This window comes from Candidatus Saccharimonas sp. (assembly GCA_015256915.3).
GTDB lineage: Bacteria > Patescibacteriota > Saccharimonadia > Saccharimonadales > Saccharimonadaceae > Nanogingivalis.
In genome coordinates, this window is the sequence record CP076101.2 from 576,715 (window position 1) to 634,385 (window position 57,671).

The 57,671-nt window shown below is 33.5% G+C and carries 55 protein-coding genes, 1 tRNA gene and 1 pseudogene (2 of these 57 only partly in view); 10 read left to right on the forward strand and 47 right to left on the reverse strand.

Annotation, left to right across the window (positions count from 1 at the left end; all coding sequences use genetic code 11):
• The 15 genes from HXL38_002945 to HXL38_003015 form a co-directional block, all read right to left on the reverse strand.
• Positions 1 to 809, reverse strand: partial view of a fructose-bisphosphate aldolase class I gene (locus tag HXL38_002945; GenBank protein QWB90910.1) — the 5' end (the start) only. 1,090 nt of this gene lie to the left of the window's left edge; 809 of the gene's 1,899 nt are visible here — the first part of the coding sequence; its start codon is at positions 807 to 809; its stop codon lies off the left edge, out of view.
• Positions 810 to 875: 66 nt separating this feature from the next.
• Positions 876 to 2,201, reverse strand: coding sequence for an FAD-dependent oxidoreductase (locus tag HXL38_002950; GenBank protein QWB90911.1), 1,326 nt, complete (start codon positions 2,199 to 2,201; stop codon positions 876 to 878).
• Positions 2,202 to 2,334: 133 nt separating this feature from the next.
• The gene (locus HXL38_002955) at positions 2,335 to 3,933 is read right to left on the reverse strand and encodes a histidine phosphatase family protein (GenBank protein ID QWB90912.1); all 1,599 of its coding nucleotides are present in this window, start codon (positions 3,931 to 3,933) and stop codon (positions 2,335 to 2,337) included.
• Positions 3,934 to 4,105: 172 nt separating this feature from the next.
• Positions 4,106 to 4,180, reverse strand: a tRNA-Asn gene (locus HXL38_002960).
• Positions 4,181 to 4,283: 103 nt separating this feature from the next.
• On the reverse strand, positions 4,284 to 5,588 hold the full coding sequence (locus HXL38_002965; GenBank protein ID QWB90913.1) for an ABC transporter permease: 1,305 nt from the start codon (positions 5,586 to 5,588) through the stop codon (positions 4,284 to 4,286).
• Positions 5,581 to 6,267, reverse strand: coding sequence for an ABC transporter ATP-binding protein (locus HXL38_002970; GenBank protein QWB90914.1), 687 nt, complete (start codon positions 6,265 to 6,267; stop codon positions 5,581 to 5,583). Before HXL38_002970 ends, HXL38_002965 begins: the two co-directional genes overlap by 8 nt.
• Positions 6,268 to 6,280: 13 nt before the next feature.
• Entirely contained in the window at positions 6,281 to 7,861 is a 1,581-nt protein-coding gene (locus HXL38_002975; protein ID QWB90915.1) for a PspC domain-containing protein, read from the reverse strand.
• An 8-nt stretch (positions 7,862 to 7,869) separates the two neighbouring features.
• Complete coding sequence (locus tag HXL38_002980) at positions 7,870 to 8,211, reverse strand: PadR family transcriptional regulator (GenBank protein QWB90916.1); 342 nt, start codon at positions 8,209 to 8,211, stop codon at positions 7,870 to 7,872.
• 92 nt (positions 8,212 to 8,303) lie between these two features.
• A complete protein-coding gene (gene galE, locus HXL38_002985) occupies positions 8,304 to 9,317 on the reverse strand; it encodes a UDP-glucose 4-epimerase GalE (protein ID QWB90917.1) in 1,014 nt (337 codons plus the stop codon).
• A gap of 76 nt (positions 9,318 to 9,393) precedes the next feature.
• Positions 9,394 to 12,204 (reverse strand): excinuclease ABC subunit UvrA, encoded by a 2,811-nt coding sequence (uvrA, locus tag HXL38_002990; protein QWB90918.1) that lies wholly within the window; start codon positions 12,202 to 12,204, stop codon positions 9,394 to 9,396.
• A gap of 25 nt (positions 12,205 to 12,229) precedes the next feature.
• Positions 12,230 to 12,889 (reverse strand): tRNA (guanosine(46)-N7)-methyltransferase TrmB, encoded by a 660-nt coding sequence (gene trmB / locus HXL38_002995; GenBank protein ID QWB90919.1) that lies wholly within the window; start codon positions 12,887 to 12,889, stop codon positions 12,230 to 12,232.
• 9 nt (positions 12,890 to 12,898) lie between these two features.
• Positions 12,899 to 13,312: a hypothetical protein gene (locus tag HXL38_003000; GenBank protein ID QWB90920.1), complete on the reverse strand. Its 414-nt coding sequence runs from the start codon at positions 13,310 to 13,312 to the stop codon at positions 12,899 to 12,901.
• A complete protein-coding gene (locus HXL38_003005; protein QWB90921.1) occupies positions 13,305 to 13,880 on the reverse strand; it encodes a hypothetical protein in 576 nt (191 codons plus the stop codon). The genes HXL38_003000 and HXL38_003005 overlap by 8 nt, the downstream gene beginning before the upstream one ends.
• A complete protein-coding gene (aspS, locus tag HXL38_003010) occupies positions 13,870 to 15,636 on the reverse strand; it encodes an aspartate--tRNA ligase (GenBank protein ID QWB90922.1) in 1,767 nt (588 codons plus the stop codon). The genes HXL38_003005 and aspS overlap by 11 nt, the downstream gene beginning before the upstream one ends.
• Positions 15,637 to 15,684: 48 nt before the next feature.
• Positions 15,685 to 16,584, reverse strand: a complete 900-nt coding sequence (locus tag HXL38_003015; protein QWB90923.1) for a CBS domain-containing protein — start codon at positions 16,582 to 16,584, stop codon at positions 15,685 to 15,687.
• Between the two features lie 82 nt (positions 16,585 to 16,666).
• On the opposite strand from HXL38_003015, the gene HXL38_003020 reads away from it, so the two are divergent.
• Positions 16,667 to 17,398: a DsbA family protein gene (locus HXL38_003020; protein QWB90924.1), complete on the forward strand. Its 732-nt coding sequence runs from the start codon at positions 16,667 to 16,669 to the stop codon at positions 17,396 to 17,398.
• A 364-nt stretch (positions 17,399 to 17,762) separates the two neighbouring features.
• Here the strand turns inward: HXL38_003020 and HXL38_003025 are convergent, their stop codons facing one another.
• The 5 genes from HXL38_003025 to arcA are packed head-to-tail and all read right to left on the reverse strand — an operon-like array spanning position 17,763 to position 22,718.
• A complete protein-coding gene (locus HXL38_003025) occupies positions 17,763 to 18,350 on the reverse strand; it encodes a TylF/MycF family methyltransferase (GenBank protein QWB90925.1) in 588 nt (195 codons plus the stop codon).
• 12 nt (positions 18,351 to 18,362) lie between these two features.
• Positions 18,363 to 18,791 (reverse strand): hypothetical protein, encoded by a 429-nt coding sequence (locus HXL38_003030; GenBank protein QWB90926.1) that lies wholly within the window; start codon positions 18,789 to 18,791, stop codon positions 18,363 to 18,365.
• Position 18,792: 1 nt separating this feature from the next.
• Positions 18,793 to 20,454 (reverse strand): YfcC family protein, encoded by a 1,662-nt coding sequence (locus HXL38_003035; protein ID QWB90927.2) that lies wholly within the window; start codon positions 20,452 to 20,454, stop codon positions 18,793 to 18,795.
• Between the two features lie 21 nt (positions 20,455 to 20,475).
• On the reverse strand, positions 20,476 to 21,465 hold the full coding sequence (argF, locus tag HXL38_003040) for an ornithine carbamoyltransferase (GenBank protein ID QWB90928.1): 990 nt from the start codon (positions 21,463 to 21,465) through the stop codon (positions 20,476 to 20,478).
• A gap of 2 nt (positions 21,466 to 21,467) precedes the next feature.
• A complete protein-coding gene (gene arcA / locus HXL38_003045; GenBank protein ID QWB90929.1) occupies positions 21,468 to 22,718 on the reverse strand; it encodes an arginine deiminase in 1,251 nt (416 codons plus the stop codon).
• Positions 22,719 to 22,869: 151 nt separating this feature from the next.
• Here arcA and HXL38_003050 point away from each other — a divergent pair, with 151 nt between their 5' ends.
• Complete coding sequence (locus HXL38_003050; protein ID QWB90930.2) at positions 22,870 to 23,178, forward strand: hypothetical protein; 309 nt, start codon at positions 22,870 to 22,872, stop codon at positions 23,176 to 23,178.
• Positions 23,179 to 23,199: 21 nt separating this feature from the next.
• On the opposite strand, the gene HXL38_003055 is transcribed toward HXL38_003050, so the two are convergent.
• From HXL38_003055 to HXL38_003085, 7 genes are read right to left on the reverse strand one after another with little or no spacing between them, the layout of a single operon-like run.
• Positions 23,200 to 24,141 (reverse strand): mechanosensitive ion channel family protein, encoded by a 942-nt coding sequence (locus HXL38_003055; protein QWB90931.1) that lies wholly within the window; start codon positions 24,139 to 24,141, stop codon positions 23,200 to 23,202.
• Between the two features lie 44 nt (positions 24,142 to 24,185).
• Positions 24,186 to 24,536 (reverse strand): hypothetical protein, encoded by a 351-nt coding sequence (locus HXL38_003060; protein QWB90932.1) that lies wholly within the window; start codon positions 24,534 to 24,536, stop codon positions 24,186 to 24,188.
• Positions 24,526 to 26,217 carry an LCP family protein gene (locus HXL38_003065; GenBank protein ID QWB90933.1) on the reverse strand — a complete coding sequence of 564 codons (1,692 nt, stop codon included), beginning with the start codon at positions 26,215 to 26,217 and terminating at the stop codon, positions 24,526 to 24,528. The genes HXL38_003060 and HXL38_003065 overlap by 11 nt, the downstream gene beginning before the upstream one ends.
• Positions 26,150 to 27,616, reverse strand: coding sequence for an O-antigen ligase family protein (locus tag HXL38_003070; protein QWB90934.1), 1,467 nt, complete (start codon positions 27,614 to 27,616; stop codon positions 26,150 to 26,152). Before HXL38_003070 ends, HXL38_003065 begins: the two co-directional genes overlap by 68 nt.
• Positions 27,603 to 28,742, reverse strand: a complete 1,140-nt coding sequence (locus HXL38_003075) for a glycosyltransferase (GenBank protein QWB90935.1) — start codon at positions 28,740 to 28,742, stop codon at positions 27,603 to 27,605. The genes HXL38_003070 and HXL38_003075 overlap by 14 nt, the downstream gene beginning before the upstream one ends.
• Complete coding sequence (locus HXL38_003080) at positions 28,742 to 30,169, reverse strand: sugar transferase (GenBank protein ID QWB90936.2); 1,428 nt, start codon at positions 30,167 to 30,169, stop codon at positions 28,742 to 28,744. Before HXL38_003080 ends, HXL38_003075 begins: the two co-directional genes overlap by 1 nt.
• Positions 30,147 to 31,688, reverse strand: coding sequence for a hypothetical protein (locus tag HXL38_003085; protein QWB90937.1), 1,542 nt, complete (start codon positions 31,686 to 31,688; stop codon positions 30,147 to 30,149). The genes HXL38_003080 and HXL38_003085 overlap by 23 nt, the downstream gene beginning before the upstream one ends.
• Before the next feature lie 66 nt (positions 31,689 to 31,754).
• Here HXL38_003085 and HXL38_003090 point away from each other — a divergent pair, with 66 nt between their 5' ends.
• Together HXL38_003090 and HXL38_003095 are read left to right on the forward strand one after the other, a co-directional pair.
• Entirely contained in the window at positions 31,755 to 33,896 is a 2,142-nt protein-coding gene (locus tag HXL38_003090) for a glycosyltransferase (GenBank protein QWB90938.1), read from the forward strand.
• Positions 33,897 to 33,904: 8 nt separating this feature from the next.
• Positions 33,905 to 35,020 carry a glycosyltransferase gene (locus HXL38_003095; protein ID QWB90939.1) on the forward strand — a complete coding sequence of 372 codons (1,116 nt, stop codon included), beginning with the start codon at positions 33,905 to 33,907 and terminating at the stop codon, positions 35,018 to 35,020.
• A 73-nt stretch (positions 35,021 to 35,093) separates the two neighbouring features.
• On the opposite strand, the gene HXL38_003100 is transcribed toward HXL38_003095, so the two are convergent.
• From HXL38_003100 to HXL38_003115, 4 genes are all read right to left on the reverse strand, one after another.
• The gene (locus HXL38_003100) at positions 35,094 to 36,257 is read right to left on the reverse strand and encodes an ABC transporter ATP-binding protein (protein ID QWB90940.1); all 1,164 of its coding nucleotides are present in this window, start codon (positions 36,255 to 36,257) and stop codon (positions 35,094 to 35,096) included.
• On the reverse strand, positions 36,257 to 37,081 hold the full coding sequence (locus HXL38_003105; GenBank protein ID QWB90941.1) for an ABC transporter permease: 825 nt from the start codon (positions 37,079 to 37,081) through the stop codon (positions 36,257 to 36,259). The genes HXL38_003100 and HXL38_003105 overlap by 1 nt, the downstream gene beginning before the upstream one ends.
• 124 nt (positions 37,082 to 37,205) lie before the next feature.
• Positions 37,206 to 38,933 carry a hypothetical protein gene (locus HXL38_003110; GenBank protein QWB90942.1) on the reverse strand — a complete coding sequence of 576 codons (1,728 nt, stop codon included), beginning with the start codon at positions 38,931 to 38,933 and terminating at the stop codon, positions 37,206 to 37,208.
• Positions 38,905 to 39,507, reverse strand: a complete 603-nt coding sequence (locus HXL38_003115; protein QWB90943.1) for a hypothetical protein — start codon at positions 39,505 to 39,507, stop codon at positions 38,905 to 38,907. The genes HXL38_003110 and HXL38_003115 overlap by 29 nt, the downstream gene beginning before the upstream one ends.
• A gap of 94 nt (positions 39,508 to 39,601) precedes the next feature.
• Here HXL38_003115 and HXL38_003120 point away from each other — a divergent pair, with 94 nt between their 5' ends.
• Both HXL38_003120 and HXL38_003125 read left to right on the forward strand, forming a co-directional pair.
• Positions 39,602 to 40,567: a glycosyltransferase family 2 protein gene (locus HXL38_003120; GenBank protein QWB90944.1), complete on the forward strand. Its 966-nt coding sequence runs from the start codon at positions 39,602 to 39,604 to the stop codon at positions 40,565 to 40,567.
• The gene (locus tag HXL38_003125; protein ID QWB90945.1) at positions 40,536 to 40,967 is read left to right on the forward strand and encodes a GtrA family protein; all 432 of its coding nucleotides are present in this window, start codon (positions 40,536 to 40,538) and stop codon (positions 40,965 to 40,967) included. The genes HXL38_003120 and HXL38_003125 overlap by 32 nt, the downstream gene beginning before the upstream one ends.
• 85 nt (positions 40,968 to 41,052) lie before the next feature.
• Here HXL38_003125 and HXL38_003130 read toward each other — a convergent pair whose 3' ends face one another.
• The 9 genes and pseudogenes from HXL38_003130 to tilS all read right to left on the reverse strand — a co-directional run bounded on the left by HXL38_003130 (position 41,053) and on the right by tilS (position 50,032).
• On the reverse strand, positions 41,053 to 41,508 hold the full coding sequence (locus HXL38_003130; protein ID QWB90946.1) for a single-stranded DNA-binding protein: 456 nt from the start codon (positions 41,506 to 41,508) through the stop codon (positions 41,053 to 41,055).
• 1 nt (position 41,509) lies between these two features.
• On the reverse strand, positions 41,510 to 42,472 hold the full coding sequence (locus tag HXL38_003135) for a YidC/Oxa1 family membrane protein insertase (GenBank protein ID QWB90947.1): 963 nt from the start codon (positions 42,470 to 42,472) through the stop codon (positions 41,510 to 41,512).
• Between the two features lie 23 nt (positions 42,473 to 42,495).
• Entirely contained in the window at positions 42,496 to 42,849 is a 354-nt protein-coding gene (gene rnpA, locus HXL38_003140; GenBank protein ID QWB90948.1) for a ribonuclease P protein component, read from the reverse strand.
• A 78-nt stretch (positions 42,850 to 42,927) separates the two neighbouring features.
• Positions 42,928 to 43,143, reverse strand: coding sequence for a DUF4352 domain-containing protein (locus tag HXL38_003145; protein ID QWB90949.1), 216 nt, complete (start codon positions 43,141 to 43,143; stop codon positions 42,928 to 42,930).
• Complete coding sequence (locus HXL38_003150) at positions 43,133 to 43,552, reverse strand: DUF4352 domain-containing protein (GenBank protein QWB90950.1); 420 nt, start codon at positions 43,550 to 43,552, stop codon at positions 43,133 to 43,135. Before HXL38_003150 ends, HXL38_003145 begins: the two co-directional genes overlap by 11 nt.
• Before the next feature lie 106 nt (positions 43,553 to 43,658).
• A pseudogene (gene lepA, locus HXL38_003155) lies at positions 43,659 to 45,436 on the reverse strand (translation elongation factor 4).
• 41 nt (positions 45,437 to 45,477) lie between these two features.
• Positions 45,478 to 47,109: a murein biosynthesis integral membrane protein MurJ gene (gene murJ, locus HXL38_003160; GenBank protein QWB90951.1), complete on the reverse strand. Its 1,632-nt coding sequence runs from the start codon at positions 47,107 to 47,109 to the stop codon at positions 45,478 to 45,480.
• Between the two features lie 2 nt (positions 47,110 to 47,111).
• Positions 47,112 to 48,968 carry an ATP-dependent zinc metalloprotease FtsH gene (ftsH, locus tag HXL38_003165; protein ID QWB90952.1) on the reverse strand — a complete coding sequence of 619 codons (1,857 nt, stop codon included), beginning with the start codon at positions 48,966 to 48,968 and terminating at the stop codon, positions 47,112 to 47,114.
• Positions 48,969 to 49,138: 170 nt separating this feature from the next.
• Complete coding sequence (gene tilS / locus HXL38_003170) at positions 49,139 to 50,032, reverse strand: tRNA lysidine(34) synthetase TilS (protein QWB90953.1); 894 nt, start codon at positions 50,030 to 50,032, stop codon at positions 49,139 to 49,141.
• A gap of 56 nt (positions 50,033 to 50,088) precedes the next feature.
• Here tilS and tadA point away from each other — a divergent pair, with 56 nt between their 5' ends.
• Together tadA and HXL38_003180 are read left to right on the forward strand one after the other, a co-directional pair.
• Positions 50,089 to 51,363, forward strand: a complete 1,275-nt coding sequence (tadA, locus tag HXL38_003175) for a Flp pilus assembly complex ATPase component TadA (GenBank protein QWB90954.1) — start codon at positions 50,089 to 50,091, stop codon at positions 51,361 to 51,363.
• A gap of 30 nt (positions 51,364 to 51,393) precedes the next feature.
• On the forward strand, positions 51,394 to 51,951 hold the full coding sequence (locus HXL38_003180) for a hypothetical protein (protein ID QWB90955.1): 558 nt from the start codon (positions 51,394 to 51,396) through the stop codon (positions 51,949 to 51,951).
• Between the two features lie 2 nt (positions 51,952 to 51,953).
• Here the strand turns inward: HXL38_003180 and HXL38_003185 are convergent, their stop codons facing one another.
• The 3 genes from HXL38_003185 to HXL38_003195 form a co-directional block, all read right to left on the reverse strand.
• Positions 51,954 to 52,703 (reverse strand): recombination regulator RecX, encoded by a 750-nt coding sequence (locus HXL38_003185; protein QWB90956.2) that lies wholly within the window; start codon positions 52,701 to 52,703, stop codon positions 51,954 to 51,956.
• Positions 52,704 to 52,732: 29 nt separating this feature from the next.
• Positions 52,733 to 53,794 carry a recombinase RecA gene (gene recA / locus HXL38_003190; GenBank protein QWB90957.2) on the reverse strand — a complete coding sequence of 354 codons (1,062 nt, stop codon included), beginning with the start codon at positions 53,792 to 53,794 and terminating at the stop codon, positions 52,733 to 52,735.
• 106 nt (positions 53,795 to 53,900) lie between these two features.
• Complete coding sequence (locus HXL38_003195) at positions 53,901 to 54,077, reverse strand: hypothetical protein (GenBank protein QWB90958.1); 177 nt, start codon at positions 54,075 to 54,077, stop codon at positions 53,901 to 53,903.
• Between the two features lie 126 nt (positions 54,078 to 54,203).
• On the opposite strand from HXL38_003195, the gene HXL38_003200 reads away from it, so the two are divergent.
• Positions 54,204 to 54,593: a type II secretion system GspH family protein gene (locus tag HXL38_003200; GenBank protein QWB90959.1), complete on the forward strand. Its 390-nt coding sequence runs from the start codon at positions 54,204 to 54,206 to the stop codon at positions 54,591 to 54,593.
• Positions 54,594 to 54,636: 43 nt separating this feature from the next.
• Here HXL38_003200 and HXL38_003205 read toward each other — a convergent pair whose 3' ends face one another.
• Both HXL38_003205 and ruvB read right to left on the reverse strand, forming a co-directional pair.
• Positions 54,637 to 55,386 carry a PH domain-containing protein gene (locus tag HXL38_003205; GenBank protein ID QWB90960.1) on the reverse strand — a complete coding sequence of 250 codons (750 nt, stop codon included), beginning with the start codon at positions 55,384 to 55,386 and terminating at the stop codon, positions 54,637 to 54,639.
• The gene (gene ruvB / locus HXL38_003210) at positions 55,379 to 56,392 is read right to left on the reverse strand and encodes a Holliday junction branch migration DNA helicase RuvB (GenBank protein QWB90961.1); all 1,014 of its coding nucleotides are present in this window, start codon (positions 56,390 to 56,392) and stop codon (positions 55,379 to 55,381) included. The genes HXL38_003205 and ruvB overlap by 8 nt, the downstream gene beginning before the upstream one ends.
• A gap of 104 nt (positions 56,393 to 56,496) precedes the next feature.
• On the opposite strand from ruvB, the gene HXL38_003215 reads away from it, so the two are divergent.
• Positions 56,497 to 56,937, forward strand: coding sequence for a hypothetical protein (locus HXL38_003215; GenBank protein QWB90962.1), 441 nt, complete (start codon positions 56,497 to 56,499; stop codon positions 56,935 to 56,937).
• Between the two features lie 47 nt (positions 56,938 to 56,984).
• On the opposite strand, the gene ruvA is transcribed toward HXL38_003215, so the two are convergent.
• Together ruvA and ruvC are read right to left on the reverse strand one after the other, a co-directional pair.
• Positions 56,985 to 57,560 (reverse strand): Holliday junction branch migration protein RuvA, encoded by a 576-nt coding sequence (gene ruvA / locus HXL38_003220; GenBank protein QWB90963.1) that lies wholly within the window; start codon positions 57,558 to 57,560, stop codon positions 56,985 to 56,987.
• A gap of 30 nt (positions 57,561 to 57,590) precedes the next feature.
• Positions 57,591 to 57,671, reverse strand: partial view of a crossover junction endodeoxyribonuclease RuvC gene (ruvC, locus tag HXL38_003225; protein QWB90964.1) — the end only. It continues 405 nt past the right edge of the window; the window shows 81 of its 486 coding nt (coding positions 406–486); its start codon lies beyond the right edge, outside the window; it ends in the stop codon at positions 57,591 to 57,593.

Here is a 57,671-nt window from a genome sequence, read left to right on the forward strand (position 1 = left end):
TCAGATTTATTAGCAATCGTAACTGAAACCTGCAAATTTTCTTCTAATTTTGAAGGATTCGAAAAATTTTCAGCAACGAAAGCTGCCTGAAAAATATTATTCTGGTAAAACGAATTTAATTCAAAATTAGTTTCAATACTGGCAATTTTTTCTTTATTTCCAGCAACTATTTTCGAGCCATCAAAAATAACAACGCCTCGCACGCCAGTTCTAATTAGTGAATCTATCGCATTTTCATAACTTGAATAATCAATTAGATCGCTTAAATTTTGTTTTCGAAAATCTACAAAAACTAAATTCGCTCGAACGAAAAACTCATGCGCAAGCTCAGGACCCAAATCGGCGACATTAAAAACAAGCTCAATATTTGGATTCTCGCGCAAATATTTTTTAAAATCTGTCAGATAATTTTGCGAAAAATTAGCATCCGCAATATAAATTAAATCTGGTGGAAAAGCTGGCGAAACCCATTTTGTGCTACGAGGGTTACTGGTTAAAATAAAACTCTTGCCTTTATACGAAACTATAAATCGATCAATCAGATTGCTGTTAATTTCATCATATTCGAAATGAGAAGTACCGTTTGGATTCGCACTTGAAAAAGCCTTAAAATGCGCTGCTGTAAAGATTTTTTCACTCAAAATTGTTCCACCATAAACACCAGCTTGTTTTTGATAATTTAAAGTTGAATCATCAAAAGTTAGATCATAATGAAAATCATTGAGCTCATCTTTATAAATTTTTTGATTTTGAATGTCTAAAAAGTTATCTTTTGTCGCATTTCCAATCGATAAAATCGTCGGTTTCATTTCCCACCTTTAAAAATTATTATGCTTTTGCTTAAATTATATCAAATTTTCGAAAATAAAGCAAACTTAAAGATTAAACAAATCATTTAGACTTTCAGCCACGGTTGGGTGGGTAAAAATCTGGTCTCGCAGAACAGTATAATCAAGTCCAGTGTCAATCGCCGTTTTTATAATATTTATAACTTCCGGCGAATTATAACAAAACAGAGCTGCGCCTAAAATTTTATTAGTTTTCGAATCTACAATCGCTCGCAAAAGACCAGTTGTTTTAAATTCAAGCTGGAGTTTTGGCACTGCTGCTGCCGGAATTTCCTTTATCTTAATCTTGAAACCTTCCTCCAAAGCTTGTTTTTCAGTTAATCCAACTTTCGAAAATGGAACCTGCAAAAAAATCGAATTTGGCAAATTAACACGATTTTTTAGAGAATATTTTCCGTCACCATAAAACTGTGAGCGCAAAATTCGAAAATCATCTAAAGAAGTATAAGTAAATTGCTCTTTTCCTCTCACATCACCAACCGCCCAAACTTTTGAATTTGAAGTTTGAAGATTTTCGTTAGTCCAAATTCCACCATTTTCAAGTGTTTTAATACCTGCTCGTTCAAGATTTAATTTTGCAGTTACTGGTTTTCGCCCGGTTGAAATTAACACTTTATTAAAAGCTGATTTCTTACCATTATTTTGGACTAAAATTCCATTTTCAACATTTTCGAAAGCCTCAATATTTGCATTAAACTCAAAATTAACACCTTGCGAAACTAAAAAGTCAAAAATTGCTTTTTGCATCGAATCATCTTCATTAGCTAAAATCTTATCGCCTCGCTCAAAAATTGTTACTTTCGTTCCCAACTTCGCAAAAGTTGAAGCGAACTCTAGACCAATAAATCCACCACCAATAATTGCTAGGCCGTCAATTGCCTCCTGATTATCAAGAAGCTCTGTACTAGTTAAAATTTTTGAGTCCTTTAAACCTTCTTCAATTCCTGAAATTTTAGGAATAGAACTTTCTGCACCAGTATTAATAATAATCTTATCAGCCGAAAGCTCAAGTTTTTCATCATTCGATTCAACTAAAATTGTGTTTTCATCTAAAAATGAACCAAAGCCGTCAAAAACTGTAATCGACTCGTTATCTGCAAGCATATTATAATTTTTTGAATTTAGCCTCTGCACAACATCAAATTTTTGCGAAATTGCTTCTTCGAAAGTTAAATTTTCACTCGCCGCAACCGCTAGAACTTTGGTTGGAATACAAGCAATATTAATACAGGTTCCGCCATACATTTTCGGCGACTTTTCAATTAATGCAACTTTTTCACCTTTATTAGCAGCCAGAACTGCCAAAGTTTTTCCAGCTTTTCCAAATCCAATTATAATTTTATCAAATTTCATTTTTACCTCTTTTCTATTTTAATTTTAACACATTTTACTTAGAAAAGTCTTAAAATTGTAAGAAAAAGAAAAACCCCCGAGACTTCGGGAGATTTTCTTGGCTCCCCTTGATAGAAATATTACTAACCAGCAACTACTCGGGCGCTATATCGGACAGTCGAAAATCTTCAATTTTAATAGATGAATCTGTTGAAAACATAGATAAATTAGAGTCATCTTCATAAGCAGATAGGTATTTTTCATATTCTTTAGAGTCTTGCCAATGCACCCCACTTTTTGCCATGTTTTTATACAATGATAATGAATTCGGTAAGAATTTATAATGAAATATTACCGATGATATATTTACAAAATTTAACTCTTTCGGAAATACATAATGATCATTCACGATTAATTCATTTCCAGTGTAATATAGTAGCGGAACCTTTTGTAGACTAGACCTTAAACCAAAAATTCTTCCTCTAGGGCCACCATAAATTCTTAACCCGTAAAAAGGGTTGATTTCAGTTTTATAAGTGTTCGAATCTACAAATTTCATATCATTTATATTCTTATTTTTAAAAATAGGTTTTTTAGAATATACGTCTACCATAATAGCTTTAACAGATTTACGGCCATCCTTACTTATGGAGTCAATGTATTCTTTTATCTTTTCATCAACATGGAATAATTCATCAGAATCAACATTCAAATACCATCTGTTAATTCCATAAATATCTAAAATCTGCTGTCTCCAGCTACAAGCCCTAAAACAATTATAGGGAGCTTCAACATTGTATAAATCCAGTTTAATATCTTTAATATTTTTCGTAATTTCACTTATCTTTTTTATTGAATCATCATCAGAATTATTATTTACCAATACGAAATTCTTAACACCCAATTCGACATAACGTCTTATCCATTTCTCAAAAAATTCTGAAAAATTATTAAATACACAAACTAAAATAATCTCTTTTTTACTTTTATCAATAGGTTTTAAGGCATTTTCAACCTTACTGAGTTTATCATTCAACCCTAAAATTAAATACTTTAGTGTTTCATTATTAAATTCTATATTGTTATAGTCTTTAGCGATATTTACATATTTATGTCTGGTTTCACTATTCTTAATTTTGTCTGTTTCTCTAAGCCTTTTGCTAACTTCAAAATTCGATATATCACTCAATAGATTCTTGTGTTTTTCTAAAAATTGAAAATCAACATCTTTAAAAACTTCGAATTTACCTTTTTTCGCGTGAGAAGATTTTAACCCTAAAATCCGCTTCATAAAGGATATAATCGTTCCATGAGAAACTATTAATACAGTGTTGTTTTTGAAATTATTCTTTTGAACATCAGTTAAAAAATCGCATAATCTGCTTTCAATACTATATTTACTGTCACCATATTGGCCAAATCTAATAAAAAAATCTCCAGCGACTTGCTTTTCCCTAACCTCATCTAGCTCCGCAGAGTTTTCTTTTCCATTAAATTTACCCCAATTTATCTCTCTAATACGGTCATCTATTTCAACATTAAGGTTTCGATTATCTGCAACTTCTTTCGCTGTTTGTAGAGTTCTAATTAACGGTGAGGCGTATATTTTATCTATTCTAGGTAGTAATTTTACTGATTCGATAACTTGCTTTCTACCATTTTCAGTCAATATTGAACATTGTATTTCTTGGCTTGATAAAATTTCACGCGTATTATCTAAAGCTTCACCATGCCTCATAAATATTAAGTTCATAATATATCCTATCTAGCTCTTCTATTTTTATCAGACTAGTCATATTTTTTCTATTATGATATATCAATTGGAAATTTTTTGCAATATAGAATTAAATAAAAAATAAAAAAGGCTCTATTTTAATCTGTTAGAACCTTTTCTCACATTATCAAATTGTCATAAAACTCAAATTTGGCTCCGGCAGCTGGGCTCGAACCAGCGACCTATTGGTTAACAGCCAACCGCTCTACCACTGAGCTATGCCGGAATAATAATCTTATTATACACGAGTTTTTTAATAATTTCAAGACTTTTTTCTATTTTTTCAGAAAAATCGGCCCACTTTGTTAGTGAGCCGATTTTTATTATCTCTATTCAGTTCGAAGAGCCTCAATTGGGTTCATCTTTGCTGCTTTTCGCGCTGGCAAGAATCCAGAGATCACCGAAAGTAACATCAAACCAACCACCAATAAAATCCAAGCGAATAAATCTGGTTGAAGTAAATTCGTATCCACGCCAGAAGTTTTTTGTAGTTTTAAAACACTACTGATTACAGGGTTTAAGAAAGTAATTCCATACGCTACAACAATTCCAATAATTCCACCAAATAAACCAATCAGCGCCGCTTCGTATCTAAAAAGTTTCGAAACATCACTCTTTCGCATTCCGAGCGATTTCATCAAACCAATTTGTGAAGTTCGCTCTAAAACTGAAATATATTGCGTATTAATAATTCCAAAAGCTGAAGCAAGAAGCGTTAAAAATCCAAATCCAGCAAGACCCGCCGCCATAACATTAATTGCTGCTTGAACCGTTGCTTTATCATCTGCAAAAGTGGAAACTTGGTAAAATTCACCACCGTTTAATGCTGTAATTTCCTTTTTAATTTCATCAACTTTTCGTATGCCGTCGGTTGTTACGCTCGCACTATAAAACCGCATTTCACCAGAATTTTGCTTTTTCGCAATTTCCAAACCATCACTATTATTCATCCAGAAATTTCCTTGATAGTTAAAGTTAGTATCCGTTTTTCCGGCATCAACTGCTTGAATTTCAAAAGTCTTTTCGAAAGTTTTACCTTCCGCATCTTTCATTTCGAAAACTACTTTTTTGCCCACGATATCAGCAGAAATTTTACCTCCAAAAGGTTCAACATAAGCTTTTGGTGCGATAACTTTTCCATTATCAATTTGATTATTTTTGCTGAGCTTTCCGGCTGAAAGACCCATCTCTTGTTCGTCATTTTTTGTCGCAACGCTTCCATCATATTTTACTCCATTTTCAACACGAATAGTATCAATATTTATAGGAACTTTTGGTGAAACGTTTCGAACGCCTTTAATTTTTGTGATTTTTTGTAAATCTTCATTTTTTATTGAATGCTTTTCCATATCAGCTTCAGCCAAATTTTTTCGTGAATCTTCAAGTGTAGTTTCAACCTTATTTGGTGCATAAGGGTCTTTTTTATTCTTGATTAATCGCGAGATAGTTAAAGCATTTTGATCGCCTAACTTGTTAGCTAGACTTTCAACATAAGCATTGCCGCCCTTTCCGGCTGCAATTGCGAGTGCAACAGTTGTCGCGCCAACCGCAATCGCCAAACTCGTCAAAATTGTTCGCCCTTTTGCTAAACGAATATTTTTTCCAGCTCGCTTAATAATATCAACTCTACGCATTTTTAACTCCTTCAATATGCTCTATTTCGCCATCTTTTATCCGAATCCGAATATCACACTTTTCTGCCAATTCTTCATCGTGAGTAATAATAAATAGCGTTGCACCAGACTTTTTATTATATTCAAAAAGTAATTTTTCAATTTTTTCACTAGTTGCGGAATCCAAATTTCCCGTTGGCTCATCCGCAAAAATTATTTCTGGCGAGTTTACAATTGCTCGCGCAATTGCAAGGCGCTGTTTTTGCCCACCCGAAAGGTCACGAGCTGGTGTTTTAATTTTATCTTTCAAGCCAACCGCTTTTAGGGCGTCTTCTACAATTTCTTTCCTTCGAAAAATTGGCTCTTCAGCAATTTCAAGCGGTAAACTCACATTTTCGAAACAAGTTTCATTTCCCTGCACAAAAAAGCTTTGAAAAATAAATCCCATTTTTTTCGAACGAAATTTATCAATCTTCTTTTGATTCATTGATAAAATATTTACTCCATCCATTAAAACTTCACCTTTTTCTGGAGCATCTAGGCCACTCATTGCATGAATCAGTGTTGATTTTCCACTTCCCGATTTCCCAATAATCGCCACGCTTGAACCATTTTCAATCTTGAAACTTACATCTTTTAACGCCTGAAAACGATTCTTCTTTTTGCCATAAATTTTTGAAATATTTCGAACTTCAATCATATTCCTCCTTTAATTAAAATTCATCTCTATCTAAATTTTCAAGATAAAAACATTGGCCTTTAGTATTCTCGTTAAAATCATAGTTATTCACTTTTACATTTTTTGCGCGAGCTTTCAAACGAGTGACTTTTGGACTATTAAAACTACAATTTTTAGTTTTAACATTTGCATTTTCAACATTATTTAGTTCAACACTTCCACTATTTGAATTTAATGTTAAGTTCAAAACATCAATATGTTTTCCTGAAAACACGCCATATTCACCTTTCGAAATCTCTAAATTTGTAATTTTGGCTGAATTTTCAAAATAAACTGAACCGCCATTCATTTTTACTTTCATATTCTCAGTATCTTTCGCAAAATAATTTACATTCGAATTTGAAGTTACATCAATTTCATTTAGTTCTGGGCCATAAATATGAATTTCCTCATAGCCTAATCCGCCAAAATATAGATTTTGTGGAACATTATTTAAGCTCAATTTTAAAGTTTCTCCTTCAAAATCAACTTTTAAATTGTGTTTTCGAAAATTCATATGCGTAAATTCAATTTTTCGCTCATCTGAAATATGATAGAACACAGAAACTGAAGAATCAACTTTTAGTTTTTTAACACTTTTCATTTTTTCAGAATTAAATTTAATTTGCTCAGAAACTAAACTTTTCGAAATTTTTTCATTAGCCTTATCACGTAAAATTGAGGTAAAAGAAATCGATCCCAAAATTCCACCTAAAGCAACTACCACCGAAACAATAATTGCTATAATATCAATTTTCGAAGCCTTCAATTTAAACAGCATTTTTGCAATAAAAGCCGTAAAAATCAAATACGAAATTCCCATTATATTTGCTGAAATTATTATACCAGTTGCAGCACTCTTTGCGTTGGCAAAATTAGCCATTTCGCCAATTTGCATTAATGCCCAGTTTCCAAAAAACATCGCTAGGATTCCACCAAGAAAAGCAAAAACTGTAAAAATTCCAAAAATTATCCCAAAAATTCGAGCAATTTTCATATTTCGAGCTGCATTTTTCTCGAAATTATATTCTTCGTTAACTTCTCGAATTGCACTTGCTGTAATAACTTCACCGCGAAGTCGTAAAATATCATTAGCATTTTTTGCCGCTGGAATGATAAGAATTGATAGAATATAAATTGGAACAATTGCGCCAAAACTTACAAAAAACATAACCGCTAAAGCTAACCTAACCCAAACCATATCAATTCTCAAATATTGTGCTAATCCTGCTGCCACACCTGAAATCATTCCGTTTTGTTCGTCTCGAAATAGCTTTTTTGAAATTTTCGGAATGCGAATTTCTTCATTTTCACCATCAAAATTCAAATCTTGAAATACTTCTGGTGAGCCAATTTGAGCCTCAATTTTCGAAATTTCTTTTTCAGTGATTACTCCGCCTTCTTTTATACCAAGTTCTGCTAGAATTTCAGTAATTCGAATTTCAACATCCTCAAAAATATCTTCATCGCCAGAGTATATTTTTAAATCTTTTAGATATTTCTCAAGCCTCTTTTTGGCATAAATTTCAATTTCGTAAGGAATTTTCGCCAAATGAATTCTTGTAATTTCTTTCATATTTCTCCTTAAAGTTTGCTGATTGTTTTATTTAATTTGCTGATTTCTTCGCTAACCTTTTCACAAACACTAGCGCCAAATTCAGTTATTGAATAATATTTTCTAGGTGGACCTTGCTCACTTTCTTGCCATTCATGGCTTAATAATCCATCTTTTTGCAGTCTTGATAGTAACGGATAAATTGTTCCTTCGACCACAACCATTTTAGCTTCACGCAATTCTTTAATGATATCGCTGGTGTAAACTGGCTTTTTTGCACAAACTTTTAGCACGCAAAACGCCATAAAACCTTTTCGCATCTGGGTTGAAATTTGTGAAGCATATTTTTCAATACTTTCTTGTTCCTTCATACTTCTATGTTATACAAGGTAGTTTAAAAAGTCAAGTACTTTTTTTCAAAAAATAAAAAAGTCTGTTCGAAAACAAACTTTTTTTAAGATTCTTACACTAGCCCATTCGGATTTTTACTTTGCCAATTCCACGAATCTCGACACATCTCCTCAAGTGTTTTTTCAGTTTTCCAGCCAAGTTCTTTTTCAGCCTTAGTAACATCGGCATAACAAAATGCAATATCACCTGCACGGCGCGAGGTAATTTCGAAAGAAATCTTTTTGCCGGAGGCTTTTTCGAAAGCACGAACTAGTTCCAAAACACTCACTCCCGAGCCTGAACCGAGATTATAAATTTTAACGCCACCATTCTTGCGGTTACTTTCTAATGCTTTTAAATGACCCTTAGCTAAATCTACAACATGAATATAGTCACGCACTCCTGTGCCATCAGGAGTTTCGTAATCATCGCCAAAAATTGAAAGTTTTTCTCGTTTTCCAATGGCAACTTGAGAAATATACGGCATCAAATTGTTTGGAATTCCTTGTGGATCTTCACCAATTAAACCGCTTTCATGCGCACCAATTGGGTTGAAATATCGCAAAATTGTAATCGACCAGTGCGTATCAGCCTTTGCTAAATCTTTCAAAATATGCTCAATCACAACTTTAGTATACCCATAAGGATTTGTTGCTGTTTCACAAGGCATTTCTTCTCGATAAGGAACTGGATTTTTGTCGCCATAAACTGTTGCGCTTGAAGAAAAAACAATATCATAAACGTTAAACTCTCGCATAATTTCCAAAAGAGAAATTGTTCCTTGAATATTGTTTTTATAGTATTCAAGTGGCTTCTCAACACTTTCGCCAACTGCTTTTAAGCCTGCAAAATGTATCACTTGCTCAATATTATTTTCTTGAAAAATTTTTCGAAGCCCATCTTTATTTAAAATATCAACTTCATAAAATTTAAAATCCTTACCCGAAATTTCACGAATTCTCTCTAAAGCCTTAGGTTTTGAATTCAGAAAATTATCAATAATTATAATTTCTTCATTATTTTCAAGAAGTTCAATTGAAGTGTGAGCACCAATAAATCCTGCACCGCCAGTTACTAAAATCGCCATTTTTTCCTTTCATGATATAAAATTAAGCACTTTATAGCATTATTATACTATTTTTCAAAAGACATGGCATTTTATCCTAAAGAATATTTTTAAGATATTTTCCCGTCCAGCTCTTTTCGACTTTCGAAACCCGTTCTGGAGTTCCAGTCGCCACAACAGTTCCACCACCCGCTCCACCTTCTGGGCCCATGTCAATTAGCCAGTCAGCACTTTTAACAATATCTAAATTATGTTCAATTATTACCATTGAATTTCCAGCATCAACCAAACGGTTCAAAATTGAAAGCAATCTTTTTACATCTGCATTATGTAAACCAGTTGTAGGCTCGTCCAGAATATACATTGTTTTACCAGTTGAAGCCCGAGCGAGCTCAGTAGCAAGTTTAATTCGTTGAGCCTCACCGCCCGAGAATGTTGTTGCAGGCTGCCCGAGTTTAATATAGCCTAAGCCAACTTCTTGAATAGTTTTTAATTTTCGATGGATCGCAGGAATATTTTCAAAAAATTCCGTTGCTTCATCAATTGTCATTTCTAAAACATCCGAGATTGTTTTACCTTTGTAAAGTATCTCCAAGGCTTCACGATTATATCGCTTGCCATGACAGACATCACACTCCACATAAACATCTGGCAAAAAATGCATTTCAATTTTAATTACACCGTCACCTTGACAGTTTTCACAGCGCCCACCTTTAACATTAAAGCTAAATCGACCAGATTTATAGCCACGGATATTCGCTTCTGGCGTGCCAGCAAAAAGCTCACGAATCTGCGTAAAGACACCAGTATAAGTTGCGGGATTTGAACGTGGCGTACGGCCAATCGCACTTTGATCAATCACAATTGCTTTATCTAGTTTTTCCAAACCTAAAATTTCATCATGCGCACCAGGAACTTCTTGCGCACGATGCTTCCGCGCCAACAATTCTTTACTTAAAATTTCGTTGACTAAGGTTGATTTTCCGCTTCCTGAAACACCAGAAACTACCGTCATTACGCCTAATGGAATTTCAACATCGATATTTTTCAAATTATTTTCTCGTGCATTTTTAATCACCAATTTTTCATTTTTCTGAATTTTTCGGCGCTTTTTTGGTGTTTGGATTTTATCTTTTCCGCTTAAAAATTGCCCTGTTAAAGATTTAGGATTTTTCGAAACTTCATCAGGTGTACCAGAAGCCACAATCATTCCGCCATTCACACCAGCACCAGGACCAACATCAACAAGCCAATCCGCCGCTCGAATTGTGTCTTCATCATGTTCCACTACTAAAACAGTGTTATTTAGATCACGAAGGTTTTTTAGCGTCGCAATTAATTTATCATTATCTCGCTGGTGAAGACCAATTGAAGGCTCATCTAAAACGTAAAGCACACCTTGAAGCCCAGAACCAATCTGTGTAGCCAAACGAATCCGCTGAGCCTCACCACCACTCAAAGTATTAGCCGCACGCGAAAGCTCCAAATAATTCAAACCAACATTATTCATAAAGCCCAATCTCGAAGAAATTTCTTTTAGGATTTGAGTTGAAATAAACTTTTGCTGCTCGTTTAGTTCTAAATTTTTGAAAAGTTCAACAGCTTCATCAATTGCAAGATCACAAATTTCTACAATATTTAGACCAGCAACCGTAACCGCAAGAACAACTGGTTTCAAGCGCTTTCCACCACAAGTTTGACATTTTCGAACACGCATAAATCGCTCAATATCTTTACGCTGAAATTCACTACCCGTATCGCGATGACGGCGCTCAAGATTTGGAATTACGCCTTCAAAATTCATGTTATAAACACGGCCATTCATTTCAATTGGATATTTTTCATCTGTTCTTGTGCCGTATAGAATAATTTCGATAGCTTCTTTCGAAAGCTTTTTAGTTGGGACTTTTGTTGAAAATCCATGACGTTTTGCAATCTCCTCAAGCAATTTAATTCTATAGCCCTTCTCCATCACACGATTATAAGGTCGAATCGCACCCTCAGAAATTGTCAAATTTGGTGAAAGTACTAATTCTGGGTCAATCTCCATTCGTGTTCCAAGGCCTGAACAAGTTTCGCAAGCTCCTTGTGGCGCATTAAAAGAGAACAAACGTGGTTCAAGCTCAGGAATATGCTCATCTGGGTGAAGTTCACAAGCATAACGTTGCGAAAAAATCTTCACCTCGCCAGTTTCATCATTTAAAATCTCTAAAATTCCGCTAGTCATTTCAAGCGCCTGCTCAACACTTTGCGCTAAACGTGTTCGCATTTCTTTCGAAAGAACCAAACGATCAACTACAATTTCAATATTATGCTTAATATTTTTTTCAAGTTCAGGGAACTCATCTAAAGCATAAATCACTCCATCAACCCGCGCACGAGCAAAACCTTTTTTCGCAAACTCTTCAGGGATATGCGCAAATTCACCTTTTTTAGCTTTTGCAATCGGTGCAAGCAATATCAACCGTGAACCTTCTTTAAGATTCATAATACTATCAACAATACTTTGGGGAGTACGCCGAACTACATCTCGGCCACAAATTGGACAATGTGGTGTACCGATTCGCGCAAAAAGAAGACGCAAATAATCATAGATTTCAGTTACGGTTGCTACGGTTGAGCGTGGATTGCGACTAGTAGATTTTTGATCAATTGAAATTGCCGGGCTGAGCCCTGTAATTTGATCTACATCTGGCTTATCCATTGTACCTAAAAATTGTCGCGCATAAGAATTAAGACTCTCCATATAGCGGCGCTGGCCTTCCGCATAAATTGTATCAAACGCCAAGCTAGACTTTCCACTACCAGAAAGCCCTGTTATAACCACTAATTTATCACGCGGAATTTTTAAATCTACATTTTTCAAATTATGTTCACGCGCACCTTTAATTTCTAAAAAATCAGCCATTTCACCTCTTTCGAAATTTATTTATTCATATATTTTTCGGCGGTATAGCCTTTACGAAGTTAATTTTTAGCCCTTCTGCCGTAAAACGTTTCTCATAAGTTGTCATCACTTTGTAATTTTCGTTCAAATTACTTTCATGTAAATCAAAACTAAGCCGTTCAATTTTCCAACCTTCTGATACAAGCTGCTCCAAGCTCCATTCGAAAAGATCCTTAGCATCAGTTTTAAAGTAGAGCGCACCATCTTCGGCCAAAAGCTTAGCATAAATTCGCAAAAAAGTTGGGTGTGTTAAACGGCGGCCCGAATTCCGCTCACGTGGGTAAGGGTCAGGAAAGGTCACCCAAAGATATTTTACCGAATTTTCGCCAAAAGCTTCAAGAAGTTGATCGGCTCGCGCTCGCAAAAAACGAATATTTTTAACGCCATCTTGCTCAGCTTGAATAGCACCTTTAACTAGTCGGTCGGCCTTAACATCAACCGCCACAAAATTCTTCATTGGATTTTTTGCTGCCAAAGCTTCACTAAAAAGCCCTGTTCCTGCACCAATTTCTAAATTATTAACTTCAGCATTTTCTTTTTGCCATTCATTGAATTCAAAACAAATTGCAGAATTATTGAAAAGCGCAAATTTATAAAGTTTACGCTTGCGAGTAATAATAAAATCTTTCGGATTTAAAAAAGCCATTCTTCTCCTTTATTGGTCTGTTATTCTTAAAGTTTCATCACTTAAGGAGCTTTCGCTAAACTCATCTGTATGAATTTTCTTTCTTGCTTGCGAATAAAGCCTTTCGAAATCCGCCATGTCTTTATTCGAAAGACCACCTTGCGGTAAAAACTCCTCATCTTTTTCATTTTTTTTGCGTTCTTCTTCCTCTTTTTTTGCCTTTTTCTGAGCCTCACGCGCCTCTTGCAAAACTGGCCTACTTAAATCAAGCTGAATAGTTCCATCCGAAGTGTAAAGAATTAAGCTTGCAATCACCAAAACTAATGCGATTCCTAAACTTCCCGCAAGAAAAATTAGCAAATTGCGAGAACCATTAATTTCTTTTTGTGATTCCAATGTCTGATTTTTAATTTTTGCTTTAATTTTATTCAAAAAATTATTCATTCAAAACTCCTGATGTATTTTTTACAACAAAATCATGAACCTGAACACCATATTTTTCAGCAATTTCATTCAATTTTTTAGTGTTGTAATTTACTTCTCGGCGAGCACGACGTATTTTTTCAAGTTTTAAATAAAATTCACGCGGATTCTTAATGCAATCTTGCGAAACTAATTCCGAAAGCTCCCGTTCATAAATCTGAAAATTCTCTTTAAAATACCTAAAATTCTCTTCAAATTCAGAAGCAATTAAAATTAATTCAGCACCATTTTTCTTGTTTAAAGCAATTCTTGCATTAAAATTCGACATCAATCCATTCGAAATCTTCTCATAGCTTTTACCCAGATTAACCCTTTTTAGAGCGTCTTCAGAGCGAAGTTTTTTCAAATTATTTTTTAAATCGTTGCATTTTTTACTAATTTTCGAAATCTGAATTTCAGTTGGTTTTTCTTTTGCAACTTCTTCAGCAAAAACAATTTTCGAAAATTGAAATAGAACTAAAAATCCACCGATTATAAGAATCGCTAAAAAACCGAATTTTTTTTGAAAATTTGCCAATTTATTCTTCATCTTCAGAGAGCTCAATTTTTAACTCCTTTAGCTGCCCTTCATCCACAAAGCTAGGTGAACTCATCATTACATCTACGCCAGATCCATTCTTTGGAAACGCCACCACTTCACGAATATTATCTTCATTCATTAAAATCATAAAAATTCGATCCAAGCCAAATGCACAACCTGCATGCGGAGGAGCACCAAATTTAAAGGCGTTTAACATCGCACCGAATTTCGCTTCAACATATTTTTTATCATATCCAAGCAAGCCAAAAGCTTCGTACATCACTTCTGGGTTATGGTTTCGAACAGCGCCTGAACAGATTTCATAGCCATTCATCACCATATCATATTGGTCAGCTTTAATCGCCAATTTTTCAGTATCAGTTTTAGCGTTTCGAAGAGCCTCAACGCCGCCTTTTGGCATTGAAAATGGATTATGGCCAAAATCAACTTTATTATTTTTCTCATCAAATTCATAAAATGGAAAATCTACAACCCAAGCGAGAGCCACTTTATTTTCATCTTTAAGATTGAAGAAATCTGCAAATTCATTTCGAAGACGACCAAGAACTTTATTGACAACTTCACGTCTATCCGCGCCAAAGAAAATTGCGTCGCCATCTTCAGCACCGGTTTCTTCTTTAATTTTTGAAAGTTCATTTTCGTTCAAGAATTTAACAATTGGGCTTTTTACTTCACCTTCAGTATATGTAATATAAGCCAAACCGCCCGCACCTTCACTTTTGGCAATTTCAGTAAAATTATCAATCTGTTTTCGACTCAAACTTGCACCATTTTTGACGCAAATTGCTTTCAAGCATTCAGCATTTTTAAACACACCGAATTCAGTTTCAGCCAAAACATCATTTAAATCAACTAATTCCATTCCGAAACGCAAGTCAGGCTTATCACTACCGTATTTTTCCATCGCAACTTCATAAGGAATACGTGGAATTTCTTCACTCAAAAGCTCTTTTTTAGCAAAATTTTTCACTAGATCTTTAATGAGAACTTCCATTTCTGAGCGAATATCTTCACCATTTTCAACAAAAGCCTTTTCAAGGTCAAGTTGATAAAAATCACCATAAAGCCTATCCGCCCGCGGATCTTCATCACGAAAACAAGTAGCAATTTGATAGTATTTATCAATTCCACCAACCATTAAAAGCTGTTTAAACTGTTGCGGAGCTTGCGGTAGAGCATAAAATTTTCCAGGGTGGACACGGCTCGGAATCAAGAAATCACGTGCACCTTCTGGGCTAGAATTCGCAAGAATTGGCGTAGCAACTTCAATAAATTCATGATTTTCCATAAATTTTCGAATTTCACAATAAAATTCAGCACGGCGACGCAACATTTTTTGCATTTTTTCGCGGCGCAAATCTAAAAAACGATATTTTAATCGTAATTCTTCATTCGATTTTTGACCATTATCCGAAACAGCAATTGGTAAAGGATCACTTCGGTTTAAAATTTCAAGATTTTCAACAATAAGTTCAACTTCACCAGTTGAGATATTTGGATTTTTTAAATTTTCAGCGCGCTCTTTTACTACACCAGTTGCCGAAATCACAAATTCATCACGGCATTTTTCAGCTAATTCAAAACTTTCTGCAAATTCTGGCGAAATCACAAGCTGGAGTAATCCAGAGTGATCACGTAAATCAATAAAAATCAACCCACCGTGGTCTCGTCGAGAATTCACCCAGCCTTTTACAGTAATTTTTTCACCAATTTTATCAATCGAATTTTTCGCTAATATCCGCATATTTCTCCTAATTCTTGAATTTAACTCTTTATATTTTACCACATTTTCCTATTTTTTGCGAATAAAATCTACCAAATTAACGATTCCAGACAAATCACCATTTCTTTCAAGCAAAATTGCATAGTTTTCACCTTTTGAAAGTATTTTTTCGAAAGCCGCTAAGGCACTTAAATTAGGTTTTATCGATAGGAATTCTTCATGCATTACTTTTTGAGCTTTTTTCGAATCACTTGAATCAATTTTAGTAATATCTTCTAGAAAAATTACACCCTTAACTTTATTTTCTTCCTCGTTCATAACCGGGAAAATCTTTTGCCTGGTTTTGAAAAGTTCATCAATCATTAATGGTGTTAACAAATCACTATCGTGGATTATTGCCATTTTTTCACTAGAAACACCAACTTCTAAAATTGTTTTTTCTTCAAGTTCGAAAATTTTTTCAATCCATTTTTGTTCATTTTCAGTTAAAATTCGTTTATGATTAGCTAAAAAATTTAAAAGTTCTTCTTTTGAATAAAATGACCATGGTTGTTTTTTATTCGCCATCTTCGAAATCCTATTTTGTGTTTTTATATTTTGAGCAAAATAAATTCCATTTGCAATTGGGATAATTTTACGATTAATCTGGCTTGAAATTCGATTCAAAATACCACTTTTTAAAATTCCCTTCGAAATCAGAAAAATAACAGAACAAATAACTATCGACTTCCAAAAATCAAAAACTTTCGAAAGTGAAATTACTGAAACAATCATGATTGTGCAGCCAAAATATTGCAAAAAATAATTATAAACTGGTACAAACTTCTTTTTATTAAGCATTTTTTCAGCTCGTTTGTCACCAGAATTAATTCTGCGCTGGAGCTCAAATTCAGAAAATTCAATTTCCTTTTCTTTCAAAGAAAAAATAATAAGCATTAAAATTAAGCAAATTATACTTATAACTAACATATTTTTATTTTATCACACTTATGTATTTTGAAAAAGCTTATTTTTATGTTAAAATAGTAATAGTTAGTGAAAAAGGAGGAAAATGTCTACTAATAAAAAAAAGGCAAAAAATCTTCAAAAAATAAAAGATTTTATAGCCGATAATAAATTTGCAATAATTTTTACAGTTTTGGTTGTTCTTTTTTTGAGTGGAATGATTTGGCTATCAAACCTTCAGAAAATTGATTTAAGTAATATTGATATTTCGAAAGAGATTTCTTCAAGTAAAAATTCAGGCGATATTTCTGAGCATGTTTATCATAAAAACAACTCGAAAGTAACTTTGGTTGAATATGGTGATTTTCAATGCCCAGGATGTAAGACTGCATCCAGCCGCGTTAAATCAATCGCAGAAGAATATAAAGATAAGGTTAATGTAATATTTCGAAACTTCCCATTAGTCACAATTCACCCAAATGCACTTGCTGCAGCGAGTGTTGCTGAAGTAGCAGGCTTGCAAGGAAAATATTGGGAAATGCACGATTTACTTTACGACAAGCAAGATGAATGGACGGCTTCAACTGCTAGCGAGCGAATGGAATATTTCACAGAATACGCTAAAGAGTTAAATCTAAATATCGACCAATTCAAAAAAGATATTGAGAGTGATAAAGTGAAGGCGAAAATTAAATTTGACCAAGCTGTTGGTTCGAAAGCAAAAGTAACTGGAACACCTTCATTCAAGCTTAACGGAAAAGATTTGTCTTCTGATATTTGGGGCGATGATGCAAAATTAAAATTAGCCTTAGACGAAGCAATTAAAAATCAGAAATAATCCCATAATAAAATCTCACTCAGTAAAGAGTGAGATTTTCTTTTTGTCACTTTTTATTGTTCAATGTAGCGTTGCCATTCAGCAGGCACCACATCCACCGCAATTATTTTCTTCCTTGAAGGAGGAAAATTGATTTTGATAGGCATGCGTTCTCCTTTTATTCATGCAACTCACGCGCTCGACCGATTCCTTTATTTAATAAATTTTACACGTTTTTGCGCGAGCCTATGAACTATTTTATCAAAAAAAATAACAAATGTCAAGAAAACACGCTATTTTTATGGTTCCTCCCAAAAATCACCTTAGCGCTTACACTTATATAATATATCATTTTATACACAAGCGCAATACTTTTTTATTATTTTTATGGTTTTCGAAAAATCGCCAAAGTTGCTTCAACTTCTTTTGAGATATTGTGTTTTTTACACCATTCGTTAACTGCCTTTGAAGCTCCTGGTAAAGCTTGATTTCCATAGTCATCTACAACAATGATTGCACCGCTTTCAAGATTATTCCAGATTAAATTAAGCGGATCTAAAATTGAATCATAATAATCTCCATCCAAAAAAGCAAAGCTAATTTTTTCAGGAATTTGCGTTTTTGAAAGCGTATTAAACCAACCTTTTGTAATTTTTGGCATTTTTTTGATATTTGATTTACGCAAATTTGAAATTAACTGCTTTTTACTAGCGCACAACTCACCTTTTTTAAAAACTTCACCCAAAGAATTAATATCTTTCGAAGATTTTTCTGGTAGACCTTCGAACGAATCGTAAAGCCAAAGAGTTTTAGAACTTCCCCATTTTTCAAGAGTTTTTGCTAAAAATACACTAGTTGTACCAACATAACAGCCGAACTCTACAACATCTCCAAAAAATGCGCGAGTCTTTTCTAACTCGCGCAAAATTACTTTAATCTCGCGTTCATCAACTTGATCACTCAATAACTTCATAGTTAAATTATACTACGAACGCTTGATTGTGCCAACAATATCATAAGTTTCATCTTCACTAGCAGGAATAAACTCACCAGAAATCTCAACTCCGTTTGAGCTAGCTTCTCCGTAAAGATTTAAATTACTTCCACCAGAAACAGCATATTTTTGACCTTTAGAATCAACAACTCCAACTTTACATTTGCTTGGATTTGAATTATCAGTTTTACCTTTTTTTAATGAAAGACAAACTACATTTCCTGAAATTGTTATATTTTTCGAAGACTGATTCTGATTTTTATTATTCGAAATATTTCGGTGGGCAACTGGCAGTGTAAAATCTAGAAGCTTCACAACAAAACCTACTGCAAAAACTACAGCTACCAGTACAGCAACTACCAAAATTGAGGTTAATTTTCGATGAAAAGATTCCTTTTGATATTTCGAAATCTGTTTCATTTTATTTTAAGAATCCCATCACAACAATTACAATAAGGCTAATTAAAGTTAAAATAGCCATTAATGGAGCAGTTCTCTTAACCCAGTTTTTATAAGGAACACCTGCGAGCGCTAAACCAGCCATTAATGATGCAATTGTAGGGGCAACCATATTAAGAAGTCCAGATGCAGTCGCAAACGCAACGACAGCAATTTCTTTAGTTGAACCAGCCAAATCTGCAACAGGAGCAATAATTGGCATTGTAGCCTCTGCTAAACCAGAAGATGATGGAATGATAAATGACATTGGGATATAGAAAATATAAGCCAAAACACCAAATATCTGTGATGGAACTTTTCGAAGAAGTTCTTCACCCCAATAAACAATCGTATCTTGAATTCCACCAGCCTGCATCAAAACGCCAATTGCTGCAGCAACCGCAATAATTAAAGCAACACTCAATAAATCTGCCGAGCCAGCAAGGAAAGTATTTGTTACAGAAACATCATCTTTTTTAAATTCCTCATGATAAAGAATTTTAATCATTATTGTCGAGATTAAGAACAATGCTGAAATTTCGTTAAAATACCAAGAACCAAATGGAACAGCATGCTCAAATCCGAAGATTCCACCAACAATAGGCAAAGTTGCGAGCCATTCGTGCCAGTCTTCAAAGAATGTTACGTGCAAATCTTTCCAAGGAACAAGTGACATAATCATTACAAGGAAAGTTAGCCCAAAAATTCCCATCACAAATTTTCGCTCAAGTGTAAATTCTGGTACTTTCGAAGCATCAATTGCTTTAACTGCTGGTTTTCCTTTAGAATCTTCAGCATATTCACCAGCTTTAACTTTAGCAGCATATCGCATCGTAAAGATAATCGAAGCAGCTAAAGATGCAACTAGAATTATAAACTGAGGCAATAATATTTTCGATAATTCTGCACCAGCAGCGTTTGCAGCAATAATAGTTGAGAATGGATTTACAGTTGAAGCTAAAACACCTGAGCCAGCTCCAAGAACAATTACCATTACGGCAGTCATTGAATTATAACCAGCAGCAATCATAATTGGCACGATTAATGCATAAAACGCTACCGCTTCTTCTTGCATACCATAAGTAGTTCCACCAATCGCAAAAAGTGTCATTAAAACTGGAATAATCCACTTTTCTTTACCTTTCATCTTTTTGAGTAAACCACCAATTGCAGAATCAAGTGCACCGGTTTTCATCACAACACCCAAGAACCCACCAAGGATCAGGATGAATACGATTACATCAAGTTTCTTAGCCATTCCATAAATTGGAGACAAGAAAATATCCCAAAATCCTTGCTTTAGATTAATGTAATAATCTTTTTTCTCTTTTTCAGCTTTTTTAAAATCACTTGCTGCATTTTTATAACCTTTGCTTTCTGCCTCAGAAATTGAAATTTCGGTTTTTGGATTTTTAACTTCTTCAACAACTTTCAAGCGTTTTTCAGTTTGCGAGTAACTGTTGGATTTAATTTTTCCATCTTCCAGTCGTTCATAACGACCACTTGGTATAAGCCAAGTTAATCCAGCCATTATTGCAATAATAATGAATAAAACACTAAAAGCTGACGGCGATTTAAACACTTTTAGCTTTTTCGAAACCTTTTTAACCTTTTTTGAAGCAGTTTTATCTGCATCTTTTTTCATAGCCATTTTCTTCTCCTAAAATTACAAAGTTAAAGCCATAACCGCTTTAATCGTATGCATGCGGTTTTCAGCTTCATCGAATACAATTGAAGAGTTTGAGTTAAAGACTTCATCAGTAACTTCCATTTCTTTCAATCCATATTTTTCGAAAATTTCTTTTCCAATTTTTGTATTTAAATCATGGAATGCTGGTAAACAGTGCATAAATTTTACATTTGGGTTTCCAGTTGCATGAAGAAGTGCCATATTTACTTGAAATCCGCGTAGTTGGTGGATTCGTTCCTCAAATTTATCTTCTTCTCCCATTGATACCCATACATCAGTATAGATGAAATCTGCGCCGTGAGCAGCACCATATAGGTCGTCTGTAATTGTAATTTTTGCGCCAGTTTCACGAGCAATTTCACGGCATTTTTCAACCAAAGCAGGATCTGGATGAAGATTATTTGGGGCAGCAATTCGAAAATCAACGCCCATTTTAGCTGAGCCAACCATCAAGCTGTTTGCCATATTATTGCGTCCATCACCAACAAATACTAATTTAGCACCTTTTAGGTATCCAAGATGTTCTTCCATTGTCATAAAATCAGCCAAAATTTGAGTTGGGTGATACATATCAGTCAAACCATTCCAAACAGGTACACCAGCATATTTTGCAAGTTCTTCAACAGTTGAATGATCGAAACCGCGAAATTCAATTCCATCAAATGAGCGACCAAGCACAATTGCTGTATCTTTAATTGATTCCTTTTTACCCATTTGAATATCATCTTTACCTAAAAATTCTGGGTGAATTCCCAAATCTCGAGCCGCCACAGTAAAAGCGGTTCGAGTTCGGGTTGAAGTTTTTTCAAAAAGCAAAGCAACTTGCTTACCTTCGTGAATTTTGTGAGCAATTCCAGCTCGCTTTAAACGTTTATATTCATGCGAAACATCAAGCATTAAGCGAATTTCTTCTGGTGTAAAATCTAAAAGTGTTAGAAAATTTCGATTTTTCAAATTTAATGCCATTATTAAATCTCCTCTCTCCAAATTGGCATTGACATACAGCGTGGGCCTCCACGGCCACGACCAAGTTCAGCGCCCTGAATTTCAATAACTTCCACGCCAGCTTCACGCAAAGCTCTGTTGGTTACATAGTTTCGGTCATAAGTTACAACTACACCTGGAGCGATTGCTAGAGTATTCGAGCCATCGTTCCACTGTTCGCGAGCCGCCGCAATTGGATCACCATCACCACATTGAATTAAATTTACATGGTCAAGACAAAGAACTTCCTCTAGAGTTTCTTTCAAGTTTGTGCGATGTGTAATTTTTGGCTGACCTGGAATGCCAGAATCTTCCAAAACGTAAATATTCAATTCACCATCTTTGTCTAAAATTTCTGGGTGAACTGTAAATTTATCATAATCAATCATTGTGAAAACAGTATCAAGATGCATAAAAGCATGTGAAACTGGAATTTGAATTGCTAAAATTTTATTAAAATCTGAAAATTCAAACAATTTCGAAGCAACTTTTTCGATTGCTTCAGGAGTTGTTCGTTGTGAAACGCCAATTGCCATCACATTCTTCGAAAGAACGAGTTCATCGCCACCTTCCATATTGAATTTATTATAGCGATCAAACCAAACCGGAACTTCACCACCAGGAGTTTTTGCTGCAAATCGTGGGTGATAGCGCATAATATATTCCATAAACAAACTCTCGCGTCGACGAGCTGGATATCGCATTTTATTAATTGTTAAGCCATTTCCAACTGCAGCTGCTGGGTCACGAGTAAAGTAAAGATTTGGCATTGGGTCGAGCAAAAATGGATAATCACTCTTAAAATAATAGTTCAAATGAGATTTTTCATCTTCATCAGTTTTAATCTCATCTTTTTTAACACCCGCCATAATTTTTCGAACAAGCTCGAGCGGCTCAAATTCTCCTAAATAACGCATCAAAGCGTGCGTTACATGTCGTTCACCTTGCTTCGAAGCTCGCACAAAATCAGAAATAAATCGCCACTTAATTTCATCATTATAAAGCGATTCTGCCGCTAATTGATCGAGATAAAGAACTTCAACTCCATGGTTTCGAAGAGTTTCCGCAAAAGCATCATGCTCAGCTTGTGCAACTTCCAAATATGGAATATCATCAAAGAGTAGCTGTTCCAAATAATCCGGAGTTAACCCTTCAAGTTCTTTTCCTGGTCTATGTAAAATTACGGTTTTGAGTTTTCCGATTTCACTATTAACTTGAATCGGTTTTTCACCCATATTCCCTCCCTTTATTTTATGTTTATGCTTTAATTTTACCATAAAGATTATCTTTTATCAAACAATTTAACTTTATTGACTTTTTATTAGAAAAATTATATAATAATAGCATCTTAGTACATTTTTGGAGGTGGAAATTATGGTAAAAATTATGGTAACACACAGATATCGTTCGAAAACCGTCACAATGGATGTTTCGGAAAATATTATTGCCCATGCTGAAAATGGTGACGACTGGGCAATTCGAAGAATTTTCGAAAATTATTTGAAGCTATGCCACTATCAAAGAGGTAAGCTTCAGCCCCGAAGTATACAATTCTGGCGAGTTAAGTCAAAATCGAAAATCCTTAAGCAAACTTTTGCACACCGAACAGATAATTTTTCGGCTTGCGAAAGGGAAAATTGTTTATTTTGTAACAATGGACAATACGAAAAATGCCCAAATAACCACCATATATAAAAACCCTTTCGAAAAGGGTTTTTATTTTTTAACTTGTTTTATGGATGAATGCTTTTGATGGCGAGTACGAGCTTTTGAATTCTTCATTTTAGCAGTGATTCGATTTACATCATGAATGACCATTTGCGGATATGGCAAAATAATATCGTTTTCATCAAAAGCTTTCTTGATTTCCCGCCGAAAAATTCCGGCAACATTCCATTGTTTTCCAGCTTTTACCCTTCCTAAACACTTAATTTCCATCGAGGAATCCAAGAATTTATTAACTCTTACAAATACAATTGGCTCAATAATATCTTTTTTCAATTCCGGATCTTCAAGCATTTTTAGCCCAACATTATTTATCACTTCTTCCAAAACATCAATATCCGTATCATAAGATACGCCAAACATTAAATTAACATTAGCATATTTAAAAGAAAGATTTGTCACCGCCTCGCTTGCACCATTTCGAATTGTGTGAACTTTTCCATCACCATCACGAACCTGAGTAATTCGTAAAGAAATATTCTCAACTTTCCCCGAAATTAGCCTTCCAGCAACCATAATTTCAATCGTATCTCCAACTCGATATTGGTTCTCACCTACAATGAAAAATCCCGCTAAAATATCACGAGTTGTTGTTTGAGCACCAAGACCAACCACGACACCAACTAAACCAGCACCTGTCATTAAAGATGCTACATTAACACCAATTGAACTAAGAAAATTTATAGCTGCAGTCATCCAAATAACGATATCAATTGTAGTTTTTGCAATTTTCGAAATTGTTTCATTTCTTTTTAAACGTTCTTCGGAGCGCTTTATTTTTTTAGTTTTCTTACGAACACTGAAAGCGAAATCAATAATTTTGCGTGATAAAAAACTCGCAAAAACTGCAATAAGAATAATCGTGATTGGTTCGAACCAGTCGTAATCTAAAAATCCTGTTATAAATTTTTCGAAACTCTTAAAAATATCCATTACTAGTTATAATTAAAACATAAACACTTTATTTTTTCAATATTCTAATACCACAAAGTTAGAATTGCATCATCAATTTTTCTTGCTTGTTCAATTTGATTATTTTCAGCATAGGAGTCTCGCTTCTTAACTAAAAAATCATGAATATTTTTTTCATCGCCAGAAAGTTCCGATATCTGTTTCTTAATAGAAATCGAACGAGCTTCACCACCATCAGATTTAGTTATTTTTCCCATTAAAACCAAATTATCTATATGCTTCGCTACCGTTGCAACAGATTTATAGCCCATGCCACGAGCAATTTCGCGATATGTTGGGCTATAACCAGATTCTTCAATAAAAACTTCTATAAAATTCAAAAGTTCAACTTGTTTTTTAGTCAAATTAATTGCCATTATCTTCACCTAACAAAATAATTATATCTGAATCTTCTCCTATTTTTGATAATTCTGATGGTAATTTTTCAGCTTTGGTTGAATATTTAGATTCAAGATTTTTAATTGTTGCGGTTTTCGAATCTTCTTTTACATAATAAATTTTAGTTTTAGCATAGTCTCGCTTTGGTGCAGAATCAATATCTTGAATATTAAAGCCTTCTTTCTCAAGCTTTTTCTGTTCTTGAGCAGCTAATCCTGAATAATTCGTACCATTTAAAATTTTAATTTTAGCGTTTTCTTTAATAACCTCACTACCAATTGTATTTTTTGAAATATAAGCTTGAATTTGGCTATAATTATAAGTTCCAGCTTTTGGTAAAACTGCACTAACCGAATTAATTAGCCCAGTTGTGAAATAATTTGCAGACTGATCATTTTCATTAACAAGTGGTAAAGAAGTTATAGATCCACCGTTAAAGTCTTGAGCAATTTCAGCCGCAGTCTTTAGTTCATCTCCGCTAAATGAGTGATGGATATTTTCACCCAAAGATGAAGCGAGCGAAAGTAAAGTTATTGGGTTAGTTTTTTGTTCATTTATCTTAGAAAACGCCGCTTTTAAAATCTTCTGCTGATTTCGTTCACGGTCAAAATTGCTTCCACTCAAACCAACTCCGCCCGCTGAACCTCGAGCGCGCGAAAACGCCAATGCCGTTTCACCATCCATATGATAAGTTTCACCGCTCTTATAGTTAATTTTCGTAGCTACATCATAAACTCTGTTAGAGCCATCATAAGCTTCGACTTTCACATCAATTCCGCCGACAGAATTAATAGCATCAATTAGGACTTTCCAATTGCCATGAACAACATACTGAATATCTAAACCTAAAATTTCTTTTGCTTTTTTAGCTAAAGAATCTTGACCAGCCTTCTCTGATTCTTCTTCACTTGAGCCACTATTTTTAGCATCATAATAACTACAACCATAGGTTTCATTAAGTTTTCCGGCGGTTGTTCCAAGCCAGCTACGACAAGTATGTTTAACCCAAAGGTCTCGCGGTAACGAGATAGTATAAATTTTCTTAGTTTCTTGATTGACAGACACGACCATTACAGAATCGGTCAAGTTCTCACCGTCCCAACCTTTTGGCGAAGTTCCAAAAAGTAAAATATTTGTACGACCATTAGAATCGGCCTTTAACTTCTTTTTCTCTCCAAAAACGGCGCCAATAACATTACCATTCGTTATTTTATACAAATCTTTGTATGCTTTATATACAAAATATCCACCAACAATAATTAAAATCGATAAAATAATAGCAAAAATTCGCCCCGAAATTCGACGTCGCTTAAATTGCTCTAAAGAAAGAGCTTCTTTACCTTTTTTCTCGCGCTTCAAATTCTTTTTTTCGAGTTTTCGAAGAAGTTTTCGTTGTTTTTTCGAAGCTATTCGTTCTTTCCGTTCATTTTCCTGAACTTCTTCAATTTCTAAATTTTGTAAAGCAGACTCAATATCTTCATTTAAATTCTCTTCTCGATTTTTAGCTTTTTTCGAATGCTCATTTTCCGTTATTCTTGGTTGAACCTGAGTATTCGAAACTGGTTTTTTAGCTATTTTCTCATAACTGTTATCACGACTTAAAGAATCGACCCGCCGCCTTGGTGTGAACCCATCTATTGATTGCTGATTTTTTTTCATAAGCTCTTTCAATTATAACAAATGATACTGCTAAAATCAAATAAATATGTAGTGCATTTGGTAGTCCTGAAAAGAAAAACCATTGAACCAAAAACGCAGTTAAAATTGCCCAAATACACCTCTCTTCTCTAGATTTTAGAAAAATTCTGAATATTATTAACCCCCAAATAATTAAACCAAAAATACCCAATTCTAATAAAATCGATAAAAATTCATTCTGAACAATTTCTGAACTGTTAGCTATCTGGTGCGTGGAATTTAAAATCGCCGTTCCAGAAGCCCCAGAACCAACTCCAAAGAATACAACAAAAGGGTTCGAAAGCCAAGTTTCTATTGCTAAATCCGACATTTTTGTGCGTTCATTGGTTGATTTTTCAACATAACCATCAAACATTGCCTTTTTAGGTTTTTTTACAGTTTTTTCTGTTGGATCTTTCGAATTTAAACTACTACTCTCAATTTCTGGCTCTTTAATTTCTTGATTAATCTCTTTTTCAATTTTCGGCAATTTAATTTTTCCCAAACTTATTTGGTTTACACTTTTCGAAATTGAATCATAAAAACCATCACTCACTCGTGGGTTTAACTCGGTAAAAATTGCATGAAAAATCATTCCACCCAAAAAACTTGAAACAATAAACCAGCCAGAAATTAAAAAATTTCGTAAAATTACTTTTTTCGAAAATTTTTGGTTTACGAAAATCAAAACCAAAACTGCCAATAAAAGTGCAAAAATTGCCCCACGCGAAAGTGTTAAATATAAAGCAAAAAGCATAATCCAAACTGCTATTTTTTCTTTTTTTGTGGATTTTTTATTAAAAATTCTACTTATTAAAATTAAAATTGGCGCAAGAAGCATGCTTGCAAAAAATTGTGGTTCAATTGCAAAAACGCTTGGGCGCACAAATCCAAAACCTCGTGCACTGCACCCAGCGCAAAGACCCCAATCCGACCAAGTTCCATAAACAACCTGAATTATTGCAAAGATTGACATTAAAAAAGCACTAAAAATAAAGTTTTTTATAATGCTTTCAAATAATTTTTTATTTTTCGAAAAACTCAAAATCGCCAAAAAATCAAGCCACAAAACTAACCAAACGCCAGAAACTAAAAAACTTCTCAATTGATTTTGCGAACTTAAAATCGTTAAAAAATTCCAAAAAACAAAAAATCCAGTAACCAAAACTGCGTTGTTCTTTAAAAGAGTTTTGCGGTTTTTAAAAATATTTTTAATACTAAAGAGTGCTAAAATTACAGCATAAATTAGAGCAATTGAAAATTCTAAATTTGCACCCGCCGCTTTACCAAAATTAAAATTTGGGTAATATGAAAACCAAACCATAAATGGCGCAAAAAATAATATTTTTTCAGCTAAACTAAGTTTTTTAAAATTTTTCATTAAATCCTTTCCTGATTTCTCTTTCGAAATTTTTCTTAAAATTATCTTTCGAAAAACTTTTAGCACTTTCTGAAACTTTTTTAGCATCAAAATTTAATTTTTCGAATTTTTTAATAGCGCTTAAGATTGACTCAACTGATTGCTCATCAAAAAATACACCATTTTTACCCTCTTGAATATAATCTTGTGAACCACCTTTATTGAATGCTAAAATTGGCGTTCCAGTAGCAAGAGCTTCGATCGGCGCAATTCCAAAAGGCTCCAAACTCGGAAAAATAAAACCTTTTGCTTCACCCACAATTTTCGAAAGCTCTTTTGGACTATTAACTCTTTGAATAAACTCAATATTTTGTGAGTTTTTTGCAAGATTTTTCAACTTTTGATGCTCAGCTCCGCCACCAACCAAAATCAACCTTTTACCATTTTTAGCAAAAGCTTTAACTGCTAAATCAAGTTTCTTCCAATTAACTTGGCGAGAAGTTGTAATATAATAATTTTTCTTTTTATCTTGAAACTTAAATTCTCTAATTTCTACTGGTGGAAAAACCACAGTTGATTCTCTTTTATAATACTTTGAAATCTCGTTTTTAGAATAATTTGAATTTGCGATCAAAAAATCTGGTTTTTGAGCAAGTTTAAAATCATTTTTTCGAAGTGGATTAACTAATAATTTAAATAAAAATCGCACCAAAAAATTCAACCTACCAAAACCAGGATTTTCAATATAATCATTATACATTCCCCAATAATATTGAATTGGAGGGCCTTGTAAATAACTGATATGGAGCTGATTATTTGAAAGGTTCAAACCTTTACTTTCAGCGCAACAAATTGAAATAATAACATCAAAATCTTTTAGTTTTTTGCCTAAATTTCGAAAATATAGTATTCGCCCAACTGGTAATATTTTGCGCAATTTTGCCGGGAAAATATTCAACCAGCCCACCCGAACATCATTTTTCGAAAACCAATCAACTTCTTTTTCTGAATATTGCGATGTAAAAATTGGTGCTTCAGGGAAAATCTCTGAAACCGTAGCAACAACCTTTTCAGCACCGCCATAAGTGGTGAGCCAGTCTGTCACAATCGCAACTTTCCTGCCATTTAACCATTTTGGATTTTGCATTATTTTGCCCCTCTTCGAAAAATTACACTTGCAACAGTTTTAAATAAAATTTGAATATCAAAAATAATTGACCAGTTTTGAACATAATAAACATCCAGTCTGCGGCGTTCTTCAAAAGAAATGTCACGCCTGCCTGAAACCTGAGCTAATCCGGTAACACCAGCTTTTACCGCCAAAATAATATTTTTTCTATTTGATTTGTTAATCTCTTGTGGAATTAAAGCCCGAGGACCAACAAGTGAAATATCGCCACGAACAACATTAAAAAGCTGTGGCAATTCATCAATAGAAGTTGCACGGATAAATTTTCCAATTTTTGTAATTCTTGGGTCGTTATCAAGCTGATCCCCATTTTTACGATATTCTTTGGAAAGTTCAGGTTTTCCCATTTTTTCGAAAGCCTGTTCGGGAGTTAAGCCATCAAATTCAGCCTTTTGTGAGCGAAATTTATAGATATAAAACTCCCGATTGAAGCGTGTTAGGCGAACTTGTCTAAAGAAAATTGAATCTTTAGGATTGGTAATCTTCATAATGATCGCCACAATTAACATTATTGGTGAAACTAAAATTAAACCAAAGATTGCTAAAATTAGGTCCATTATACGCTTCCATATTCGACCCATACCAAATAATTTTGTAATTTTTACATCAATGATTGGAGTTCCGCCAATAACTTCAATTGTGTTAATCTGCGAAAGAAGCCTATCTTGTTGTGGTGCAAACATATACTCAAGGTGATTTTCGATCGCATAGTTATAAATATCTTCACTCCTAAGTGTATCCGTTTGAATTAAGATATCAGGATTTGTTTTTAAAGCTGCATCTTTAAAACTCACAAAATGTCGAACAGGTGATTTCGTTGGTAAAAATTGACTTTTCGAAACCATTCCAATTACGTCATAACCAAAATCAATATTGTCATGAAAAAATTGAGCCAATTCTGTTGAACGAGAGTTTGAACCAATAATTAAAACTTTTTGGCGACCAAAACCACTTCGAATCAAAGCACGGCGAATAAAACGCACTATTTCGCGACCAAGAATCATCATTAAGAAATTAATTGGAACAAAGAAGACCGCAATTATTCGAACTGGAAAAACTTCATCACCGGTGAAAAATTCATAAGAAATCATAGCCATAATACTAATTATTGAAACAACTAAAGACCTACCATACTCTTTTGGTCGATAAAAAAATACCGAACGGTCATAAAGGCCAAAGAAATAGTTAATGGCCAGCCAAAGTGGTAGAAGCGAAACTGCCAAAAATACAAAATTCCAGATATTTGGCGCAAAATAATACGCGCGGGAATCAAGATGAGTTCTCGCAAAATATGCTAGCATAAATGAGCTCACAACCGCTAAGGTATCAGACAATACTAAATTGACTTTAAATATGGTTATTTTATCTTTTTTCATTACGGCCATTATACATCTCCAATATAAAATTTAAACCAAACGCAGCGCCTACTATAAAAATAGGTAAATATATAAAAATATATCTTGCCCTACTTTCAAATAAAACCTGATATGCAACTACTAAAAGAGTGAAAAATAGTAAAACTACATGATAGTATTTAAACTTATTAGCTGATTTAAAGATAAAAATTGTAAATAAAGTAAGAATAGTTCCCCACATAATAGAAATAAAAACACTAAATAGCCGAAATTTATTACCATTCCAAGATAGAAAACGCCTAAATTTATGCACTATATTACCTTCAACTAAAAACTGTATGAAATTATTTCTACTAGAACCCTCTCCCCACACTCCAAATGTTCCGTCGTTAAAGAAATTCGAAATCTTTAAAATAGCAAACTTAAGCCATCCAAAAGGAAAATTATTCGTCAAACTATCAATAAATATATTTAAACTTACTTTCTCGCGCTCTCTTGCACCTTTAGCGGCAGTATCATCAGCGTATCTTGGGCAATATGATCCAGTATTACATTCATTATAAGGTGGAAGCCCTCGCATGGATCCCATACCTAAATAATGTAAAAATCCAGTTCTTTTTTCACGTATTTGACTACTGGAATATTTCGCAAAACCGTTAGAAGATGTAATTAAAGTATTTAATACAAAAAAGGAAGAAATAACTCCGATTATAAATAAACCAAAATATTTTGCGATTATTTTTATATTTCGACATCTATTTATAAAAAATAACGAAGATAGAAATATTGATATCATTAATATTAAAGTAGTAGGCTTTATAGCATACCCTAAGTAAGCAAAAATTCCTAATAATATAGTTAAGATTTTTAGTATGTAGCCATTGCCTTTTTTTGCATATAATTCAATAAGTAAAAGAATAAATAATTGAGAAGCAACAAAGAACAGACCGACAGTATCCGTATAAAATACCGTAGAATATGGAGAAAAATTTATTATAGCGATAATAAATGTTGATATAATAGAAAATACAGATTTATTAAATTTAACATAGATAATAGCCATTATAAATAATGAAGAAACAAGAATTAATATATTATTTATAAAAATTAGAAGTATATCTTTATCAATACCTACAAAATTAGCTATACGATATATTATTACTACAAAATAAGTTATAGTTATATTATTATCATATCTCAATAAATAATTATATTCCCAAGCTTTATCATCTGGATCGGTGTTACCAGTTTTTATATAATTATTAGCTATGGTTTGTATAGCGCCAGCATCCCAAGAGTGTTGTATTGAGGCGGTAGAAAAACCAGTTATCATTTGAGAGATTGAAGCAATAAAAATAAAGAATATAAGCAGAGTTTTCTTACTAAATTTTTTAGATAATAAAAAAACCGCCACAACAAACAAAATCAATACTATTGCTATAATCAATACTTTATAAGGATCATATACACTAAATATATTTTTCGAAAGACCAAATATGCCAAATATTAAGCTGATAAGAGAAAATAATCTTAATGCCTTAATTACCATGTCATCATTATAACACAGACTAATCCAATATTCAATTTCAACACGCTATATGCTATAATAATATATATGAAAAATATAGAAGAGACTAAATTATCTATAGTAGTAACAGCCCATAACGAAGGATTGTATCTATATAAAACAATATTATCTATAGAAAAATCTATAGAACTATTACCTGAAATAAGCTATGAAATAATTATAAGTCTAGATAATCCAGATGATGAAACTATAAGAGTTGCTAAATTTTTAAGTAAGAAAAAACAAATCAAAATATTCGAATCATCTTTTGGAAACCCTGCAGATAATAGAAATTTCGCAATTTCGAAAGCAAAAGGATCAATATGCGCACTTATAGATGGCGATGATCTAGTATCTAAGAATTGGTTTAAAAATGGATTAGCAAAATTAAAAGAAAACGAAAATTCAATTATTAGGCCTCAAATACATGCGATGTTTGGCACACGCATGAATTCTCTATCAATATGGCAAATGCGAAATTCTACAGAAAAAAATATAGACTCTATACAGATGTCATATTGGAATCCATGGACATTAACTTTAATAGCTAAAACAGAATTACTAAAAGATACGCCATTCAAACCCCAAAAAGGAGGTTTTGGATTCGAGGATTATCTATTTAACTGTGATATTATTTCTAAAAATATACCCATACTTATTGCGCCCGAAACTACTTTCTTCTATCGCCAGCGGCCTAACGTCTCGGTATCAACCCAACACAAAAATACAATTCTAGACTATTCAGACCTGTTCGATATAGAATATATTAAGTCAATCGAAATGCCAATACCTCAAAAAAAGACAAGCTCTAGGATTAATATTAAAAAATATTATCGAGCACTGTATGATATTGCAAAAAAATCAGAGAATATAAGAAGAGCTATGTCACCAGTGGCATCAAGAATCCTAAGTAAAAAAAATATGAAAAAGCTCCCCACCTTCTTTATTGAAGACTGGAGAGAAATTAATGCCATAGAAAATCAACTCTACCCCACAAAAGAAAAAATATCACAAGTAGAATTTCATCCACTAACTTTTAACCCATTAGACAATGAGTATGGAATCGTATATAAAAAGCTATGCGAACAGATATCTGGAAATAATATAGATTATTTGTTCTTAGCACCTGCTATGAGCGGAAGGGGCGGAACAGAAAAGTTAATTTCTAACTATATCAGAGCTTTAAAAGAGATTCACCCTAAATGGAATATAGGAATATTATCAACACAGCCATTCAATAAGCCAACTATCGATTTTTTCAGTAATTTAGGAGTAGATCTAATAGATTTCGGAAGATTGACGAAAAAAATGGGAGATTACGAAAAAAATATAATATGGTCGCGTCTCCTAATTCAAGCAAAAATTAAAAATCTACACTTAATAAATGATGAATACTGGTATAGATGGCTATCAGAACATAAGTCAGTAATTAAAGAAAAAAATATTAAATTAAACATATCTTTGTTCATGCGTGAATTTACTAGCCAAAAAGATAGAATACTTTCATTCGCAGATCCTCAATTAGTAGAAGTATGGGATATAGTTAATTTAGTTTTCACAGATAACCAGGCGGTAATAGATCAGGCCTTAGAAAATAATTTATTCGAAAAGTCTAAGTTTAGAGTTCACTATCAACCACAAACTATAGAAGAAGATAACAATTCGAATAATATAGAATATGGTCAAAAAATTAAAATTCTATGGGCCAGCAGAATAGCACTCCAAAAAAGACCAGATATCCTTAAAAAAATATCTAAAGAGCTCTCGAAAGATTTCGAAATAGATGCATACGGGGTCATTGAAAAGAAACAATATAGTAAAAATTACTTCAAGGACTCTCGAGTTAACTATATGGGAGGATTTAAAGGTATAAATTCTATAGAAACAAGTAACTACGATATATATTTATATACCTCTCAAACAGATGGAGTTCCAAATATATTGTTAGAAGTAGCATCCAAAGGAATACCAATAGTATCCAGCAACATTGGCGGAATCAGCGAGTTTATAACCGATAAAGAGAGTGGATTATTAGTAGATATGGAAGATATAGATGGATATGTAAAAGCTATAGAATTCCTGAAAAACAATCCGACATATGCAGAAAAATTTACAGCAAATTTGCGAAAAAAGCTAAAAACGCAGCATTCGTGGGAAAGCTTTATAGATAAGATTTCTAAGGATATATAATTAAATATATGAGCAATAATTCGAAATATTTAATAAGTTTTATAGTACCCGTATTTAATACGGGTACTAATATAGAAAACATTGTTAATTCAATACTTAAAGTAAGTAACACAATGGATAATATATTAGAAATTATAGTTGTTGATGATGGATCAGATGATCAAGAAACGCTAGATTCTCTAAAAAATATATCTAAGCTTAATGATGTATCAGTAATAAGACAAAAAAATTCTGGCCCTAGCGCATCTAGAAATATTGGAATATCTAAGGCATCTGGAGAATGGATTGGATTTTGCGATTCAGACGACATTATAGATTCCGAACATCTTTTAAACACCGTAAAAACAATAAGAATGAATAATTATAAAAATTCAGATATGCTTGTTTTTGGGTGGAGTATAAGGCATAACCAAGATAATAAAAGTACTTATAGGCACATTAATTTAGAAAAACAATCTATAACAGGTGAAAATGATATAGCACAAAAAACATTAAAATCTCTAAGTTTAGATGGACGAATGTATAATCTGTGGAATAGGCTTTATAGAAAAAATATAATCCGTGATAATAATATTAAATTAGATGAAAACCTTAGATTTGGAGAGGATCTAATATTCAACCTGAATTTCTTATTAAAATCAAGCAGGATTGACATACTAGATGTAGCGCCTTATTACACATATATTTCCAATAGTGAAACGAGTATAGTAAAAACTACAAAGCTCAACACTGAATATAGAATAAAAAATGCAAGAGAGCTAGATAAATTTTCGAAAATAGCAAATCAGCAAGATAATCCCTATGTTCAACTTATTAAAGCTAGGTGGCTAATATCTTTCATGATGTCATCTATTCAATATTCAACCAAGCAAGAAGGATCTAAAAAATCTTTAAATAATATAAAGCATATTATTGACAATAGGATACTGGCACCAAAATTTATTAAAAAAACGCCAGAGATAGGGATAATAGAATATATATTTCTACTTATAGCAACCTTAATACTAAAAAATGCTCTATTAGCATTTATTTTGGCTAATATATTGTTGTTTATTAAAAATATTAAATCTCAAAAAAATATAAAATTAGATGAAAAATATTACACACTGAAAAAAATAATCTAAAAAATTAATATTTTTTATTTTAATACCACTGTTTAAACTCAAGTAGTGGTATTATTTAAAAAACTATCTATTCCTATTCAATAATATTCTTTTTTACTAAACCATAGTCGTTATCGGTTTTAGTAGTTAAATATTTAAATCTAAAATCACCGCCATCAAAAGTATTAGCAATAGCCTTAGAATGATCTTTATTTTTTTCATATAGAACTGCAACAACTCTAAAGTCGGTAGAATTAAAATTATCTAAAGAAATCCTAATATTAAATACTGAATTATCTGTAGAAACCTTTACATGACCGCTGTCATACACTCTACCGCCTCTACCTTCATCTTGAAGAGTATAAGCAATATATAACTCAGCATCACCGTTATACGAATATTCTATATCAGCCTCAAAATATTCACCATGATGAATAATTGGTTTATTCCCAACAATTTTAATTGAGGAAGAATTATCATCAGTATTAGAATTATAAATATTGCGAGAATTAAGCGTGTCTAGGTTGGAAGCTATATATTTCTCAGCAACTTTATCAACATCACCAGATTCACTTATCATACCATCTGCAATAAAAATAGCATTATTACAATATTTTTTAACATCCGCCATTGAATGTGTAACCAAGATAACAGTTTTAGTTTTATCTTTCTTAATATTTTCGAAAAAATCATTACATTTACGTTGAAAGGCTTCATCACCAACTGCTAAAACTTCATCCAACACTAAAATATCACCTTGAGCTTTAATAGCGATCGAAAAAGCCAAACGAACTTGCATTCCGCTAGAATAATTCTTTAATTTCTGGTCCATAAATTCTTCAAGCTCAGCAAATTCAACAATTTCATTATACATTGCAGAAATTTCCTCTTTCGAAAAACCTAAAAGGGCACCATTTAAATAAATGTTTTCACGGCCAGTAAGTTCTGGATTAAACCCAACACCAAGCTCAATAAATGGAACCAAAGTTCCGTCAACTTTTACTGTACCACTCTCTGGCGTATAAATTTGCGAAATAATTTTAAGTAATGTAGATTTTCCTGAACCATTTCGACCAACAATACCATAAAAATCACCTTTTTTAACCTTGAATGAAATATCCTTAAGAACTTTTTGTTCTTTATAGCCTTTAATTCCCTTCGTCCAGTTTACAAAAGCCTGTTTAATACCACTCGCCTGCTCTGTTGGTAAACGAAAACTTTTCGAAACATTTTTTACTTCTAAAGCGTATTTTCCCATTACATAATCTCCGCAAATTTTTTCGAATTTTTATTAAAATACCATAGACCAAAAGCTACTAATAAAGTTGTGACCAAAATTGGAATTAACACAAACCAGTAATTTTCGAAAAGTGTCCAGAAAGTTGGTGTTTCATGAGCGATCAAATTGTGGCGAATATCTTGAATCGCAAGCGCAATTGGGTTAAGCATCATAATTTTCGCAATCGAAAATCCAAAAATTGAAACTTTTGTAACCATTGAAATTGGATACATAATTGGCATTGAATAGACTAAAATCTGCATAAATACTTCCCAGATATGCGAAATATCACGGAATTTAACATAAAGAGTTGATAAAATTAACGCTAAACCAAAAGCTGTAGCAAAAAGAAGTATAATGTTAAATGGCAAAATTAAAACAGACCATTGGAATTTTACACCAGCAAAAATTGCAAAAGCTAAAACAACCAAAAGATTAATTGAAAGTGAAATTAAAGCACTCACCATTGAAGAAATAATCACGATATATTTTGGAAAATTAATTTTTCGCATCAAATCACCACGAGCAACAATTGAATTCATCCCCAAAGTAACTGCTTCGGTAAAAAATCCCCAAAGAGAGAGACCAAGGAGTAGAGTTATTGCATAGTTTGGAATTGAAGAATCAGTAATTCGCAAGAATTTTACAAATATAAAATACATCACCACAAAAATCATAAGTGGCTTAAGAACTGACCATAAAATTCCCAAAGCTGAGCCTTGATACCTTAACTTAAAATCTGTTTTAACGAGTTCTGCAAGCAGAACCCGATTCCTCTTTTCAAAAAATCCTATTTTAATCATTATGCTTTTAATTATATCATATATCGCCTAACACTCCAACACTAAACTATTTTAACATCTGAAAATAGCTAGCTTTCTAGATTATTTTTAATAAGTTAAAACAGCATCTCTGCTGTTTTAACTGCTATTTATCTATTTTTAATATATATTTATTACCAACACCCGTAATTAATCCTCTTTCGAAATTCTGAGTCCATTTACCATCATTCCATGCTTCATTCTTTAACGGTAAGCCGAGTTTATCTTTTTGCGTATCATTTAATGAATTATAGAATTTAAATACATCACCCTGAATTTCCCAATATCCTAAATTATCGTTTCCTATGATATCACCTTTCTCGTAGTGTTGTATCTTATAACCTTTTTCTTCAATAACATCACTAGTAGGAAATCCTAAAGCACCTTTTTCATTACCAATCTTATTCCAGCGTTCGCGTATTTTACCATAACTTTCATGATATCCAGATTTTGGACTACCTATAATAAAACCATTCTGATATTTCTGGAACCATCCACCTTGAATAGTTGAAAATTCTTGTGTTATAGGTAATCCCATCTTACCATGTTCATACCCTAATTGAGCATACTTATCTCTAATTAAACCAATACTTTCCCAATATCCAGTACTATCACTTCCAATTATGAAACCATTCTGATATTTTTGCGCACGACCATTATTGATAGTGTTAAAATATCCAGATAGTGGTAATCCCATCTTACCATGTTCATACCCTAGCTCAGAATATCTTTGTCTAATTTTACCATAGTTTTCCCAATATCCAGTACTATCACTTCCAACTATGAAACCATTTTTAAACCTTTGGAATATTGATTTATCGGTCTTGAAAAATTCAGAATCTACGTCACCAAGATATCCTTTTTCACCACCTAGCTCAATGTATCTTTCATATATTCCACTGTGTATTCTTTTACTTTCAAGAGTAGAGCCAAATAGCCGGTTAAAGAACATAAAGAAATTACGATTTCCATAAGCTCCACAATGTGAAGTTCCCGGATAATTTGCTAGTGCTGAATCATTCGGAACATACGGTGTATAAATATATAAACTTAAAGTTGCAACATTCTCAATATTAACACGTTTTGTACCGCAAGCTGGATTTGGTGAATATTGAATATTATTCCATCCAAGCTTTAGCGAATAGCCACCATCTTTATGATGGTCTTTATAATATTTGAGCTGCCAAGCTGCCAAAGTCATTTGTTTATAAAAACCAGCTTTCGAATCCGCACAAGCAGCAGAAAATCCAGGTCCAGAATCTGGGCAAGCATAGCCCATTGCATATTTATATTGAGTTTTTACTGGCCAATTATCATCTAGTAAATTGAGAGATTCTTTCTTCAGTAAAACCAACAAAACTTGCGGGTTAATTCCATATTTCTGAGCCGCATCATAAATAATCTGTGCCGCCGAAATTCCACCTTCGAAAGATCCGCCACCTTTTTCGAAAGAAGTTTCGCCAGTATTTGGGTTTTCGTGATAATTATTTATACATACATATGGAGGTTTATGCCAATAATTTGAATTTTGTGCAGCAGCAAATTGAGCAGCGGTTCTACCATCATTTTTCCCAGAAGGTCCAGTACCCCAGGTATCACAACTACCAATTTGCTTATTTAAAAAGCTTTGGATTTGCTGCACGTTCATTGCATCTTTATTATAAAAAATACTGTCGTCAATAATTCGTCCAGGATTGAAATCGGTTGCTTTAACAGCGTTAGAAAGATTTCTAAGTACAGCTAAAGAACTAAAAATAATAACCGCCACAACTGGCGCACCAATTAAAATTGATTTTTTAAATTTTCTACTTCTCGATTGTAAAACTTTGAGCATCCGACCTTCCTTCTTGCTTTTGTTTTGAATTTTTATAAGTTGTTATTGCTGTCCATTTTCCAGTTTTAAATTCACTATCACTAATTTTTTTCGAAACTGCCTTACAATATTTATTATTTGGGCTCTCTAAAATTTCAGTTGAAAGTTCAATTTTAGTTCCATCAGAATGCGTTAGAGTATATGAACATTTACCATTCCCATCATCATAAAGGAGCCCTGAAATCTGCCCGGCCACACGAACTGTACCATCTTCAACTTGCACGGTTGTATAAGTTGGAAAATTTGTATAACCCGAGGATTCAACAGTTCCTTCAGCACGATCAGTATTATTATTTTTAGTTTTCGAATTAATGATTTCCTTTGCAGCTTCTTGCTTTTTAGTTTCTTCAGGTTTTTTCGAATCTTCTTTTTTCTCTTCAACTTTTGAAGTATTTTCTTCTTTTTTCTCATTATTTTTTTGAGAATTTGAATTTACCCACCAGAAAATTCCACCAGCACCAGCGACCAGCAAAATTACAAATGCAGCAAAAATAATAGTTTTAGTTTTTTTAGTATTTTGTGTGTTTATTTTCATTTTATTTCTCCTAAACCAATTTTAGCATAAGCCAAATAAAATTTCAACATTTTGGTTATATTTTTTGGTGATTTTGTGCTATAATATAATTACTATGAAGAAACTCATTACAATCATGATTCCAGCTTATAATGAAGAAAAAGCTCTACCAAAACTTTTCGAAAGGCTCAACCTTTTAGCAAAAAACACTTCAAAATATGATTTTGAATTTCTTTTTATTAATGACGGTTCAAAAGATAAAACAATGGAAATTATTAGGAGTGAAAGCCAAAAAGATTCACGAATTTCCTACATTAATTTAAGCCGAAATTTTGGAAAAGAAAATGCAATGCTGGCAGGTTTTGATTATGCAAAAGGAGATGCATTAGTAATTATTGATGCAGATCTACAAGATCCACCAGAGTTAATTCCCGCAATGATCAACCTTTGGGAAGAAGGTTTTGATGATGTTTATGCTAAACGTGAATCTCGTGAGGGTGAAACTTGGCTTAAAAAGCAAACTTCGAAATGGTTCTACAGTATACTTGATAAAATTTCACAAATTGAAATTCAACGCGACACTGGTGATTTTCGACTTCTCGACCGCCGTGCAGTCGAAGCCCTAAAAACTCTCCGCGAAACTAACCGTTATACCAAAGGAATGTTCTCTTGGGTTGGTTTTCGAAAGAAAGAGATTACTTATAAACGTGATGCGCGTGTAGCTGGCGAAACAAAATGGAATTATGCAAAACTTTTTAATCTCGCAATTGAAGGAATCACCAGCTTTACTGTTGCGCCACTTCGCATTGCTACAATTACAGGATTTTTCATCTCAATTGCTGCATTTTTATGGATTGCTTTTTTGCTAATTCGCCCACTTTTTGGCGTTCCAACTGGTGACGGTTATACTTCAATTATGTCAGTAATTCTTTTTCTTGGCGGGATTCAGCTCCTCTCAATTGGAATTTTAGGCGAATATATTGGTCGAATTTTCATCGAAAGCAAAAATCGCCCCGTTTATCTAGCGCAAGAAATCAAGGAATTCAACCATGAAAAATCTACTAAAAAAGCTAAAAAATAGCCAAGAATTTTGGTTTGCAGCAATTGGCGGGTTGAATACAATTCTAGATTTTGTAATTCTTTTTGGACTAACTTCTCTTGGAATTAGCTCTTTAACTGCAAACATTTTCTCAACTGGGATTACTTTTATAAATAGCTTTAGTTTAAATAAGAAAATCACTTTTAAATCAGTTTCAAAAAGCAAAAAAAAACTTGTTCGAGAAATGGCACTTTTTATTATTGTAACACTTTTTGGACTTTGGGTTATTCAAGGTGTGATAATTTTTCTAACTTTACCATTTTTCGAAAGTATTTTAAAAAATCCAAAAATATCGCTTTTAATTTCAAAACTTATCGCTACTGTCTTCAGCTTAATCTGGAACTTTATCCTTTACAAAAAAGTTGTCTTCAATAAAGATTAAACATAATTATTTACTGAAGAAATTTATAATTGATTTGTAAGCCATTTTTAAACTAAAAACAAAGTAAAATAAGCCTTCAAAAGACTTATTTTTTCGAAATAATTAATTGTCGTTCGCGACCTTCACCTTCAGAATGTGTTTCGATATCTGAATAATCTTGAGCTAATTTATGGACAGTGAAGCGGTCAGTCGGATTTAAATTTAATCGGTAAGGCTCACCAGTTTTTCGAACTTGTTCAATCCATTTTTCAGCTTTTTCAGTAATTTTTTGAGCTCGTTGTTTTTTATAATCTGCAACATCAATATTTACACGGTGAATTTCAGCATTTTTAGCCTCAAGCGCTCGTGAAATTAAAAATTGTAATGAACGTAAATTTCCAGAATCACGACCAATAAATAAAGAGTTTAGTTCGCTTGAAGGAACTGAAAGCTGAATAATTTCATCATCCGCAGTTGAATGAACCGCCAGATTAACTCCAAAAAAGCTCAAAATATCTTCCAAAAACTTTTGTGCAAAAACAATTGATTCTTCTCGATTCATATTACCTCCGTTTTCCATCTTTCGCTTTAATTCTTCGAATATTCGTTCCGCCTTTCTCTTTCGAATTTTTCTTTATCGTCTTAGATGGTGTATTTTTTACAATGATTGCTTCTTTAGTATTTTTAATCTTATTTTTTGGAGATTCCTGAGCAATTTTTTCCATCTCTTTTGAATCAATTGAGAAAATATATTTTTGCTGAATAATTTGAATAATATTCGAAATTAGGTAATAAAAAATCAAAGCACCATAAAGCCCCATCATAAGAAAGAACAAAATTACTGGGAGAATTAAATTCATATTAGAATTTACAGCAGCGTTAAGTTCTGCTTGATTTGGCTCTTTCCCTTCTGCTGCCTCCTTAAAAATATCACGAATCCGACGATTACCATTTTTTGGCTGAGTCTGCCGAACCATATACCACTGCGAAAGTGTTAGTCCAACTAAAATTATCATCATAAAACCGCTTGAAAGGTCATTTAAAGGCACAGCCGTATCTGTTAAGTCGATAACTCCAAGGAATTTTGGTTCAAGTTTTTTGCTTGAAATAACATCACTCACGCGACTCATTTGTGCAACTGGCTGATATACCCATTTCGAAATTTGATCAGGCGTATTCACTACAATTCGCATCACACTAAAGAAAGTTAACAGGATTGGCAGCTGAATAAATAAAGCCAGCATTGAACGAAATGGCTTGAAATTATGACGGCGATAAAGTTCCATCATCTGTAAAGTTTCAGCTTGCTTATTACCTTTCGAATTTTTGCGAATTTTTTGCAATTCTGGCTGAAGCTCTCGCATAACTTTTGATTGATGAAGCTGACTCTTTGTAAGTGGCCACATCAAAAATCGCACAATTAAAGTGAAGATAATAATTGTGAAGCCAAAATCGCCAATAAAGTTATAAATCACCAATAATAGGTTCAAAATTGGCTGAGTAATAAATAATTCAAATAAATTCATATCTATTATTATACTACTTTCTACTACTTATTACAATAAAAATCAGCCTCTTTAAAGATATCAATTATAGCTTCTTTAAGTTCTTCATGCGGAATATCTTTTATGCTTTTATGAAAAATCATCACTACAACATCAAAAGTGCCATCAATTTTTGGTAGTTCATGGCGAATAATTTCATAAACTCGCCGGCGAATTCGATTTCGGCCAACCGCGCTCTTTAAAACCTTTTTCGAAACCACAACCGCAAAACGTGAATCTTTACGGCGTGGATTTTGTGCAAATTTCACGGTAATTTTTTGTGTACGAACTGAAGTTCCGTTTGAATAAACATAACGCAAGCTACCATGACCATGAAATCTATTTTTATAAGCTAACATAACTGTTTATATTTTAGCATTTTTTAAGTAATTTAGCAAATTAAAACGAGCTCACAGTAAGCCCGTTTTAAAAATTTATTATAGATTAACAATAACTTTTTTATTAGACCAAAATGATGGTTGATAATGGAGTTTTAGTGAAGAACCAGCAGGGACTTCAAAAATTATCGAACCGCTCTTTTTACCACCTTTTACTAAATCACCAGAACCAAGACTATCTGGTAGGCTATAAGTTTGTCCATCAGCGCTTTCAGCGGCTCCGTTAGAATCTTCAGCCTTAAATTCAAAAAACATTATAGTTCATCTCTGTTTCAGATTTATTTTCAATCTTTACTGAAACTTTTACATATTCTTTGCCATCTTTTGGTTTTAAATAAGCATTTCCAGAATTCCAGTTTCGCTCAACCTTTTCAACGGTCAATTCTTTTCCATCGAACGCAATTATATCACCAACATTGAATTCAGTTTTTTCTTCTTTTTTAGACTCACCTTTTTGAGTTTGAGATGATCCGTTTGATCCAGAATTTTTATTTTCACCAACTTTTTCAGGCTGTTTATATTGGCTACCAATAGCAATAATTACAACTATAACAATCCAAAACCAAGCTTTTTTATAGAATGGCTTCTCAGATTTAGTTTTCGAAGATATTCTATTTAGCTGCTTGCTATCATTAGATTCTACAGTTGATTTTTCTTCTTTCATTATAACTCCCTTTATAAAATATTAATTATTACATAATCATTTTACCCCCCCCCCGATATATTTTGTCAAGTATAAAAATAAAAAAAGAGGCTTTCAAAAACCTCTTTTAATCTCGTTTTAGCATTACAGTAAAAGCTTCGCTCGGAATTTCAACATTTCCAAATTTCTTCATTCGCTTTTTACCACGTTTTTGTTTAGCAAGCAGTTTTTTCTTTCGAGAAACATCGCCACCGTAAAGATAACCAGTCACGTCTTTTCGATAAGCCGAAATATTCTCGCGCGCGATAAACTTTCCGCCAATCGCCGCTTGAATCGCCACCTGGAAATTCTGTCGCGGAATAACTTCTTTCAATTTTGCAGTAATTTCACGACCCATTCGTACACTTTCCGAACGGTGACACATCACCGAAAGCGCATCAACCATTTCGCCCGCAACATAAAAATCCACACGCACCAAATCTTCTACCAAATAATCCCAAAGTTCATAATTAAATGAACCATAACCAGATGTAACGCTTTTCAATTGATCATAAAAATCGGTCAAAAGGTTAGCGAGTGGTGCTTCGAAAGAGACCAAAACACGCTCATCAATATAGCTTAAATTCTTTTGCAAACCGCGTTTCGAAACAATCAGCTGGATTACAGCACCAACATAATCTTTTGGTACCACAATTTCACCTTTAATCCACGGCTCACGAATTTCAGAAATTTTTGTTTGATCAGGTAAATCAGCAGCACTTTTAATATCTAATTCTTCACCTGTTGTCAAAATAACATGATAGTCGGTTGAAGGATTAGTTACCACCAAATCTAAGTCGTATTCACGTTCCAAACGCTCGCGAACAATATCCATATGAAGAAGACCAAGAAAGCCAATTCGCACGCCAAAACCTAAAACTGGTGAATTCTCTGGTTCGAATTGAAGTGCAGAATCACTTAAACTTAATTTTTCAACCGCATCTTTCAAATCTTGATAATCTTCATTTGAAACCGGGAAAAACCCAGCATAAACGAACGGCTGAACGTTTTGATAACCAGGTAGAGGCTCACTAGCAGGATTTTTCGAAAGAGTTACAGTATCACCAACTTTTGCCTCACGGGTAGTTTTTAAGTTAGTCACAATGTATCCAATCTCGCCCGCACTCATTTTATCGTATGGTGTCATTTTTGGCTGAAGCTTACCAATTTCTAGCGCCAAACCTTTTGAATCTGTCGCCATCATTTTAATTTCTTCACCTTTTTTTAGCTCACCCGAAAAAATACGCACGTATAAAATTACGCCACGGTAATCATCATAATAACTATCAAAAATTAAAGCTTTTAGTGGTTTCATTAAATCTCCTTTGGTGCAGGAATTTTCTCAATCACCGCATTTAAAACTTCTTCAACACCCATTCCTGTTTTGGCTGAAATATGTAAAATTTCACTTTCATCACAACCTAAAAGATTAATAACTTCTTTCGAAACTCGCGGAATATCTGCTGCGGGTAAATCAATTTTATTCAAAACTGGAATAATTTTTAAATCTGCCGCCATTGCAAGATAAACATTAGCCAAAGTTTGTGCTTGAATCCCTTGCGAAGCATCAACCACTAAAATTGCACCTTCACAAGCTTGAAGAGAACGCGAAACTTCATAGGAAAAGTCAACATGTCCAGGAGTGTCAATTAAATTCAATTCTATCCCCTGCCAATTCATTGTTACAGGCGCAAGTTTAATTGTAATTCCTTTTTCGCGCTCCAAATCCATCGAGTCTAAAAGCTGCGACTTCATATCACGTTTTTGAACAGTACCGGTAATTTCCATCATTCGGTCAGCTAAGGTCGACTTACCGTGATCAATATGAGCAATAATACAAAAATTTCTAATCTTTTCTAAATTCATAAACTTTCTATATTTTAACAGATTTTTAAAGTTTAGGCAAATTATTTAATCTTAACTTGCACGAAAATCATCTTTTTAATTTGCGAAATAATCGGCTCAGCTTCTTCAAGTTTTAATAATTTTGCGACCAAGACATAAGTTGTTGAACTAACTAATCCGATAAATATAAATTTTGGAAAAGTTGAGAAGAATCGTAAATCAGAGCCAAGCAAAGGCATTCTCGCCACCAATAAATAACAAATTAAACCAGCTGTAGCACTAGCAATCACCATTCGAAAAATCCCTAAAAGAAATTGTGCGTCAAAAAGCCCATCAATTCTTTTTCGCATCAAAAATAGTAAAATCACAATTTCAAGAACTGCGCCAATCGCCTGCGCCCAAGCTAATCCATAAGCACCAAATTTAAAAATTAAGCTGAAAATTATCGCCAAAACAATATTCAAACCAATTGCAACCAACGAGATATAAAATGGTGTTTTTGTATCTTCCATTGCGTAAAAACTCCTTGCTGCAATATGATAAATTGAACGTGCAAAAATCGAAAGAACAAGAACACCCAAAAGCCCAGCAATCAAATCATCACCACCGTTTTTAATAAAGCTAACGATATAGCCACGCAAAAAGAAGAACAAAACCGAAACTGGCAAAGCTAAGAAAATAATCATTCGAAGAGCCGATTGTAGATCTTTTCGAAAGAGATCTTTTCGGCCGATTGCTAATCTTTCAGTTAAATTCGGGAAAAAAGCGGTAGAAATCGCCACACCAATTAAGTTTACTGGCATCATTTGAAGAGTTAAACTTTGCGAATAAGCACGAACTGTTCCCGAACCCATTCGGCTTGCCATATTTGTTTCAACAATTGAATTTACGTAGTCTAAACCTTGATCCATTGAGCGTGTTGGTAGCAGCTTCATTACCTGCTGAAATCCTCTATTTTTCCAGAAAATTCGAAATTGATATTTAAAATCAACACCAATTAAACCAGCTGCTGCAATCAAAAGTTGCAAAACCGATCCAAAAGCAACACCGATTGCTACACCCATAATTCCGCCTTCAAAAATTTGAATACCAAAAATATTAATTCCATTTGTGAAAAACACTGTTCCGATAATAATTCCAATGTTGTAAATTGCAGGCGCAAGAGCTGAAAAAGTAAATCTTCCAATTGCTTGCTGAACACTTGTCAAAACTGTTGCAATCGCAAAAAGAAATGGATTAATTGCAATCACACGCATCATTGATATAGCTAAAGATCGCGAAGATTCACTTAAACCTGGGCCAACAATATATTTAACTAAAGGCTCTGCGAAAATAATAATTAAAACAGATGTTACTAAAGTTAAAAGTGCTAACAAATTTAAAACACTCGAACTTAATTCCCAAGCAGATTTTTTATTTCGATTTGCCATTCGCTGGTTAAAAACTGGAATAAACGTTACACTTAAAGCTCCCGAAACCAAAATGAAAAACATAAAATCAGGAATTGTAAAAGCTACCGTGTAAGCATCAATTCCGTCTGGGTAAGAATCTAAATAATACGAATTTAAAAGCCTGTCTCGCAAAAAGCCTAACAAGCTCGACAAAAGCGTCGAGCTCGCAAGAACGATTGCTGCAAATTTTACTGTTAATCTTGAGTTAGCTTTCGAAACAATTGATCTAACTTTTGATTTCATAATTAATCGTGAAGTTTTGCTTCCTTAGGCAATTTAGCATTTTTTAAAATTTCAGCAACTTCTTTTTCATCAAGGGTTTCTTTTTCGAGAAGTGCATCTGTTAATTCTTTGAGCGGTTTTTTATTCGCTTTAAGAATTGTGGCAGCACGCTCAACGGCCTCTTTAATTAATTTAGCAATTTCTGCATCAATTTTTTCAGCGGTTTTTTCAGAATATGGTCGCTCGCGAGTCATTTTGTCAAAGAACATTCCAGAATTTTCTTCATGAAAAACTTGATCAAGTAAATCTTCACCCATACCAAATTCAATTACCATATTTCGAGCAATATCAGTTGCATTTCGAAGGTCGCTTGATGCTCCGGTTGAAATTCCAGCCTCGCCATAAATCAACATTTCAGCCTGACGTCCACCCATTGCGCGCGCCAAGATATCTTTATATTCGAAAATATTTGTATAGCTTCGATCTTCTGGCGGTAAAAACCATGTTACACCACCAGTTCCACCACGCGGAATAATTGTAACCTTATGAACTGGGTCTGAATCTGGTAAAACATGGCCAACAACAGCATGGCCAGCTTCATGCCAAGCGGTAGTTTCACGTTCTAAATCACTCATAACTTTTGATTTTCGTTCTGGGCCAATCGCCACTTTTTCGAAAGCTTCAGTTAGATCTTCATTAGTAATTACTTCACGGTTATTTCGTGCTGCTAAAATAGCTGCTTCATTTGCAATGTTTGCAAGGTCAGCACCTGCAGAACCAGCAGTTTTCTTTGCTAATGCGTTCAAATCAACAGATTCATCAACTTTTTTATTCTTGAAATGAACCTCTAAAATTGCTAAACGATCTTTTCTTTCAGGAAGAGAAATTTCTACACGGCGGTCAAATCGGCCAGGTCGAAGAAGGGCTGGGTCGAGTACATCAGCACGGTTAGTTGCAGCCAAAACAATAACACCAGTATCCTTTTCGAAACCATCCATTTCAACCAAAATTTGGTTCAAGGTTTGTTCACGTTCATCATGGCCTCCACCCATTCCAGAGCCACGTTTTCTGCCGACCGCATCAATTTCATCAATAAAGATGATCGCTGGAGCATTCTTTTTTGCTTTCGAAAACAAATCTCGAACACGTGAAGCACCAACGCCAACAAACATTTCCATAAATTCTGAACCTGAAATCGAGAAAAATGGAACTTTCGCCTCACCCGCAACAGCACGAGCTAACATTGTTTTACCAGTTCCTGGGTTTCCAACCATCAAAATACCACTTGGGATTTTTGCACCCATTTTTTGGTATTTTTTAGGATCTTTCAAAAAATCAACAACTTCATATAAATCTTGTTTAGCGTTTTCATTTCCAGCAATATCTTCAAATTTAATCTTCTTTTTATCTTCACCGTAAAGTTTTGCTCGAGATTTGCCGAAATTCATTGCTTGCGAATTTTGACCAGTTGCCGAACGCATAATTAGCATAAAGAAAGCTACAATCGCAATAACTGGCACAATCATAACTGTTAAATTCCAAATTATTTCCGAAGAGTTATCAACTGGCATTACATCAACAGTAGTCTTTCCTTTTTCAAGCCCTTGTTCATAAATTGTTCCACTTTCTTTAACTGATTTTTCGCTAGCTCTCTTCTCGCCTTTTCTAGTAATCCTTACATCATTTCCCTGAATTTCTAGTTTCGAAATCTCACCTTTATTAGCGCGCAAGATCACATCCGAAATAGCAACTTCTTTTAATTTATTTGAAAAAATATTTTGGCTCACCCAAATTCCACTAAAAATAGCTATAATCACCACCCAAAAAATAACATTCAGAGATAGCTTCTTAAAATTATTGTTTTTCTTATCTTTCATCATCTTCCTTTCCGGTCATTCAACTCTTACCATTTTAACAAATTTTTAAAGCGTTTTCAACCAAAAAAAGAAAAACAAATTCTAATGAATCCCTATAAATCACTAACATCTCATTTTAGTTAGATTTTCATCAATATAAAAATTTTAACTCACTTTTAAACTAGATAAACTATTCATTCACTAACTGTAGTAAGTGTAAAACTCCAGTAATTTCTAGAAAATACAACTTCTTGCCCCTCTAAAATTTGTGTTTTTGATCCATTTTTAAAAGTTCGAATCACATGCAAAAAATCCCAAACTTGTTTTGAAAGCGGAATCCTGCCAGATTGACGAATCATAATCTCACGCAAAACCTCATAACAAACTTCATCTGAATTCTTACGAAAAAACTCTCGTTCAAATTTTTGCCCATCGCCAATTTCAAACAAAATCTCTTGAGTTATTTTTTCAATTTCACGGCGAAGTTCAATTTGCCTTTGCCAAATTTTAAAAATCGATTCCAGATCTTTTTCGCTAAAATTCAAAGTTTTTCGAATTCGATTGCGTGTATATTTTTGACTAAAATTAGTTGAATCCTCTCGCCAAATTAAACCTTGTTGCTTTGCCATTTTTAGAATTTCTAATTTCGAAAATCGCAAAAAAGGACGTTCAATATCTGGAGAATCAAAACATGCCACCGCCCGCCAACCGCCACCACGCACCAAATTTAGCGCAAAAGTCTCCGCCAAATCATTCTTATGATGCGCCGTAAAAATTATAGCATTTTCACGTTTAGCAATTTTTCGCAAAAAAATATATCGAGCATTTCGAGCTTTTTCTTCACTTGAATTTTCTCCTAAATTACCATGCTCAAATTCAAATTTCAATCTATCTTTTTCTGCTAATCTTCGAACAAATTCACAGTCTTCTTGACTTTCTTTTCCGCGAATCCCATGCTCAAAATGCGCAACAATCAAGTTTTCTTCAAGCCATTTTTGCCCATTTTTATTTCGAAAAAATCGCACTAAAAAATCTAGCAAAACAACTGAATCCACGCCACCAGAAACTGCCACGACTATCTTCTTCATATAAATTCATTTTACCACACTTGCGTTTTTAAATCGATTATGTTAAAATTTAAACAATGAAAGAAGGTGGGAAAATTTCGAAAATTAAAGAGATAAAGTTCGAAAATTCAGTTAAATTTGCAGCCGAAAGTATTATTGAAAATGCCCTAAATCTGCACGCGACTGATGTTCATATTGAACCAAGAGAAGAATCAACTTTGGTCCGTTTTCGAATTAACGGCGTTTTAAAAACCGTTAATGAATTTTCGAAAGATTTTTTACCAAAATTAGCTAAATATTTTAAGCATCTTGGCGGTTTAAATTTTAGTGAAAAAACTTTTCCACAATCCGCTACAATTCGACATGGAGAAGCTCGGATTCGAATTTCTACAACTCCAGTTTTTTTGGGTGAGAAAGTTACTTTAAGGTTAATTCGAGCCCGAAAAAGTGTTAGAAAACTTAATGAAGTTGGGCTTTGGGGCGAAAACTTACAGCAAATTCAACAAATTTTACGCCAACCGCGTGGAATTGTTTTTACAATTGGTGAAGGAAATAACACAACTAATTTCTCAATTTTAAATGAGTTAAATTCGAGCGAAAAAAATATTGTTACAATTGAAAAAAATATTGAAAAAACTATTTCAGGAATTAACCAGACTGAAATCAATCCAAGAATTGGTTTAGATTATTTTGAAATGACTAAATCAGCTTTGAGTCAAAATCCTGATATTTTATACATTGATAACCTAAAAGATTCGAAAACTGCCGAGCTTATTTTTGACGCTTCAATGCGAGGGAAATTCATCATCGCAAGCCTTTCAGTTCAAAAAATAAGTGAAATTATCCCATTTTTAAATTATCTTGGAATTGAACCGTTCTTAATTAGTGCAAATGTTCTAGGAATGATATCGCAAACCTTAATTCGTACCGTTTCGAAAAAGGCAATTTCAAAAACCAAAATCTCAAAAGAAGAATCTTCGCTGATTTTACAGGAATTTAAAACTACGGGAGCAAAAATCCATCAATTAGAAAAAGATTTTCGCGATAAAGTTCACCCAAAAAATAAACTTTCAACTTCTTCAAATGCTATTTTAGAATTACCAATTGTTCGAAAAAAAGAAAATTACGAATTAGCTTTCTCTGGAAATACTGCAATTTTTGAAGTTTTAAGTTTAATTAACGGCGATATTTCAAAAGAAATTAAAAATTTAATTCAAATTAAGCCAACTTCAGTTGAAATTGAAGAAATTCTTTCAACAAATAATTTTAGAAATATGAAATTAGATGGTTTAGCGAAGGTTCTACAAAACGAAACAATTCTACCAGAATTAATGCGGAAAACTGGATTTTAAAACAATAATTTGTTAAAATTATAAATAATTATGTTAATTTTAGCTTCAAAATTACTAAACACACCAATTATGGGGCTACAAACTGGCTCTCAACTTGCCCTAACCGGCAATGCAATTATTAATCCTGAAAATTTACAAATTTTAGCTTACCAATTAAAAGCTAATTCTTTTTCGAACGAAGAAATGTTAATACGAATCGCTGATATTCGTGAACTTTCAAGAATTGGATTTATTATCGACTCTGGTGAAGATTTTATTCTCCCAACAGATGTGATTAAAATTAAAGAAATAATTGACCTTGATTTTGACATCTTAAATCTTAAAGTTGAAGATGAAAAAGGTTCAAAAATTGGTAAAATAATTGACTACACTTTAAGTTTAGCTGATTTTTCAGTTCAACAATTAATCGTAAAACGGCCATTTTTAAAATCATTAAACGACCCAGCTTTAACAATTCACCGATCTCAAATTGTTGCGATAAGTGACGATACTATCACAATTCGCTGCGAAAAAGAAGAAGCCCCACAAAAACGAGCAGAAAGAACTGAGAATTTTGTGCCAAATTATATAAATCCCTTTCGAGATTAAAATTATTCTTTCGAAAGCGCCTTTTTAATTTCATCAAAAGAAAAACCCTGTCGAGCCAAATAAGCAATTAACTTTTGTTCATCTGTATATTTTTTAGCTTTTTTAGCGATTATTTTTTGAATCTCATCCTCATCATTTCGATTTGATTCACTTAAAACCTGTTCAATAATATCTGAAGAGACACCTTTTGAGAATAATTCAGATTTTAGTTTTTTAATTGAGCTACCTTTTCTCTGATTACGATTTTCAACCCAGAATTTAGCAAACTTTTCATCATCAATATATTTTTTTTCAATCAATCGGTTCAAAACCTGTTCAACTGAAATTTTCGAAACTCCTTTTTTTTCATAGAATTCACCTGTTTTACGATTTTTAAGCTTACGATTCAAAGTTTTTTTCCATAAATAATCACTAATTTCCTTTTTAGAATGTGGCCTCATTAAGCAATAATTTAAAGCTAAAGCATAAAGTTTACCAAATTCACTCTGCTGTTCAAGATTTTCGATTTCAGTTTTTGTAAATTTAGATCCAATTTTAATATTTAATTGAGTTAATTGAAAAATATCTAGCGAAAAACGATATTTTCCATTCACAAAAATATTTACCCGATTTTGATTTTTAACTGCTTGTTTTATATCTGTGATTATAAAAAAACCATCCTTAAAAGTAGCTTCTTTAGAGCTATTTTTTATCTTTTTATTTTCAAAATCACTATGATCAAAAATCTCTAATGCCATAAAAATTAAAATCAAATTAGCCCAAATTTATCGGGCTAATTATTTTATTCTTCAGTTTTTTCTTCGTTTGGAGTTTCTTCAATAAATTCTTCACCACGAATTTTTGCTCGAACCTTAGCATCAATTTCTGTCATTACATCTGGATTTTCAAGCAAATATCGTTTAGCGTTTTCACGACCTTGACCAATATTCTGATCATTATATTTATAGAATGCGCCAGATTTTCCTAAAATTTCATGTTCAACCGCTAAATCTATAATATCTCCAGTTTTCGAAATTCCCTCGTTATACATAATGTCGAATTCGGCAACTCGGAACGGTGCTGCAATCTTGTTTTTCACAATTTTAACCTTTGTACGGTTTCCAATTACATCATCACCACTTTTAATTTGAGCTGTTCGGCGAATATCAGCACGAACTGAAGCATAGAATTTAAGCGCGTTACCACCAGTTGTGGTTTCAGGATTTCCAAACATCACACCAATTTTCATTCGAATTTGGTTGATGAAAATTACCGTAGCTTTTGATTTATTGATAATTCCAGTAAGTTTTCGAAGCGCTTGCGACATTAAACGAGCTTGAAGTCCCATGTGAGCGTCACCCATATCTCCATCAATTTCAGCCTGCGGAACAAGAGCTGCAACTGAGTCGACTACAATTAAATCAACTGCGTTCGAACGCACCAAAGTTTCAGTAATTTCAAGCGCTTGCTCACCATTATCAGGCTGTGCAACAAGCAAGTTTTCAGTATCAACACCAAGTTTGCGTGCATAAGCTGGATCAAGTGCATGCTCAGCATCAATAAACGCCGCTGTTCCACCTTGTTTTTGAATTTCAGCAATTGCATGAAGTGTTAAAGTAGTTTTTCCTGAACTTTCTGGTCCATAAATTTCAATAATTCGCCCCTTAGGGTATCCACCGCCAAGCGCAATATCTAGACTTAAACATCCTGAAGGTAGAAGCTCAACATCAACTTTATGGTTTTCACCAAGCTTCATAATTGAACCATCACCAAATTGTTTCGAAATTTGTGCAATCGCTAAATCTAGCGCTTGTTTTTTGCCATCTTCAGCCATTCCTACATCTGTTTTTTTTGCTTTAGCCATAAAATTTTCTCCTTAAAATAATATCTTTATTTTAACATTTTTTAGCAAAATGTTCAAGGTTATTTTTAAAAAAAGAAAAAGGCTCAAAATGAACCTTAAAAAATAATTAGAAAACTGTTGCATCCTTTTGTTTCGCCAACTTCATGCGATCCTCTTTTATAATTTCAGTTTGAATTACAGCTAATTTTTTATTATTAATAGGACTAAATATTTGGTCTAATTCTATAATATTAGAATAAACCTTATTGCTATCAGCATCTACAGCAATTGGAACTTCAATCATTTTCTTCACCCCCATAATTTTACTTTACTAATTTTATAAACCAGCAATGGACAAATTCTATCATGATTTTTTAGCAAATTCAAACTGATTAGATTAAAAAAATAAATTGTGATATAATAAAAATATATGAAGAAAAAATCTGGTTTTACAGTTATTGAAATTTGTGTTGTAATTATATTTTTAATCGTCGTTGGCGTAATTTTTACAATACAAAGATTTGAACTTCTCGCAGTTCAACGCGATCAAATTCGAAAACTTTCGATTAATGAAATTTATTATAATTTGGAAGAAGTTTATTACAAGAAAAACGGCTATTACCCTGAAAAAATCAACGAAGATGTTGTTAAAGGCATTGAACCAAATCTCCTAACCGACCCTTCTGGAATTATAATTAATGAAGAAAAAAGTGAATATCACTACGAACCAACCAACTGTGAAAACGGTAAATGTAAAAAATTCACACTTCGAGCAAAATTAGAAAAAGAAGGTGATTTTATTAAAAAATCTCGAAATTAAATATTAAAAAACGGCTTAAAAGTTTTGAAAGCCGTTTTTTTCATTATTTTACACTCATTTTTACACCTTCTTCAAAAAGTTTATCAGAGAGCATTTGATTTTCACGAGCAGCTTCAACAATGTCGCTTAAAAATTCTGCTTTTTTGTCTGGATTTGGTGAAAATGGAAAAGTATAAGTTGATTCATCGCCAACAGTGCTCAATTTAACAGTTCCATAATCAAACAAATGCTGCAAAATCCCCTCTCGAGAATAAGAAATATCTTCGATCGATTCAAGGTTAATTACCTGCTTTTTTTGGCTCATAATCGTATTCGAAATCCATTGAATTGCGCGTTCGTTCGTAATCACGAATCGATTTGCTCGATATACAACATAATTAACATAAGTTAATATAATTAAAAGTAGCGTAATTGAGCCAAAAATCAAAGAAATTTGTGGCTTAAAGTTTGCAGGAATTGGCAGCGGATTAGGCATAAAACAAATAATAATCCACGCGCTTATTAGCAAAACACCAATAAATGCGCTAAAAATAATATTTAAAAGATAGCCGAGTGAGTGACGGCGCATCGAAAGAACCACATATTCATCTTCATCAACCGTGATATCAGGATAAGTTTTCACGGATTGTTCGTGTCTTGCTTTAATTACGCGCGGATCTCCAGCAGGAACTTCTACTTGCATAACTGGCTGAACTTGAATTGGAGCCCCAAAGTTGTTTTCGAAAGTTAAATTCTGCCCATTTTGTGTGATTTTTTCTTCAAATTTTTGTGCCAAGCTTCGCTTATCATTCATCTTTAAATTCCTTTCCTAAATGTTCAAATGCTTTTTGGGTGATAATTCTTCCACGAGGAGTTCGTTGCAAAAAACCAATCTGCATCAGATATGGTTCATAAAAATCTTCAATTGTTGCAGTTTCATCGCCAGTTAATGCTGCCATTGTATTTAAGCCAACTGGCCGCGTGCCATAATTTTCAATTACTGAATTTAATAGATTTCTATCTGCTGCGTCGAGCCCCAGTTCATCAATCTCAAGCATTTTTAAAGCATTTTGGGCAGTTTTCGAATCAATAATTCCATCGCCATTAACATCAGCATAATCACGAACCCGCTTTAAAATTCGGTTTGCAATTCGTGGAGTTAACCTTGCTCTCGTTGATAGAATTTTTGAAGCTTCATCTTGAATTTTACTCCCCAAAATTTTACTTGAACGTAAAATAATTTTCGAAATCTCTTCCGGTGTGTAAAATTCCAATCTATAAATATGGCCAAAACGGTCACGGAGCGGAGCCGCTAGGCTTCCAGTTCGAGTTGTGGCACCAATAACCGTAAAATGTGGCAAATCTAACCGAACCGAGCGTGCAGCTGGACCTTTACCAATTACAATATCAAGTTTAAAATCTTCCATTGCGGAATAGAGAATTTCTTCAACAGCGCGTGGCATTCGGTGAATCTCATCAATAAAAAGAATATCACCATCTTGTAAATTTGTTACAATCGAAGCTAAATCGCCAGCTTTTTCAATTGCTGGGCCAGACGTAATTCGAATATTCGCACCCATTTCACGCGCAATCACATTTGCCATTGTAGTTTTTCCCAACCCCGGTGGACCATAAAGAAGCACATGATCAATATTTTCACCACGCTTTTTTGAAGCTTCAATTGCAAGTTTTAAGTTTTTCTTCAATCGCTCTTGGCCAACATATTCATCAAAATTTGTTGGGCGTAAAGAAATTTCCACCTGCTGCTCTTGTGGTTCGTCATCATGTAAGTTTGCATCAATAATTCTTTCAATAGCCATTAACTATATTATACCACGACTTGACAAAAATAGAAAAATTTGTTATAGTTCTAACGTATATTCCTTTATGGAATAAGAAATTTTTATACTAGGAGGGCTCTAATATGAGCAACTTAAAAAATTTAGTCAAAAGCGATATCGCAATTTTCGAAAATGCTGTAAAATTAGCTCACGGCAATGAAGAAATCGCACGAAAAAACCTTAGCGAAAAAATAATAGGTTTCGCTAAATTAATTCGAAATAGATTTAACCCCTCTAAGCTAGAAGAAAGCGAACTGGTCAACCTACAAAAAGTTGATACAACTGGAGGGTTTGGAATTGAGGAAGAAATAATTTTCCTGACCAACACAAATAATTGCTTTGGCGTAAATAGCCGCGGCGAAATCTATAGCTTCTCGGTTAAATCTGGGAATAAGTATGGTTTTCGTCGACTAGATTTAAATGAAATTTTAAATCTTCCGAAAAAAGAAATCGGCTATCTACATCATGAATTTTGCCAAGCTGCGAAAGAAGTTTTTAAAAATCGCTATGTTAGATCCATATAGCATAAAATAAAAGTCGCACAAAATGTGCGGCTTCTTTTTTTAAAAATTTAAATTCCAGCTTTCAATGCCAAAGTAATGCGTTCTTCCGTTGGTAAATCACGCGGGATTTGCTCTAATGCCTTCGTTGCATCATTCAAGTTAAATCCAAGCGCAATAAGCGCCTCTAAAGCCTCATCTGAAGCTAAGCTAATATTAGTACCAACACTATTATGCTTCGAAATCGCCATTCCAACCTTATCTTTTAAATCTAAAATCACACGCTCGGCTGATTTCTTACCAACTCCAGATGCTTTTTGGATAAATTTTGCATCTTCGCAAGCAATTGAATTTCGAACATCTTCAGTCTCGCCTAAGCTCATAATTGCAACTCCAGCCCTTGGGCCAATTCCTTGAACAGTAATTAAAAGTTCAAAAAGCTTTTTAGCTGCCAAACTTGAAAAACCAAAAAGTTCTTGACTTCTATCAGTAATATTATGATATGTGTAAAATTTAATATCATCACCTAGAACTGCTCGTTCGAACTCATTTATAGGAACGATAACTTCATATCCAACACCAGCAACATCCACAATCACGCTACCAGCAAATTTTTCAACAATTTTTCCAGAAATATGTGCAATCATTAAATTATTTTACCATAAACTCTTTAAGTTTTAAATACGCGTCATATAAAAATGCGTAATTGCAGCAGCAAGTGCATCAGCTGCATCATCTGGCTTCGGAATTTCAGCCAA

Bases quoted from the DNA above. Each gene is read 5' to 3' on its own strand.
- HXL38_003030 (QWB90926.1), bottom strand. From the start codon at position 18,791: ATGAAACAGATTTCGAAATATCAAAAGGAATCTTTTCATCGAAAATTA.
- uvrA (QWB90918.1), bottom strand. From the start codon at position 12,204: ATGGCTGATTTTTTAGAAATTAAAGGTGCGCGTGAACATAATTTGAAA.
- HXL38_003120 (QWB90944.1), top strand. From the start codon at position 39,602: ATGAAGAAACTCATTACAATCATGATTCCAGCTTATAATGAAGAAAAA.
- HXL38_003060 (QWB90932.1), bottom strand. From the start codon at position 24,536: ATGGCAATTAATTTGACTAAAAAACAAGTTGAACTTTTGAATTTTATA.
- HXL38_003005 (QWB90921.1), bottom strand. From the start codon at position 13,880: ATGAAGAATAAATTGGCAAATTTTCAAAAAAAATTCGGTTTTTTAGCG.
- HXL38_002950 (QWB90911.1), bottom strand. From the start codon at position 2,201: ATGAAATTTGATAAAATTATAATTGGATTTGGAAAAGCTGGAAAAACT.
- HXL38_003105 (QWB90941.1), bottom strand. From the start codon at position 37,081: ATGATTAAAATAGGATTTTTTGAAAAGAGGAATCGGGTTCTGCTTGCA.
- HXL38_003095 (QWB90939.1), top strand. From the start codon at position 33,905: ATGAGCAATAATTCGAAATATTTAATAAGTTTTATAGTACCCGTATTT.
- HXL38_003135 (QWB90947.1), bottom strand. From the start codon at position 42,472: ATGAATTTATTTGAATTATTTATTACTCAGCCAATTTTGAACCTATTA.
- arcA (QWB90929.1), bottom strand. From the start codon at position 22,718: ATGGGTGAAAAACCGATTCAAGTTAATAGTGAAATCGGAAAACTCAAA.
- murJ (QWB90951.1), bottom strand. From the start codon at position 47,109: ATGAAATCAAAAGTTAGATCAATTGTTTCGAAAGCTAACTCAAGATTA.
- tadA (QWB90954.1), top strand. From the start codon at position 50,089: ATGAAAGAAGGTGGGAAAATTTCGAAAATTAAAGAGATAAAGTTCGAA.
- ftsH (QWB90952.1), bottom strand. From the start codon at position 48,968: ATGATGAAAGATAAGAAAAACAATAATTTTAAGAAGCTATCTCTGAAT.
- trmB (QWB90919.1), bottom strand. From the start codon at position 12,889: ATGGCTTTTTTAAATCCGAAAGATTTTATTATTACTCGCAAGCGTAAA.
- galE (QWB90917.1), bottom strand. From the start codon at position 9,317: ATGGCGATTTTAGTAACTGGCGGTGCAGGATTTATTGGTGCTCACACT.
- HXL38_003215 (QWB90962.1), top strand. From the start codon at position 56,497: ATGAGCAACTTAAAAAATTTAGTCAAAAGCGATATCGCAATTTTCGAA.
- HXL38_003100 (QWB90940.1), bottom strand. From the start codon at position 36,257: ATGGGAAAATACGCTTTAGAAGTAAAAAATGTTTCGAAAAGTTTTCGT.
- recA (QWB90957.2), bottom strand. From the start codon at position 53,794: ATGGCTAAAGCAAAAAAAACAGATGTAGGAATGGCTGAAGATGGCAAA.
- HXL38_003145 (QWB90949.1), bottom strand. From the start codon at position 43,143: ATGTTTTTTGAATTTAAGGCTGAAGATTCTAACGGAGCCGCTGAAAGC.
- HXL38_002955 (QWB90912.1), bottom strand. From the start codon at position 3,933: ATGAACTTAATATTTATGAGGCATGGTGAAGCTTTAGATAATACGCGT.
- HXL38_002975 (QWB90915.1), bottom strand. From the start codon at position 7,861: ATGAAAGAAATTACAAGAATTCATTTGGCGAAAATTCCTTACGAAATT.
- HXL38_003090 (QWB90938.1), top strand. From the start codon at position 31,755: ATGAAAAATATAGAAGAGACTAAATTATCTATAGTAGTAACAGCCCAT.
- HXL38_002965 (QWB90913.1), bottom strand. From the start codon at position 5,588: ATGCGTAGAGTTGATATTATTAAGCGAGCTGGAAAAAATATTCGTTTA.
- HXL38_003130 (QWB90946.1), bottom strand. From the start codon at position 41,508: ATGAATCGAGAAGAATCAATTGTTTTTGCACAAAAGTTTTTGGAAGAT.
- HXL38_002970 (QWB90914.1), bottom strand. From the start codon at position 6,267: ATGATTGAAGTTCGAAATATTTCAAAAATTTATGGCAAAAAGAAGAAT.
- ruvB (QWB90961.1), bottom strand. From the start codon at position 56,392: ATGGCTATTGAAAGAATTATTGATGCAAACTTACATGATGACGAACCA.
- HXL38_003080 (QWB90936.2), bottom strand. From the start codon at position 30,169: ATGGCCGTAATGAAAAAAGATAAAATAACCATATTTAAAGTCAATTTA.
- HXL38_003205 (QWB90960.1), bottom strand. From the start codon at position 55,386: ATGAATGATAAGCGAAGCTTGGCACAAAAATTTGAAGAAAAAATCACA.
- HXL38_003150 (QWB90950.1), bottom strand. From the start codon at position 43,552: ATGAAAGAAGAAAAATCAACTGTAGAATCTAATGATAGCAAGCAGCTA.
- HXL38_003115 (QWB90943.1), bottom strand. From the start codon at position 39,507: ATGAAAATAAACACACAAAATACTAAAAAAACTAAAACTATTATTTTT.
- HXL38_003020 (QWB90924.1), top strand. From the start codon at position 16,667: ATGTCTACTAATAAAAAAAAGGCAAAAAATCTTCAAAAAATAAAAGAT.
- HXL38_002980 (QWB90916.1), bottom strand. From the start codon at position 8,211: ATGAAGGAACAAGAAAGTATTGAAAAATATGCTTCACAAATTTCAACC.
- ruvA (QWB90963.1), bottom strand. From the start codon at position 57,560: ATGATTGCACATATTTCTGGAAAAATTGTTGAAAAATTTGCTGGTAGC.
- HXL38_003195 (QWB90958.1), bottom strand. From the start codon at position 54,077: ATGATTGAAGTTCCAATTGCTGTAGATGCTGATAGCAATAAGGTTTAT.
- HXL38_003025 (QWB90925.1), bottom strand. From the start codon at position 18,350: ATGAAGTTATTGAGTGATCAAGTTGATGAACGCGAGATTAAAGTAATT.
- HXL38_003070 (QWB90934.1), bottom strand. From the start codon at position 27,616: ATGAAAAATTTTAAAAAACTTAGTTTAGCTGAAAAAATATTATTTTTT.
- HXL38_003085 (QWB90937.1), bottom strand. From the start codon at position 31,688: ATGGTAATTAAGGCATTAAGATTATTTTCTCTTATCAGCTTAATATTT.
- aspS (QWB90922.1), bottom strand. From the start codon at position 15,636: ATGCGGATATTAGCGAAAAATTCGATTGATAAAATTGGTGAAAAAATT.
- HXL38_003050 (QWB90930.2), top strand. From the start codon at position 22,870: ATGGTAACACACAGATATCGTTCGAAAACCGTCACAATGGATGTTTCG.
- argF (QWB90928.1), bottom strand. From the start codon at position 21,465: ATGGCATTAAATTTGAAAAATCGAAATTTTCTAACACTTTTAGATTTT.
- rnpA (QWB90948.1), bottom strand. From the start codon at position 42,849: ATGTTAGCTTATAAAAATAGATTTCATGGTCATGGTAGCTTGCGTTAT.
- HXL38_003035 (QWB90927.2), bottom strand. From the start codon at position 20,454: ATGAAAAAAGATGCAGATAAAACTGCTTCAAAAAAGGTTAAAAAGGTT.
- HXL38_003110 (QWB90942.1), bottom strand. From the start codon at position 38,933: ATGCTCAAAGTTTTACAATCGAGAAGTAGAAAATTTAAAAAATCAATT.
- HXL38_003065 (QWB90933.1), bottom strand. From the start codon at position 26,217: ATGAAAAAAAATCAGCAATCAATAGATGGGTTCACACCAAGGCGGCGG.
- HXL38_003000 (QWB90920.1), bottom strand. From the start codon at position 13,312: ATGAATAATTTTTTGAATAAAATTAAAGCAAAAATTAAAAATCAGACA.
- HXL38_003125 (QWB90945.1), top strand. From the start codon at position 40,536: ATGAAAAATCTACTAAAAAAGCTAAAAAATAGCCAAGAATTTTGGTTT.
- HXL38_003055 (QWB90931.1), bottom strand. From the start codon at position 24,141: ATGGATATTTTTAAGAGTTTCGAAAAATTTATAACAGGATTTTTAGAT.
- HXL38_003075 (QWB90935.1), bottom strand. From the start codon at position 28,742: ATGCAAAATCCAAAATGGTTAAATGGCAGGAAAGTTGCGATTGTGACA.
- HXL38_003015 (QWB90923.1), bottom strand. From the start codon at position 16,584: ATGTTAGTTATAAGTATAATTTGCTTAATTTTAATGCTTATTATTTTT.
- tilS (QWB90953.1), bottom strand. From the start codon at position 50,032: ATGAAGAAGATAGTCGTGGCAGTTTCTGGTGGCGTGGATTCAGTTGTT.
- HXL38_003200 (QWB90959.1), top strand. From the start codon at position 54,204: ATGAAGAAAAAATCTGGTTTTACAGTTATTGAAATTTGTGTTGTAATT.
- HXL38_003180 (QWB90955.1), top strand. From the start codon at position 51,394: ATGTTAATTTTAGCTTCAAAATTACTAAACACACCAATTATGGGGCTA.